The following is a 49,434-nucleotide window of genomic DNA, read 5'->3' on the forward strand; positions in this document are numbered from 1 at the left end:
CGGCTCCTCCTGGAAACCGTCCCCACCCGACCCACCCCCGCCACCCCCTGGGGCTACTGGACCGAAGCCCAGCAAGACGACCACTGGAACACCCTCTGCGAAGCCGTCGACACCCCCAACGCGAAACGGCCGGCCGTCCGCTGCACCGGATGCGGCCTCCCCCTCGACCGGACGTGGACCGCCCAAGGACACCGGCACCACGCCACCTGCACACCACGCCCCGCACACCACCAGGAGCAGACGTGAAGAGCCCCGTCCCGTACTTCGGCAGCAAGCAGCGCATCGCGCCGTGGATCGTGTCGCTGCTGCCCGACCACGACCACTACGTCGAACCGTTCGCCGGCGGCCTGTCCGTGCTGCTGGAGAAGCGGCGGTCGCCGATGGAGACGGTTAACGATCTCGACAGCGAACTGATGACGTTCTGGCGGATCCTCCGCGACCAGCCCGAGCAGCTGCTGCGCGCCTGCCTGCTCACCCCGCACTCCCGCGCCGAACTCGAAGCCACCTGGGACCTGACGGACGACGACCTGGAGCTGGCCCGCCGCATCTGGTGCCGTCTCGCCCAGGGCCGCTCCGGGACGCTGCGGAACACGGGCTGGCGCTACTACATCGACCCGGCCGGCTCGTCGACGTCGATGCCCGGCTACCTCGAGGCCTACGTCCTCCGGCTCGCCTCCGCTGCGGAGCGCCTGCGGGACGTGTCCCTCGAGGCGTTGCCCGCCCTGGATCTGATCGCCAAGTACGGCAAGCAGCCCAAGGTGCTGCTCTACGTGGACCCGCCGTACTTGGGTTCGACCCGCGGGTGGGGTCGGAACTACCGGCATGAGATGAAGACCGACGCCGAACACCGAGCGCTGGCGGCCGCCCTCGCCGACTGCCGGGCGGCGGTCGTCCTCTCCGGCTACGACAGCCCGCTGTACACCGACCTCTACGACGGCTGGCACCGGTACGAGCGAGCCGCCACCACGGGCAACGCCAAGGCCGACAAGGGGCGCACGGAGGTGCTGTGGTCGAACGTCCGGCTCGGCGACCAGCTCGACCTGTTCGCCGACGACGTTCCCGCTGTCCTGCCCGCCCCGCGCCACGCACACCAACACCACTGTCAGCAGCAAACACGGAGACACACATGACGCAGCAGAGCCGTCCCGCAATGACCATGCGAGAGATCCGCGAAAGCCTCGGCCACATCAAGCCCGGCATTCCCGAGCCGACCGTTCAGCCCACCGGCTACGTCGTGTCCTGCCTGCCGGCTGGCCACGACGATCGTTGGACCTTCACCATCCAGGTCAAGTACACGGGCGACGGGCTTTTCGCCGTCCGCCACGGGATCCGCCAGTACGGCACCGACGGCACATGGTCCTACGAGCCGGACTTCGACGAGGACTACGACGCCGAGGCGGCATGGCTGAAGGAGCACCGGTTCGAACACGACGAGGCGCTGCGGCTGGCGAAGCAGCTCGCGCCAACGCTGACGTACCGGGGTCGGACGGTTGCTGACGTCCTCGCCGCTCCCGTCGAGGACGCCGCCGAGACGCACGTCGTCGCGGACGACAGCGACGACCCCGAGCACGTCGACGACTGCCCTGGCTGCGTCGCCGCTCCCGTTGGTGGCGAGGACACCAGGAGCAACCGATGACCGGGCGCTACGGCCGACGTCAGCCCGAGACCGCCGTCATCCACGGTGACGGAACCCGCCACTGCGCCTGGTGCGGCGACTACATCGACCCCATCGACTGGTGCCCCGACTGCACCCCGGAAGCCCCCTGCGCCACCCAGGGCGGCCCGCACCGGCGGCTCCGCAAGCGCTCGGACGCCGCCTACTGCGACCCCGGCTGCAAGTCCGCCGACCGCAGCGACCGCGAAGGCTCCGCCCGCCGCCGCCGCACCAACTGGGTGCAGCAGGCGCGATGACCAACGCCGCTGTCCTGCCCGCCCCGTGACCACGCGCACAGCCGGCTGTCAGTGCCACCCCCTACCGTCCCAACCCACCACAAACCAGGAGAAACCATGACCAAGCAGCTCCCGCACGACGAGTACATCGCCGCCGTTGCTGACGCCCTCACCGCTGCCGGCCTCCACCCGGCGGACGCGTTCACCGACGACTCCGACACCAGCGGCAGCCACTTCTACCTCCGCGCCGTCATCACCCTCGACGACTCCTCCGGCATCCCCGCCACGCGCTGGCGCCACGGGCTGATCCTCATCTGGGAGTGGCACACCGGTATCGAGGCCGCCGACGGAGAGCCGGAGCGCGGCCCGTCCTGGGAATGGGCTCGCCTCGTCGACGAGCACGGCCAGTGCGGCGAGCGGGAAGCGCTGACGGCGATCGGTTACGCGTCGCCGGCCTACGTCGTGGAGAGCGTCCGCGCGCTCATCGAGCGCCGCAACCAGTCCACGCCTGCCGAGCGGTGGGAGCGGGCCGACGGGCTGGACGCCGCCTGCGAGGCGTGGGGCATTGAGGAGACCTCGGAGCGCCCGGAGAAGTGCCCCGAGTGCGGGGCCACCCGCTTCGACTTCGCGCCGAACCACTGCGACGGGATCAGCCAAGGCCACGCCTGGCTGTGCACCGGCTGCAAGTGGGGCCAGTGGCTCACCGCGTGACCACGCACGACACCGGCCGCCCCGGGCGGAATCCGGGGCGGCCGGCACCCCGCATCGTCCCACGACCTGAACGGAACCCCATGACCACCGAACCGATCCGTGCCCCCTGGACGGCCGACCAGGCAACCGCCCTCAACGCCTTCCAGCACTACGGCCGCATGCACCCGTTCACCTGCGGGGCACTCCACGAGTCCGGCCAGTCGCCGATCCTGGTGGCCACGCACTCGGGCTGGACATGCCCCGACCCGCAGTGCACGTTCCGGCAGGACTGGGCGCACGCGTTCATGATCGAGCGAGGCGCCGCCGCCGTGCCTGCCCCGCCGCCCGCAGACCGGGCCGCCTTGCTGGCCGAGGCGATCGCCCGCGTGGAGGACCCGGAGGAGCGCGCCAAGACCACAACCGGGCTCGGTCTGGGCTGGGAGGCCGCGCGGGACGTGCTGCGCCGGATGGCCGCCGAGGAACAGCCCGCCGAGACGCTGTGCCGCTGCGGGCACGGCAGGGACCGCCACGCCCCCGACGTCTACGGCACCGGCACGTGCGCCGACTGCCCCGGCGACGAGGAGCGGTCCTGGCGGCACCCCTACACCCCCACCGAACGGCCCGCCGTCGGGGAGCAGCCCGCCGTGCCTGCCGAGACACACACCACCGAGACCCCCGCGACGGAGTGACCGTCGCATAGCCCACGGCGGGGCGTGACGGCCCCACAGACGCCCGAACACCCCGCCGTGCGGCTCTCGCGACGCCGGAACACTTCCCAGAGCCTCACAGAGGCGCTCAGCGCGCCGCCCCCACAAACCTGACACAACCGGAGCAACCCGTGACAAACCCCTACCGGATCCTTGTCACCGGCAGCCGCGACTGGAACGACCGAGCCGCCGTCGACGACGTCCTCACCGCCCTCGCCGCTGCCAACACCTTCCACAACCGAACCACCGTCATCGTCCACGGCGCGTGCCCCACCGGCGCCGACGCCATGGCCGACGACTGGGCGCGCTGGCACGCCGCCCGCTCGCCGCTGATCGAGCTCGAACGACACCGCGCGAACTGGCGGCCGGGCGGGAAGCTCGACCGCTCCGCCGGGTTCCGCCGCAACACCGAGATGGTCCAGCTCGGCGCCGACGTGGTGCTCGCCTTCATCAGCCCCTGCACCAAGCCGAACTGCCGCCAGCCGAAGCCCCACGGCTCCCACGGCGCGACGCACTGCGCCGACCTTGCCGAGCAGGCCGGGATCCCCGTCCGCAGGTGGACCGCATGACCCTCGCCGTCACGGCCGGGACCGTCGCCGGCCTCGTCTGCCCCGGCCTCAGCCTCACCGCCGCACTCGCACTCACCGCCTACGCCTGGAGGAACCGATGACCCCCGCCGACGAACTCAGGGCCGCAGCTGAGAAGCTGCGCCCGCTCGCCGAGACCGCGCAGCACGACCTGGAGACCGCCGACTACTGGAAGCCCTACACCTCCGACGCCTGGGCGCACGGATTCATCAACGGCTTCGGCGGCCCCAGCTCCGACTACGCCGCCGTCCTGCCACCAGCCGTCGGCCTCGCCCTCGCCGACTGGCTGGACATCGCCGCCGAGTACGCCGAGCGCTGGCCGCCGGACGCGCAGACGAACAGCCCCTTCCGTGCCGGAGCCCTCGCCGTCGCCCGCGCCATCAACGGCGGAGGCCAGCCGTGACCGGACCGGCCGTCCGCGCCGAATGCCCCGGCTGCGGACAGCCCAGACTCGTCACCGTCGCCGGGGTCTTCGGCCGCCACCGCAAAGACGGCACTACCTGTTCCGGCGCCGGACAGCCCGCAACAGGCGTCACCCCACCCGCATCCCGGCGCGGAACCACCGGCCTCACCGGACCCCCGCCGCCCGACGAGCCAGCCGCCGGACGCTCCTGCGACGCAGGCCACTGCAACCGGCCGTCCATCGGCTGGCGCCTGTACCGGGGCTGGCGCGAATGGCTCCCCGTCTGCGGCCTCCATATGGAAGGGCCCGCAGGACGCACCCGCATCTACGACCCCGAGGAGCAGCGATGACCGCGCCGACGTGCGGCGTCCCGCACTACGACTACCCCGAGTCCGTGTGCACCGAGCCCGCAGGCCACTACCAGCGGGAGAGGGATCCGCATGCCGGGCCGCTCATCATCGACGGCCGCGAGTGCGGCGGTGTTGCTTGGGATGAACCGGAGCACCCGCGGTGACCGGGCCGAGCAGCTCGCCCCGCGGCGAGCACACGCCGAAGCCGGGCGTCACGTGGGACACCGTCCTCGCCCGCACCGAGACCGTCGTCGACGACACCGCACCCGACCCCCGCCCGAACCGGGCCACCCGACGCGCCCTCAAACGCGCAGCACGGAAGAAGCAGCGATGACCGACCAGACCCCCGCGCACGGCTGCACCATCGACGGCCAGCCCGCCATGCCCATCCGAGTCGACGAGTACAACCAGCTCATCGCCGACCTCGCCGCGCTTCGTGCCGTGGCGCGCGGCTACTGCCCGGCCTGCGGACGCGGCGACGCCGCACCCACCGCCGACGACTGGGAACAGCAGCGGCAACGCGCCGACCGCGCCGAGGGCGAGTGCGAGCACCTCCGCGCCCGCCTCGGCAGCACCATCGCATCCATCCGGCTCCTGAAGATCTACGCGGACGGCCTCGACCACGGTCGTCAGGTCGACGCAGCTAACGTCGCCCGCCGCATCCGCCGCATCGTGGCCGGGCTCGATGACCGACAGCCGGACAACCAGCTCACGGCCGCACTCCGCCCCACGGGCGGCCCGGCAGCGACCCAAGCGACCGAGACCGAGACCACCGCCCGCGTCTTCGCCGCGCTCCACCGGTCCGCCGAGCAGGACGTCAGCCGCGTCATCGACCTGTACGAACGCTGGGTGAAGGCCGGACCGCCGCCGCTCGGCACCTCGGTGTCCCGCTGGTGGGACGCCCGCCTCATCGAGCTGCACGACGCGATCGCACCGCCCGAGCCGCAACCCAGCACCGACCAGACGAAGGAGTCCTGACCATGGGATGGGGATCCGCCTACAGTCTCTTCAACACCGTCGCCGACGCTCTGATCGAGGCCGAAGCCTCCGACGAGATCAAGGAACGCGCCCTCACGAAGGTGATCGCCCGGCTGCAGGAAGACGACTGGGACACCGAGCTCGACTCGCTGCAGTCCTACCTCGACGACCCGGCCATCGTCCGCGCCTTCGCCAACAACGACATCGTCTGGCCCGAGTAGGCATGGCATCCTGAGAGCGGCAACGTCCGTCTGCCCTGGGAAACCTTGGCACCCGAGAAGTCGTCGGCGTACAGCCGGACGGGCCACGCTCGGCGCCCGGCGATGGGTTCGAAGAGATCTCCCTCGCGGGCTCCACCAGGTGGTCGCGATGCGCGCAGCGACCGGGCGACGAGCACCGCCTGCCGGGACAAGTCGGAACCAGGGAACTGGATCCCTCCCGCCATCGAGCGGGTTGTGGCCCCCGGAGACCAGCGCCCGCCCCCGTGAGCAACAGACAGGGGCGGGCGCTCGCACGTTCCCAGACATGAGGACGGCCCGCCAGCATGTACCCCTACAGCTGACGGGCCAGCGCCTCCTAGGGCGCCCCTCGCGGGACACCAGCGACGGTACGCCCCCACCGGTCAGACCGAAAGATGTCGGCCCCATTGACCTGAAACCGCCACAGGCGCAGCCTGAACCCCCAACCATCAGAAGGGGGCACCTCATGACAGACGCGCCCGAAGACCACCGCGTCATCTCCCGTGACCTCCCCGACGGAGGCCGCATCATCGCCGTCGTCAAAACCGGCCGCACCCCCGACGAACCCAGCGACGACGAGATCCTCGACAGCATGATCGAACGGAGCCGCAACCGTCGGCACCTCCACGCGGTCGACGACGAATAGGGTCAGTGCACCCAGCTGTCCGGTCCGCCGCCCCGCCACACGATCCACGCCGCGCCGGCCACGTCCACGCCGGGCAGGCCGGCCTCCGCGAGCAGCGTGGCGATCCCGGCCACCTCGAAGGCACGGCCGAGGAGCCGTCCGTCGGCGCGGACGCCACGCCCGCCTTCCTCATCCGGCGGGTACACCGTCACATCGGCCATACCGGCAGAGTGCCGCACCCCACTGACAGCCGCCCCGTCCGCGTCACCCATCCGGGCGGCTTGACAGGCGTCCTACCGTGGGATTGCTGCACCGGTGCTACCGCTGCTCGTACCGGTGGAGCGCTACTCACCCGCCCGATGGACAGCGCCGCCGGGCACGGCAAAGGCCCCGACCACACGGTCGGGGCCTCGCTGCGTGTCGGGGCTACTCGGCGGTTTTCTGCTGCTCCTGCCACTGGACCCGCAGATCCCGTAGTTCTTCGCAGATTCCGTCGTACACGGCACGCGCCTGGTTCAGCGCCTTGCGTGCGTCCGCCGCGTCCGCTTCAAGGCGACGGCGTCGATCCTCGTACTCCTCATGGGTCATGGGCGTAGCTCCTTGCTGCTGTGGCCTTGGGGGGAGGTCGGTCCGCTTGCCCTGCTGCTTGGGGTTCGCCTCGAACCAGGCGGCAACCTCGTCAGCTCGGAAGCGCAGCTTCGTCTTCTCCGTGCCTTCCACCGGAGCGGGCTGCGGGAAGGTGCCGCTGCGCCGGTAGCTGTGCACGGTCGTCCGGCTGACGCCGTACTCCGCCGCGATCTCGCTGATGGTGATCAATCGCGGACTCCCCTCGCGCTCAGGGTTTTTGGGCACGGCTACATCCTCCCTCAACTTCTTGACATCTGTCCAGAAGTTGGCCACTGTGGAACGGCACCAACAAGTCGGCCCCGGTCGGTGTGTGAGAGCCCGACCGGGGCCAGCCATCCACCTGCCGTGAACAGGAGAGACAGCCGCATGCAGCGTACCGACCAACCGCAAGCACGGCCCACCCCCACGCAACCCGAGCCCGAGCGTGCCCCGCTGCCGCAACCGCTCCTCGACCTCATCGAGAAGATCAGCACGGCGCTCCGCCAATGAGCCGGCCGCCCGGCCGTACCGCGACCCGCACCCTCGCACTCGTCGCGCTGGCCGCCACCGTGCTTGCGCTCGCCGTCGCCGTCTACGGCACCCACTGACCGCCGCGCTCTCGGTACATCCCCCAGCCGAGAGCGCGGCACCCACCCCGAGAGGAGCCCCGCGTGGGCCTGTTCAGCCGCAAGAGCCGCAACGACGACGGCATGTCCGACGCCGACATGCACCGGATGATCCGCGAGGACCAGCAACGCCGCGAACAGACCGCCGAAGCGGCCGCCCGCGACGCCGCCGCCCGCGAAACCAAGTGGAGCCGCATCGTCCAAGGCCACACCAGGCGCGGCGAGGACGACTCCCGCCGCGACTACGCCATCCGCCAACACCAGCAGGCCAAGACGGACCGCGCCGCGGCGGAGACGGAGATGCTCAAGGCCAAGTCGATCCTGTCCGACTACCGCCGCCGCTGACCGGCTGTCCGATCCGCCGGACACCACGCCGGCGGTGAGGAGAACCGCGCCAGCCCGCCACCCCCACCCGGGAGACCCGCCATGGCACGCCGCCACGACCGCATCCTCCACCGCCTCCTCTACGCCACCCTCATCATCCTCGCCCTGATGCACCCGGACACGGCCGGCCACGTCGCCCAGCTCGCCGCGACCGTCCTCCTCACCACCGTCGCCGGCATCGCCCAGGCCGCCGCCGCCCAGCCCGAAGCCGCGCTCCTCACCGCCGGCGGCATCTGGATCGCCCACCAGATCCGCACCCACCGACCCACCGCACGCGTCACCCACTGAGCCGTCTGGAGGCACTCGTCATGGCCCGCCCGTTCCGCCGCGCGACCCGCACCGTCAACGAGGTGGTGAACGGCGTGCCCGTCGCCTACGACGTCCCCGACACCACCCCGCCCCCGCCGCGGCTCCCCTTCAACCTCGACAGCCTGCTGCGCCGCGCCCTGTTCACCCTCGCCATCGTCATGACCATCGGCGCCATCATCTGGGGCACCGTCGCCATCGGCAGCATGCTCACCCTCCTCGCCCCCGCCTGGGCCGCCTACCTCGTCGCCGGAGTTTTCGACGCCGGATGGGCCGCCTGCCTCATCGCCGAATGGATCCTCCGCTACGACAGCAAACGAGCCGAAACCCCGAGGAACGCGGGCGTCGCGATGCTCGTCGTGTCCATGGCCGCGATCATCACCCACGGTGCACTCGCCGGCTCGTGGGGCTGGATCGTCGGGATCGTCGGCGCCCTGGTCTCCGCCGCGGCGAAGGGCGTGTGGGCGATCGGCATGCACACGATCCGGATCAAGCTCGACCCCAAGTACGAGGCGTACCTGCGGGCCCGGCAGCAGCAGACCGGCACCGAACTCGCTCTCGCCCTCGGCGACCGGGACCAGGCCCTCACCGAGGACCGGACCGTGAAGCTGCGCCTCGCCCTCGAAGCCCGGCGTGGCGGTCCGGAAACCACGGTGGACCAATTCGTAGTCCAGCCCGAGGCCACACCGGTTCAGGCCGCTGACCAGGCCGTGAACCAGATCGAGAGCAGCCCCGAACCGGCCCTGTCCCCGGTTCAGCCCACCGTCCAGGCCGCGAACCGGACCGCGGACCGCCCGGTCCAGCCCGACGACCAGGTCGCTGAACTCCTGCGCCGTCTCAAGCTCGGCGAGCAGATCACCAAGCAGGACGCCGCCGACATCCTCGGCGTCCCCCCGTCCACCGCGTACCGGCGACTGACCGCCGCCAAGGACCAGCTCCGCCAGTACAACTGACCGCCGCCCGCTCCGGCCCCCACCCCTGCCCGTGGGGGCCGCGCCGTCTCCGGAGCCACAGCGTGAAGATCACCCGCACCGACATCGCCGCCGCCGTCGCGCTGCCCAGCCTCGTATCCGGCGCCGCCCTCCTCGCCGACTGGCAATACGGCCAGCACGCCACCGCCGTCGAAACCATCACCGCCATCGCCGCAGGCAAGCTGGCCGCCGTCTCCTTCGCCCGCAAGTGGTCCCCGTCCCTGTCCTGGGGCGCCGGCGCCGCCGCAGCCGCCTTCACCCAGGCCGCCATCACCGGCGCCGCGGGCGGAGGCCCGGCGTTCTACTCGTGGCTCGTCTCCGTCGCCCTCGCCGCTGCGGCTCGCGGCGCGTACCGGCACCACACCCGCCACGACGATCTGAAGGTGGAGCAGGAGTCCGTCAAGCTTCAGACGGCGTTGATCCGGCAGCAGATGGCCGCGCACCAGCTCGCCGTGCGGACCGCGCCCGAACCGGTCCAGTCCGGACCGAACCTGACCGGGCGGACCGTCGAGGAAACCAAGCTGCGGACCGTGGTCCACGAACTGTTCACCGCCGAACTCCCGGGCTGCACCGTGGAACGGACCAAGACCGGCTGGACCGCAGTCCTCGACCTGCCCGTGAACCTGGACCGGGACCGGCTCCGGGCCGCGTGGCCCAAGGTCGCCTCCGGAATGGGCGTGGCCGGGGAGTTCGTCCTCGACGACGGGGCGCTCACGAACCAGCTCATCGCCCGGTTCATCGACGGCGACCCGCTCAGCGCGGTCGTGCCCTACCAGTGGGCCAGCGCCACCCGGTTCACCGACCCGGTCCTCCTCGGCGTGGACCGGTTCCTGAACCCGGTCTGGCTCGACATGGCCTACAACCACACCCTGGTCGCGGGGTCCAGCAAGTTCGGGAAGTCCACGCTGGTCCGGTCCATCGCGGTCCAGCTCGCGGACCGGCCCGACACCATCCTCTACGGCATGGACCTCAAGCCCGGCGCGCCCGAGTTGACGCCGATGGCGCCGATCCTGCAGGACGTCGCCGAGACCCCCGAGCAGGCCCACGCCCTCCTCGACTGGCTCAAAGCCGAGCTGGGCGAGCGCGGCGAGATCCTCGCCTCCGCAGGCGACCAGGAATGGGACCCCGAGAAGCACGGACGCCCCGCGATCTGGGTCATCGAGGACGAGTTGGCGGAGCTGGTCCGGCAGGGCGACGTCGGACAGTGGAAGAAAGACCCCGCGTCGAAGAAGCAGGAGTCCCTGCTGGCGTTGATGCGGTTCGCCGGCATGCACTTCCTGTCCGCCACCCAGCAGCCCTCCCGCAAGGTGTTCGGCGGGACGACCGACGCGCGCGGCAACTACGCGAACCGGCTGTCCACCCGCATGAACGACGCGGACCACCGCCGGTTCATCTTCGGCAACACCCCAGGCTGGGAACCCGGCAAGTTGGACCAGCCCGGCAAGTTCCTCCTCCAGTCCCCGGTCCACCAGCAGCCCGCCCCCTATAAGGGCATGTGGCTGACCGGGGACGAGTTCCGGGCCGAGGTCGCCCGGATCGGCGCAACCACCGTCCGCGCACCGGTCGGGAAGCGGCTGATCCTCCCGGTCCCCGGGGCCAGCAATCAGGAGAAGGTGCGGAACGCGCTGACGAAGTACGGGAACGCCACCCGCCGTGAGCTGGAGCAGGCGACCGGGCTGGAGGAGCGGCAGGTCCTGAAAGCGATAGAGGGCCTCAAGCCGGAGGTCGAACGCACCGACGCCGGCACCTGGCGTCTGGTGCCCTCGGAGGCGTGGGAAGCGCAGGCAGTGTCCGTGCCCTGAACGGGCCGAGTTCGCAGGTCAGACGGCCCTCAATCAGGTCCCCTGCCCCCTTCCCCGGTGCGCGCGGACAGCGTCGTCGGGGGAGGGGTCTCGGCTTCTCTGGCGACCCCTCAGGGGACCGTTTGACAGGGCTGGGAGACTGGCTGTGTCGAGTGCCGGGCCCTCACCGCAACCCCCCGTCGGTGAGGGCCTACTCGTGTCCGGCCACCGGCTCAGGCTGCGGCGCGGGAACAGCGCGGGCAGTCCAGCCGCGACCGACCGCCGCGGACGGGCGCATCGTGGGGACGGCGCCGAGCAGCTGGCAGAGGCGGTCGAGTTCCCGCTGGCAGATCTCCCGCGTGCCGCCGCGCACCATGTACACCACGTCGTCCATGAACGGCAGTGTGACGCCCCCGGGTTGAGGCCCGCTACCCGTTCTTCGCTTCGTCCGTCTCCAGCGTCAACGGGAGCTGCGCCCCGCCCGTCATGATGGTGCGCGCATCGTCCGGGCACGGAGACCCGGAGATGCCGGCGTTTTCGTCGCCGAGGCACTCGTGTTCGGTGTACGCGTCCACCGACTTGTTGATCTCGGTGATCTTCTCCACCGTGCGCGGGTAGGCGTCTTGGCCGCCCGCCTCGTCGATGGCCTGCTCAAGGTCGGTGACGACGATGGCGATGTTGGTGAGGTGTTCGGCGCAGGCCTGGTCCCCGACCTGATTGCAGACGGCGGTCTCTGCGGTGGTCGCTTCCTGGAGCTTCGGGCCCCATTCGGCGGCGAGGCCGGCCGGACTGCTGGACGAGCTGCTTGCGGTGTCCGGGTCGTCGCTGCTGCTGGTGCATGCGGTGGCGGCGAGCAGGAGTGCGGCCAGGACGGCGACGCGGGTGTGTCTGTGCATGGTGGTACCCCCCTTGGTGATGCCGGTGAGGGTAGATCACAGGCAGGGTGGGGGGTTAGGGGTTCGCGGGGATTCACCCCGCGAGAGCGGCCCCGCACCGGAGTCCGGGCGGGGCCGTCGTCATGCGGTGGGCTCAGGCTCCGCGCGCGGGCAGTCCGGTGGTTTCGCACTTCATGCAGATGAATCCGGGCGGCGGCGCGCCGTGGCAGTTCTGGCATTCCGCAGGCGGTTCCATCAACTGCTCGGGGCTGAGGCCGAATACCGCTGCGAGCGCCATGAGGTCGTCAACATCAACGCGGCGCTCCCCGCGCTCCAGTCGGCTCAGACCGAGAACGGGGATTGAGCGGCCCTCTTTCGCAAGGCGCTCGGAGAGTTCCACGTAAGACCATCGGCGATCCTCGCGGAGGCGCCGCACGGTGCGCCGCACGTTGTGCCCAGCGGGGCCGAGCGGGTTCTTCGCCACCTCGCTCATGTGGGCTCCTCGTCCGGGCGCACCGGGCGGTCGCCGTCGTGCTGGTAGCGCCATGGCGGCCCCTCAGAGCCCGGCGTCCGCCTCCCCAGCACGCCCCGCCCGTCCGCCCGCCGATAGACCAGCCTGCGCTTACCCATCTCATAGATCAGCCCGTCGTAGACGCGGGGCGGGTTCGCCGGATCGCCGGGGATCACGATGAGCATGCCGTCGGCCGGGCCGCCAACGAGCTGAATGCCGACACTGTTCACACCTGCTCCTCGTCCGGGCGCACCAGGCCCGCGCTCTCGGGGTGGGTGGTCATCCACTCGTCCACGTACTGATCGGCTTTCCCCTCCTTGTCCGCCTCCTCCATCGGCCAGCCGTTCAGTGCGCACAGTGCCTTCCACAAGCCGATGATCTCGCCGGTCAACTGGAGGCGCATCCAGAACGCTGCGTCGCCCGTTTCGGCCTGCATCGCGTGACGCTGCTCGTCTAGGCGGACGATCTCGCGGCAGATGGCATCCACGGCAGGCTGCTGCTCGGTCAGCAGCTTCGCGGCGTTCGCTTCTCCGACGAGCCGGGTCAGGGTTGGTGCTAGACCATTCCGTAGCGCATCACGTCCGATCTCTAGCGCCACTTCATCGCGGTGGGCGTCGATGAACGCGTTCTTCTCGGCCGTGGTGTAGTTGTCCCACAGGGCCCAGTAAAGGGCTTCACGGGCGCTCATGTGGTCTTCTCCTCGCTGCTCACCGGGTGCTCCTCGCTGATCGTCACGTCGAGGTGCTTCGCGATCTCCAACGCCAGCTTCTCCCGCAGCACTGCCTCGACTTGCTCGCGCCCGAGATCGGGCCGCATGTCGGTGAGGGAGTTGTCCCACATCTCGCGGGGCGCTTCGAGGAAGACGGTGCAGAGTTCCCCGTTGACGGTGGCCTCGGCACGCAACATCACCTGGTCGTTGTTCATGTGCTGGTCTCCTCGTTGCTCTTCAGGTCGGTCCGCGCTCCCTGTCCGGGCCGCTGGAAGTCCAGGATCGTCTTCGGCTTCCACACCGGGGAGCGTCCGAAGACGTTGTCGGGCTCGGGGAGTTCGCGACGCCCGCGTGAGCGGTAGGTGCGGATGGTCTGGGGTGTGACGCCCCAGTGTTCGGCGACGTCGGCGACGGTCCAGTAGTCGGCGGTTGGGTCGGCCATGTCTCCCCCTGTTGTTGTGACGTAGACAAAGTCTATCGCCGCACCCCCAGGGAACTTCGCTGTATTCATGTTGACAAGGTTAGTCGTGCGGCCCTAACCTTGTCTATGTCAGCAAGACGAAGTCAGGGGGACCCGATGAGGCACACCAAGAACGAGACCACCACCCAGACCCTCACCCGCCTCATCACCGCCCTCGACAAGCGCCAGCCGGTGACCATCACCTACACCAAGGCCGACGGCACCGAGACCATCCGAACCATCGAGATCCACGACGTCATCGTCACCGCCGCCGGCGACATCGTCCTCCGCGCCGCCGACCGCGACACGGCGGAGATGCGCTCCTTCCGCGTCGACCGCATCCAGGCCTACACGATCCACCGCAGCGCCTACACCCTCGCCCGGCCCACCGCCGTCGACAAGCCGGCCCGCACCACCACCGGCCTCGCCACCGTCACCGTCCTCTACCCCGTCGACTGCCCCGCCATCGCCCGCGTCGAGCTCCTCGCCGACGCCCTCGCCGCCTAGGAGCCCCTGTGTACCGCATCGCCATCGTCCGCAAGGGCCAGCCCGCCGACCGCCGTATCTGTGACGGTCGCGGTGAACTCCGCGACATCGTCTGGGAGGTGATCCGCGCCGAGGGCGCCACCATCACCGACGCCGACCACGCGCCGCTCATGGAACTCGCGGCAAACGCCCGCAACCTGGCCGACAACGAGGGATTCGCCGCCCTGGAGTTCGGGAGCGCCGCGATCACCATCCGCCCCCACGCCGAAGCCGCCGCCTGAGGAGTCCCCCATGGCCCGCCGTACCGACCCCGTCTACACGCTCCGCTGGGACACCGAGGACCGGGAGCGCACCATCACCGGCAGCAGCCGCCGCATCCACGCCCACACCGCGTTCGTGCACCGGCTCGGGCTGGCCGGCATGGCGTGGGACATCGCCGTCCATGACGAGTCGGGGACGGACGTGACGGCCCGGTTCTTCAACCACCTCGACCAGCAGACCGCCCAGCTCCCGCAGGTTGGCGACTTGGTGGAGGTCGTGTCCTCCGCGCACGCCGCCCCGGGTGTCGTCGGTCGGCTGCTGGCCGTCGACCCCGGCGACCCCATCGACCACTACAAGATCCAGGGTGTGACCGGCCCGCAGGACTGGGCCACCACCATCCGACCCGCCTGACCCTCGCCGCCTAAAGGAGACCCGCCTTGGCCCACACCATTCGCTGCGCCCACGACGACTGCCCCGAGTACTCCCTCCGCGCTGGCTTCCAGCCCACTTCCCGCGAGGAGGAAGCCTCCGACCACCGCCGCAAGCTCGCTGCCGACGGCTGGAGCGATGTCGAAGGCCGGGACTACTGCCCCGACCACGATCCGCGCCAGCCCGCCGCCTGACCGCCCGACACGACAGGAGTACTCACATGACCGACCTCGCCCGCAGCCTCGAAGCCGTCAGCCCCAAGGCCCCCATGACCCACCTGGCCCTGCGCATCGGACTCGGCAGCGTGGCCGGCCGCCCGGCCACCGAGCAGGAAATCGACCAGGCCCCCCGAATCCCCGAGGGAGCCACCCGCGCCGAGTACGCGCAGATCCTCCGCAACACCTGAACCCACCCGCGCGCCGAAGGCCCGCCCCCTCCCCAGGGTGCGGGCCTTCGTCCTGCGCGCCCGCAACGGCCGCCACCCCGCACCCGATCCGGTCACATCACCGTCACAAACCCACCACACAACGCCAATCCCCCCTACGCTCACCCCGCACCAGCCACACCAGCAGGGGGGAAACACCCATGCGCGCCCGCGCCCTCACCACACTCGCCACCGCCAGCCTGCTCGCCCTCACCGCCTGCAGCAGCAACGACAGCCCCGACAACACCACCGCCAGCAACAGCCCGGCCAGCGCCACAGTCAGCAGCAGCACGCCGGCGCCGAAGGAACTCGACGCGCAGCAAGTCGTCACCGCCCTCACCAAGGCGATCACCAGCACCAAGGCCGCCACCGTCTACACCGCCGCCACCGACCCAAACCAACTCCTTGGACGCCCCAACGGCTACACCTCCAAAGCCGACTTCACCGACAGCCGCGCCAAGCCCAAGCTCGACGACGAAGTCCAGAACGGCGGAAGCGTCGAGATCTACAGCGACCCGGCCGACGCACAGGACCGCGCCAAGTACATCGCGGACACCCTCGACAAGATGAAGATCTTCGGCACCGAGTACCACTACCTCAACGGCGGCATCCTCCTCCGCGTGTCCGGCGCGCTCACCCCCGACCAGGCCGCCGAGTACGAGGCCGCACTGAAGCAGCTGAGCTGAAGCCGCCGGAAGATCACCCGCGCGTGCCGGGCCACACTAGACGGCATGACCGCCTACCCGGCACGCTGCCCGGCCCGCAACCTCAACGGCCGCATGTGCTCCCACCGCGCCGGACAAGGCACCGGTCACCCCGGGCTGGGCACCTGCATCTGGCACCGAGGCGCACACCAACACGTCGAGGAGGCCTGGGCCATGGCCCAAGAACTCGCTGCCGAGCGCGACATCACCCCCCACGAAGCCCTCCTGGGCCTCGTCCGCACCGCCACCGCCCGCGCAGCCTGGACCGACCAGATCATCGCCCAGCAGATGCGCGACCACATCGACTCCGGCGGCGACCCGCTCAACCCGCCACAGGAAGTCAAGAGCTGGCTCGGCCAGTCCCGCCTGGAACGCAAGCTCGCCGCGACCACCGCGAAGCAAGCCGTCGACGCCGGCGTGATGGTCGCACTGGAACGGCGCCTGGACCTGGAAGGCGATCTGGTGGCCGCCGCCCTGTCCGCGGCGCTCGACGCGCTCAACCTCGACCACGAGCAGCGCGTCAAGGCGCTCGGCGCCGCGCAGCAGCACCTCCTCGCCGCGGGCCGAGACGCCACCACACACCCGGAATGATCATGCGTTGGGGCTGTCTACCGTCCGCCGCATGAGACTCCTGCTCACCGGCGCGTCCGGCTTCGTCGGCTCCACCGTCCTCGCCCACGTCCTCACCCACACCGACTGGCACGTCGTCTGCCCCGTCACCTACCGGCACCACGGCGACGGCGCCCGCATCAACGCCGTCCTCGACGCCCACCCCGACACCCGCCACCGGGTCGACGTCATCGCCCACGACCTCGCCCTGCCCATCACCCCGCTCCTCGCCGAGCGGATCGGGCCCATCGACTACGTGTGGAACATCGCCTCCGAATCCCACGTCGACCGCTCCCTCACCGACCCGGTGCCGTTCGTGCGGAACAACGTCGAACTCATGCTCAACATGCTGGAGTACGCGCGCGCCGCCCAGCCCCGCATCTTCCTCCACATGTCCACCGACGAAGTTTTCGGGCCCGCCGCCCCCGGCTACCGGCACCACGAATGGGACAGCATCCGCCCCTCCAACCCCTACGCCGCCTCCAAGGCCGCGCAGGAGGCGATCGCCTACTCCTACTGGCGTGGCCTCGGCATCCCGCTGATCGTCACCAACACGATGAACCTCCTCGCGCCGGCGCCGCAGGCCGCAGAGAAGTTCATCCCGAAGATCGCCCGCGCCATCTTCGGCGGGGAGAAGCTCACCGTCCACGCGTCCCCGGACGGCGTGTCCGGGTCGCGCTGCTGGGTCGACGCCCGCGACTTCGCCGCGGCGTGGCTGTGGCTCACCGAGCACTTCGACGGCGACGAGCGCCTCACCTACTACCCGACGATGCCTGCGGGCCCGCTGCGCTACAACGTCGTCGGCGACGAGGCATCGAACCTCGACGTGGCCCTCCGGATGGCGGCGGCCGCGGGCCGGGAGCTGGACTACGAGCTGGTCGACTACCACTCGCAGCGGCCCGGGCACGACCACCGGTACGCGCTGGACGGGTCGCAGCTGACGAAGCTGGGCTGGCCGGGTCCGAGGCCGTTGGACGAGACGCTGGCGGACATCGTGCACTGGTACGCCGACAACCCGCAGTGGCTCGCCGCGTGATCTCCGTTCTGCTGCCGTCCCGTGGGCGCCCTGCCGCGCTCGCCGAGAGCATCGCGTCCCTGCGCGATACCGCTGGGAAGCGCAGCGTGGAGATCCTCGTCGCGGCCGACCCTGACGACCCGGACACCATCGCGGCCGCCGAGCAGCTGGCCGCCGACCACCTGTGGGTCGCCCCCGAGCGGTACGGCTACGGCCGTCTCCACGAGTACGTCAACGCACTCGCCGCCCGCGCGAACAGGGAGTGGCTGATGCTGTTCAACGACGACGCCCGCATGCTCACCCCCCACTGGGACACCGTCGTCGAACGCCAGCAGCCCGGCGTGCTCTGGCCCAGCAGCAACGACCTGCCGGGCTGCAACACCTTCCCCCTCTGGCCCCGCGCCTGGACCACCACGGTCGGCCACGTCAGCCTCAGCCCCCACTGCGACACCTGGATCCAGCAGATCGGCGACACCCTCGGCCAGCAGCAGCGCATCCCCGTGGAGATCCTCCACGACCGGGCCGACCTCACCGGCGGCCACAACGACCTCACCCGCGCCGAATCCGCCAGCGGCTACCGCACCGCCGAGTTCTACGGGCCCGTCATGCAAGCCGCGCTGGCCCGTGACGTCGAGACGATCCGCCCTCTCGTCTGCAAGGAGAACACCCCATGAAGATCGGATGGGTCGGTCTCGGCCACCTCGGCCTGACCTGCGCGCTCGCACTCGCCGAGCACGGCAAACACCAGGTCTACGGCTACGACGTCACCAGCCGCCCGTACGACATCCTCGCCAGCCGCACCCAGCCGCACGAGGAGGAAGGACTGCCCGAACTCATCACCCACAACGACCCGGCCGGACGCGGCCACGGCCTCACCGCCGTGGACAGCGTGGCCGACCTGGTCGAGCAGGTCGACGACGGTGGCCTCCTGTTCGTGGCGGTGCAGACCCCGCACGACCCCCGCTACGGCGGCGAGCAGCCCACCCTGGATCCTCCCGTAGATTTCGAGTACGGGTTCCTCATCCAGGCCGTCCGCGACGTCGCCCGTGAAGCCGAGCGGCAGGACAAAGATCTGACCGTCGTCATCGTGTCCACCGTCCTCCCCGGCACGACCCGCGCCCACCTCGCACCCCTGGCCGGCCGTCGGGTGCGGCTGGTGTACAACCCGTTCTTCATCGCCCTGACGACGACGCTCCGCGACTACCTGCGGCCGGAGTTCGTTCTCCTCGGCTCCGACGACCCGGACGCCCTGGCGCAGGTCGCCGACCTCTACCGGGCGCTCCACGACCGGCCGGTGCACGCGGTGTCAATCGAGTCGGCGGAGCTGCTGAAGGTCGCCTACAACACCTTCATCAGCCTCAAGATCGTGTTCGCGAACTCGGTGATGGAGATCTGCCACAAGACCGGCGCCGACTGCGACCAGATCACCGACGGCCTCGCACTCGCCACCGACCGCATCGCCTCAGCGGCCTACCTGCGCGGCGGGATGGGCGACTCCGGGGCCTGCCACCCCCGCGACAACCAGGCCATGTCCTGGCTCGCCCAGCGCCTCGACCTGTCGACCGACCTCATGGGCTACGTCACCCACGCCCGCGAGCAGCAGTCCGGATGGCTCGCCGACCTCGTCGAACACTGGCACCGCCTCACCCGCCTGCCCATCACCCTCCTCGGCAAGGCGTACAAGCCGAACATCGGCCTCACCACCGGTTCCGCCGGAGTGCTCCTCGCGCACCAGCTCACCGACCGCGGACTCCCCGTCGCCCACTACGACCCGCACGTCGACGGGCCCGCTGAAGTGCCGCCGGAGCCGTACCTGTACGTCATCACGACACGACACGACGCCTTCCTGAGCTACGAGTTCCCGGCTGGCTCGGTCGTCATCGACCCCCACGGCTACATGCCCGACCAGGCCGGCGTCACCACCATCCGCGTGGGGAGGAAGCGGTGACGCGGGCACCGATCGACGTCACGGTCGTCGTCCCCTACCACCACGCCCGCTCCACCAGCGGCATGCTCGCCCGCGCCGTCAACTCCATCGACGCCCAGACCGTGCCGCACCAGCTCATCATCATTGAGGACCGCGGCAGCGACGGCGCCGCCATCACCCGCCAGCGCGGCTTGGAGATGGTCACCACCGAATGGGTGGCGTTCCTCGACTCCGACGACGAGATGGACCCCACCCACCTCGAACACCTCCTCGCCTGCGCCGCCGACACCGGCGCCGACTACGTGTACCCCCACTACCGGGTCGCCGGAGGCACCGACCCGCGGCCGTGGATGCTCGGCCGGCCGTGGTCCAACGACGACCCGCAGCAGACCACGATCACCGTGCTGGTGCGCACCGGACTTGCCCAGCTGGTCGGGTTCCGCACCAAGGGCGACCTGCAATCCCCGGGGCGCCTGTACGCCGGCGAGGACTGGGAGTTCACCCTCGGCTGCATGAACGCCGGAGCCCGCATCGTCCACCACCCCGGCGTGACCTGGACGTGGCACCACCACGGCCGGAACTCGGCCGGCATCCCGGGCCGCGGGGACGCGCGGTGAAGCTGAACGTCGGCTGCGGCAACCACTACGCCCCGGGCTGGACCAACCTCGACCCGAACCCCGGGGTCTCGGTGCGGCCGGACATCGTCGGCTCGCTGACGGACCTGCCGCGGTCGGTGGTCTGTGTGACGGCCGTGTACCTCGGGCACGTCCTGGAGCACCTGCCGTACGACATCGTGGTCCCGGCGCTGCGCGGTCTTTGGGAGCGCTGTGAGCCGGGCGCCGCTGTGGCTGTGGTCGGCCCTGACGTCGACCGGGCGCGTGCCCTTCACGCCGACGGCGCCATCGACCAGGCCACTCTGGACGGAGCGGTCTACGGCGCCGGGCGCTGGGCGGGCGACGTTCATCTCTGGGAGTGCACCGAGGCGGCGCTGCTCGACGCGGCCGCAGCGTCCGGTCTCGCCGATGTACGGCCGGTACCGGTCGACTCTCCAAGCCTCGACGCGTTCCCGATCGTCTCCCGCGCCCCCTGGCAGTGCGCCATCCACGGCACCGTGCCCGGGAACCCGACCGCCGCCTGAGCGGTCACAATCCGGGCATGACCACCGAGGACCGGGCCCACGTCGCGCAACGCGCCGCCGCCGCGCTCGGCGCCCTCCTCACCCCACGCTGGAAGCCCCTCCCACACCAGAACCCGCCCCCCGGCAACTGGTACGGCTGGCTCCTCCTCGCAGGCCGCGGCGCCGGCAAGACGGACGCGTGCGCCGAATACATCGCCCGCCACGTCGCTGGCCCACCGTGCCTGCCCGGCCCGGTGCCGCACTGGGTCGGCATCATCGCCCCCACCCAGGGCGACGCCGTCACCGCCTGCGTGTCCGGCCCGTCCGGCATCAAAGCCCACGACCCAACCGCGTCCGGCCCCATCACCAGCGCGGGCGGCACCGTCGTGCGCTGGGCCAACGGCTCGCAGGCCAAGCTGTACGGCGCGAACAGTCCCGAGGACGTCGAGCGTCTGCGCGCAGGCGGCAACACGTGCATCGCGTGGCTGGAGGAGTTCGCGGCGTGGCGGTACATGCAGGAGTCGTTCGACCAACTCCGCTTCGGCCTTCGGTCGGGGCCGCGCCCGCACTGGGTGGCGTCGACGACGCCGAAGCCAAAGCCGCTGCTGAAGCGTCTCATGCAGGGCGAGGTCCCCGGCGTGGTCACCACGACCGCGACGATGTACGACAACCCGCACCTCCCGCAGCACATTCGGGAGATGCTCGAAGACGCCTACGCCGGCACGGACCTCGGCGAGCAGGAGCTGTACGGGCGGATCCTCGACGAGATCAAGAATGCGTTGTGGCGGAGGAAGGCGATTGCCGCGTCCCGCATCCCCTCCGGTGACCTGCCGGACCTGATCCGTACAACGGTCGGCGTCGACCCGTCTGGCGGGGCCGGGGAGCAGGGCATCATCGTCACCGCCAAGTCGGGGCTGCTGCTGCCCGGGCTGTTGCCGGGCCCGGAGCCCGACCCGGATGAGCGGGCCCCGGTCGGTGCGCCGCGCCCGCAGCCGCACGGGTTCGTCCTGGACGACCGGTCGTGCCAGCTGCCGCCGGAGGGGTGGGGGCAGCGGGCGGTGCAGGCAGCGATCGACTGGGAGGCCGAGGACATAGCCGTAGAGATCAACTATGGCGGGGACCAGGCGATCGCGGTGATCCGCACGGCGATGGAGAAGCTTGGGGTGGACATCCCGGTGCGGAAGGTTCGGGCGACGCAGGGCAAGGCCATCCGGGCGCAGCCGGTGGCCGCGCTGTCGGCGCAGGGCCGGTGGCATCACGCGGGGACGTTCCCGGAACTGGAAGAGCAGCTGTGCACCTGGTACCCGGAACTGGGCTGGTCACCGGACCGGTTGGACGGGATGGTGTGGGGGCCGTGGCATATGAAGCTGGTCGGCACGATGACGCGCGGCCAGGGCTCGCTGGGTGGAGATCTGGCCAGAAAGCAGATCGTCGGATCGCGGCTACGGTGACGGGCATGGACGCCTGGCTGCTGCTGATCGTGATGTCGCTCGCCACCTACCGGCTGACGAAGTTGGTCGTCGAAGACACCTTTCCGCCGGTGCTGTGGCTGCGGGACCGACTCGTCGGCGGGTGGCGTCCGCCAACGATGAAGGAACAACACCACGAGCGATACCCGACCGGGGAGGTGGAGGAGCACACGCTCAAGGCGATCCCGGGCCTCGGCACGTTCAGCCTGGTCGACGGAGAGATGCAGATCTACCGCCGCCGGTGGAAGCGGTCGCCGTTCTGGCTGGCCGAGTTGATCTCCTGCCCGTGGTGCGCGTCCGGGTGGGTTGCGCTCGGCGTAACCGCAGGCACATGGGCAACGGTCGGTCTGCCGATGCCGCTGCTGGTGTGGCCCGCGGTCTGGGCGGTGGGCGCCCTGCTCGCGGCGCAGGAGTGGGCCTGACGGGGAAGGACCGCCACCACATCGGCTCGTAGCGGGTGGAGCGGGAGCCTACGGGTTCTGGTGTGGTGGCTCTGTGGGGGCCGTCTGCGGTGGGCGTCGCGGACGGCCCTCACCCATCCCCGGAATGATCTTTACCGGGCCGCGCCTACCCTCTCCTCCCAGACCGAGGAGGAGGACCCAATGGCCTGGTGGCGTGCCTTCAGCCGACGCGGGCCGCTGCCCAAACCAGCGCCGCCCCCAGCCCCCGCGCAACCCAATGCGGTCACAGCCGCCGCAGCCCCCGTCAAGGAACCGCGAACCGAACTCGTCCGCAACACCGACGCCTGGCAGAACGAAGCATGGGAGTTCTACGACACCCTCGGCGAATTCCGGTACGGCGTCGAGTGGGTGTCCGCAATGCTCTCCCGCGTCCGCCTCTACGCGGCGCGCCTCGAACCCGGGCAGGACGAACCCGTCCGCGCCGAAGCCGGCACCGCCGTCGACCTGATGACCACCCTCGGCGGAGGCGTCGGCGCACAGGCCCAGCTCATGTCCGGCTTCGGTACCCAGCTCGCTGTCCCTGGAGAGGGGTATCTCATCGGGGAGACCGTGCGGGGCGTGGAACGCTGGTCGGTGCGCTCCACCGACGAAGTCCGCGCCGCACGCGGCCACTTCGAAGTCCGTGACGAGACGACTGCCGGCAACGGCACCGAGTGGCGGCCGCTGGGCTCCGACTCTCTGGTGACGCGGGTGTGGCGGCCGCACAAGCGGTTCCACTACATGGCCGATTCCCCGGCGCGCGCGGCCCGGGGCAAGATGCGCGAGTTGGAGCTGATCAACCGGTACATCACCAGCCAGTTCCTCTCCCGCCTCGCCAGCGCTGGCGTGATCATGTTCCCGGAGGAGATCGTCTTCCCCGTCCGGGAGGAGTTCGCCGACGCGGCCGACCCGTTCATGGCCGAGTGGATCGAGATCGCAGCGGAAGCGATCCGCACACCGGGCACCGCCGCCGCCGTGGTGCCGATCCCGATCAAGGTGCCTGCCGAGTACGTCGACAAGATCAAGCACGTCGACTTCACCCTTCAGCTCGACGAGAAGATCCTCGACAAACGCGACAGCGCGATCAAGGGTCTGGCCACCATGCTGAACATGCCCGCCGAGATCCTCCTCGGTCTGGGCGACGTCAACCACTGGGGCGCCTGGCAGCTCGAAGAGGGCGCCCTGAAAACCCACATCGCGCCGGAAGCCGAGCTGATCTGCCAGGCCCTCACCACTGGCTACCTCCAGCCCCGGCTCCAAGCCTCCGGCGTGGAAGACTGGGCAAACTGGGTCGTCTGGTACGACATGTCGGAACTCACGCTCCGCCCGGACCGCTCCGACGACGCGATCCAGCTCTACGACCGGCTGGAGATCAACGGCGCCGCCCTGCGCCGCGAGACCGGCTTCGACGAAGCCGACAAGCCCAGCGACGACGAACTGAAAGAACAAGCCCTCAAGGTCATCATCAAGACCCTGCCGTCGGGCGCCGGCTCCGCCCTGTCCCAGCTGGTCGGTGAGCGCGTCGAGATCACGCCGGTCGCCGCCGCACCCCCGGGCGAAGAGCCGCCGTCCGATGCCGAGCCGGAGCCGACGCCCGAGGACCGCTCCCCGCCCAACGCGGATGCCGCGCGCGAGGCAGCGGCTGTGGCCCGGTCGGAGCGGCTGATCCAGCAGTCGCAGGCGATGCACGCCGTCCGGTTCGCGGCCGGGCGCGCGCCGGAGTTGCTGCACCCGGCGCTGTGCTCGCAGCACGCGTATTCGTGCCCGTTCACGCATGCGGCGGTGAAGTTGCACGCGCTGCCGCGTCCGGGGATGTCGGGGACGTATGAGGCGCGACTGTCGCCGTTCGGGCAGTTGGTGATCGGCCAGCGCTCGCCGCATCTGGATACGACCGGCTTCCTCACGACTGCCTCTCGGAGTTCGAATGGTTACGCTCACGGCCGCCGCTGACGGCTCGCATCTGTCGGGCGCGATGATCGCGCTGATGCCCACGGTCGAGGATGCGGAGCGGCTGGCGATCGAGGGCGGCGAGGCGGCCGACCAGCTGCACTTGACGCTGTACTACCTCGGCGACGACGGAAGCGTGTTCACCGAGCAGGAACGCGCCAGCCTGATCGACGTGCTCGCCATGGCGGCTCAGGACTACGTGCGCGGCCCCATCGCTGCCCGCGTCTTCGGCGCGAACCACTGGAACGCAGGCAGCAACTCGCCGTCGTGGGTGTGGGCCGTCGGCGACGAGAGCGCGGAGAACCGTGCAGCGGATGCCCCGCTACTGGTCGACGCCTACGAGGCGGCAGCAATCGCGGTCCGTACCGCCGACATCGACCGCGAGATGCTGCCATCCCAGTACACCCCGTTTGCCGCTCATATCTGCGCGGCCTACTCGGACGATCCGGCACTGCTCCCCGACCTCGAACAGCGGCTCGGTCCCGTCACCTTCGACCGCATCCGCGTGGCGTTCGCCGGGGACCACACCGATATCCCCCTCGACGGTCCCGTCACGGCCGCCGCCGGGCCACTGCGCCGCCAGCCCACCGAACTCGAACTCGCCTCCCGCGCCAACTTCGCAGAGATGGACCGAGCTTGGCACGACGCCGTCGACGCCACCGTCGAAGCCTGGGCCGACATCCAGACCGCGCAGCGCGAGCAAATCACCGCCGCCGTCCAGGCAGCCGCCGAGTCAGACGACCTCGACCGGCTCAACACCCTGACCGTCGACACCAGTGACGGGGCGCGCCTCCTCATCGCCCGCATGATCGCCTACGCGCGCGCGGCTGGCGAGACGCAGCAGGCCGAGGCCGAAGCGCAGGGCGTCGCGGTCCCTGAGTGGTCGCTGGACGACGAGGCGATCACCGCGGCGGCGATCCGTGACCGGCTGCGGCAGATCGGCCGCACCGCCGCGCGGGTCCTCGGCGTCGGCCTGGTGCAGTCCGCAGTGCGGCAAGCAATGCGGGTGTGGGGCTCCGGCTCGGCCGGCCAGGTGGCGGCCGCGGTGGACGAGCACCTTGAGGGCCTGTCCGGTGCGGCGGTCGAGGAGCAGATCGGGGCGGCGATGACGGCCGCGCAGAACGAGGGCCGCATGGCCGTGCTGGCGGTCGCGCCTCCGGCGACCTATGTGGCGACGGAGATCCTCGACAAGAACTCTTGCGCGCCGTGCCGCGCCGTCGACGGCACCCGCTACACGTCCCTGGAGGAGGCCCGCGCCGTGTATCCGACGGGCGGCTACACCGGCTGCCTGGGCGGGGCGCGCTGCCGGGGGACGCTCGTCACGGTGTGGCCGCAGGACGGTGAGCAGGCAGCACAGACCGGAATGATCTTGGCGGCGTCCGCAGACACAATGCCGCCGACACACCACGAAGGAGGCGGCGCCGTGCCGTACCGCATTGAGCAGGGGCACCCGGACTGCGGTGCCGACACCCCGTGGGCCGTCGTCAAGGAAGGCGACGGCGAGCTGATGGGCTGCCACGAGACCGAGGCCGCCGCGCTGGAGCAGCAGGCCGCCCTCTACGCCGAGGAGGGCGACGACGGGCCGGGCGACGACGGCGACGAGAGCATGGACTACGCGGGCGTCACCGCCCCCTGGGAGGGGCCGCTCGCCGTGGAGGGCATCGTCACCGGCGACGGCCGGGAGTTCGCCGAGGGCGCGCTCACGTGGGCGGATCTTCCGGTGCCGCTGCGGTGGAACATCGAGGACTCCCACGGCGGCGAGGCCCGCACCAAGGCCGTCAACGTCGGCCGGATCGACAGGATCTGGCGCGACGGCAACAAGATCATGGGTGCTGGGGTGCTCGACCTGTCCGACGAGAACGGGCGCCGCGCCCACGCGAAGATCGAGGGTAAGTTCCTGCGCGGCGTCTCCATCGACGCCGACTCCATCGCCGACGCCGACGTCGAGTTCGTGTGGCCCGAGGACGTCAACGCCGGAACGGGGGAGGGCGAAGGCGAAGAGGACGACCTGTTCGAGATGCTGTTCGCGCAGCCGGAGAAGGTCATCTTCCACGGCGGCAGGATCCGCGCCGCCACCCTCGTCGACATCCCCGCCTTCGCCGAGGCCTACATCGCGCTCCTCGACGAGCAGGGCGCCATCGTGGCCGGCGGCCAGCCGGTCACCGAGGCCGAGCTGCTCCAGATGCGGGGCGTCGAGGAAGAGCCGGCGCCGCTGCGGGTGGTGCCGCCCGTGACCGCGTCGGCGGGGCCGTTCCGGCCGCCGGCCGCCTGGTTCTCCGACCCGGGGCTGTCGCTGCCGACGCCGATCACGGTGACCGACGAGGGCCGCATCTACGGGCATGCGGCGCAGTGGGGGTCGTGCCACATCGGGCAGGAGGGTGTGTGCGTGCAGCCGCCGCACGAGGATGAGCACCCCTACTACCGCACCGGTGAGGTGGTGTGCGCGGACGGGGCGCGGGTGGCGGTCGGTCAGATCACGGTCGGGACGGGGCACGCGCCGCTGCACTACGGGGCGTCCCCGGCGGCCGAGCACTACGACAACACCGGTGCCGCGGTGGCGGACGTGGCCGTCGGTAACGACCAGCACGGCATCTGGGTCGCGGGCGCGATCCGGCCGGGCGCGGATCCGCTGAAGGTCTACGAGTTGCAGGCGGCCGGGCAGGTGTCCGGGGACTGGCGGCGGATCGGTGGTCAGCTGCGGCTGGTGGGGCTGCTGGCGGTGAACGTGCCTGGGTTCCCGGTGCCGAAGATGCGGGCCCGGGTCGCGTCGGGCCAGCCGCAGGCGCTGGTGGCGGCGGGGAAGCCGGTGGTGGCGTGGGGTCGGTCGCAGGGCGAGTTGGAGCGGGACGCGGTGCGGATCGTGATGCGGATGCTGTCTCGCCGAGTCCACCCGGGGAGGTGAGAGCGAATGTGCAGCTGCAATAAGAGGCGTCGTCCGGCACCCCCGCCGCCGCCTCCTCCGAGCGTCTGACCTTTAGGTTTACCCCACCGGTCAACCTAATTGACACATTGTCGGACTGTGTGCTATGCGCTAACCTCCGTGATCAAAGGGCGTTGACGAGCCCGCAACCCACCCTTCGATCACGGAGGACCAAGTGCCTGCAGAAGAGCTCTTCAGCGCCCCGTCCGACCTCACCCTCTCCAGCGACACCGAACTCCAGGAGCTGGAAACCAGGGCGGTCGCCGAGTTCAACCGTGTCTCGGAGATCCAGGACGTCGACCCCGACACGCTCGCCTACGCGATGCGCCTCACCGACGACCTCGACCGCATCCGCGCCGAACTCTCCGTCCGCGAGGACCGAAACCGCCGCAACGCCGAGCTGGAGCGCGCCCGCGCCGCCGACCAGCTCTCCGCGCTCCAGGCCCGCGTCAACGGCACCGCCCCCGCCGCCGAGCAGCAGGCAGCGGCCCAGACCACGGTCGACCCCGAGGCCATCGCGCAGGCCACCGCGCAGGGCGTCACCGCCGCCCTCAGCAGCTTCATGATGGACCGCCGCGGCGGCACCGTCCGGCCCGAGGAGATCGCCCGCCGGGCTACCGCCTCTCTCGCCGAGACCGCCCGCCACGCCCCGGCCCCGAAGGTCCCCGCGCAGCGCCTCGCGGTCACCGCCTCCGTGGACATTCCCGGCGTGGAGCGCGGCGGCCAGCTCACGTCGCTGGACGCGCTCACCGACGTCGTGAACCGCAAGTCCAAGAGCATGCCGGTCACGCGCGGCAACCCCAACCACCAGCTGGTCGCGTCGATCCGCAACGACTTCGAGCACACCCTCGACGACCGCTCCAACGCCTCCGAGGTCCAGGAACTCCTGAACTACCTCACCGGACCGGACAAGCAGGCCGCGCTCGTGGCCGGCGGTGGCTGGTGCGCGCCCAGCGAGATCCGCTACGACTTCTTCAACATCGCCTGCTCCAGCGGCATGATCGACCTGCCGACCGTCGGCATCACGAGGGGCGGCATCCAGTTCCCCGTCTCCCCGTCGCTCGCGGACACCGTCAACAGCGTCGCCTTCGGCGGGTTCGCCGTCACCTTCAACGGAGACAGCGTGCCGTGGCTGTGGACCGAGGACGACGACATCGCCGCCGCCACCGGCTCCCCGACCAAGCCGTGCGTCCGCGTCCCCTGCCCCGACTTCGACGAGGCCCGCCTGGACTGCTACGGCATCTGCCTCACCGCCGGCAACCTCGCCGACGCCGCCTACCCCGAGGCGACGCAGCACATGATCCGGCTGCTGATGGCCGCCCACGACCACGCCATCAACGCCCGCCTCATCTCCCTGATGGTCGCCGCGTCCTCCGCCGTCACCAACATCTCCGGCGGCGCGTCAACCGACGCCGCCGCCCCCCGCATCTACAACGCCGTCGGCCTGGCCGCCAACGACTACCGGGCCCGCTACGGCATGTGCCTCGACGACGTCCTCGAAGTCGTGCTGCCCTACTGGGTCCGCGACGTCATCCGCGGCGACCTCGCGTGGAAGGCCGGCGTCGAACTCCAGGCGGTCCCGAACTCCGAGATCGACTCCTACTTCACCGCCCGCAACGTGCGCGTGCAGTGGGTCGACGACTGGCAGGTCCGCGGCACCGGCCAGTTCGGCAACGCGACCGCGATGACGGCGTGGCCGACCACGGTCGACTTCCTCATCTACGCGGCAGGGACGTTCGTCCACGGCAACGGCATGAGCCTCGACCTCGGCGTCGTCCGCGACAGCGTGCTGAACGAGACCAACGACCACACCGCGCTGTGGTCCGAGGAGTGCCACCTCATCGCGAAGGTCGGCCACGAGTCCCGGCAGTACAGGGTCGGCTTCAACGTCAACGGCTCCACCTCGGCGCTGCTGTCCGGAACCGTCCGCGTCTGACCCCAGGCCCGACCAGAAGGGTGGTGAGCGCCGGTGGCCGGAGCACGCCAGATCATCGACGGACCGGCGTTCACCCCGCTGCCGTATGGGCTGTGGGACGCCGCTCAGAAACCGGCTACCGACAGCCCGCACTGGCAGCAGGGCGTCACCTGGATCGAGCGCTGCCCGACCGGCGGCAGCACATACGACGAGTGCCTCGCCGTCACCGGCACCGGCGGGCCCCCGCCCGAGCCGCCCGCCAAGGCCGCCAACGTCGACCAGGAGTTCCGTGGCGCGACACCGTTCACGGTGGTCGCCGAGTTCGACTGCTCGCCGGTCGGCCTGCGGGACGCGGAGACCGTCGCCTCCGACGCGCTCGCCAGAGTGGAGCAGCAGCAGGTTGAGGCAGCGTTCTGGACCGGTGTCGCGGGCGGACAGGAGGTCGTGTTCCCGCACCTGGCAGCGGACGCCGAAGTCGTCGACGGACAGGACATCCTGCTGCAGACCGTCGCCTCAACCGCCGTGACGGGCGCGGACGCGGCGCAGGCGTTGGGCGAGCTGGAAGCGGAGCTGGCCGACTGCTACGCCGGGCAGGGCGTCATCCACGTGCCCAGGGTGGCGCTGCCCACGCTGGCCGCGTGGAACCTCCTGATCGAGCGCGACGGGCGCCTCTACACCACGGCCGGGAACCTCGTGGTCGTCGGCGGCGGCTACGCCGGGACCGGCCCGGACGGCAGCGCGCCGGCCGACGGCACGGCGTGGATCTACGCGACTGGGGCGGTGTTCGGGTACCGCGGCGATGTCCAGGTCACGAGCCCGCGCGACTCCATCGATCGGTCCGCGAACACGATGCGGATGATCGCCGAACGTACGTACGTGCTCGGTTTCGAGTGCTGCCATCTGGCTGCGCACATCGTGCTGGGCGTGCCCACCTCATAGGGAGCAGGATCATGGCCACAGTTTCTACGTGCGCGACTCCCATCAAGGGCACGCACATGCGAGTGATCGCGCTGGACGCGTGCGGCGTTCCGGTCACCGGCTCGTCCGGGATGGTCGCCGTCAGCTCGGGGTTCGTGCAGGTCGAGATGGAGCCGGACTACGAGGACGGTGAGGAGTTCTTCGAGCGCACCGCGTCCGGTGCGCCGTGCGTGAACCAGAAGGACGACCCGACCCTGAAGAGGATGGGCCTGACGGTCCAGATGTGCGAGGTCAACGTCTCGCTGATCGCGTACATCATCTCCGCGCGCGAGCTGACCACGGGGACGCCGACGACGGGCACCGGGTTCGCGGTGGCGGAGGGCAACCCGACGAACCGGTTCTCCCTGGAGGTGTGGCAGGAGGTCGCCGGGTCCGGCGCCTGTGACGCGTCCGGGAACCAGCGGTACATCTACCACGCGTGGCCCAACGTGGGTGCCACCCAGATCGGCTCGCAGACCATCGAGAACGGCCGCACCACGTTCGAGTTCACGTCCGAAACCAGGGGTGCCGCCGCGACGTGGGACACCCTCGTGGGGGAGGACTACCTGCCGGCAGGGGCCAGCATCGACACCGACGAGCACTGGATCTGGAACGTGACCACGACCGCACCGCCGGACGTGGCCTGCGACCCGACCACACTCGCCGCGTAAGGCGTCAAGGTGGTTGCGCAGTTCGGCCCATGCGAGGACTGGCCGGTCCAGTGGACGTGCGACCTGGACACCCTCAACCCCGCCGTGACCGGGGTGGCGGTGTCCATGGCCACGGAGACACTGTGGGCTTTGACCGGCCAGCGGTTCGGGCTGTGCGAGGTCACCCTGCGCCCCTGCCGCCGAGACTGCTACGACGGCCGCTTCTTCGACGACTTCGGACCGCCCTGGACCGGGGCCCGCTCCTACCCGCAGCCCGCGCTGATCGGCGGCCAGTGGTTCAACCTCACCTGCGGCTCCTGCCACGGCGGATGCTCGTGCAGCACCGTGTCGGAGGTGCTGCTGCCGGCGCCCGTGAACACGATTGTCGAGGTGCTCGTGGACGGGACGCCGCTGGCGACCGGCGCGTACCGGGTGGACAACAACCGGCTGTTGGTGCGGACGGACGGCGGCGAGTGGCCGCGCTGCAACGACCTGTCGCTGGCGGACACCGAGGAGGGCACCTGGTCCGTCACGGCGACGTACGGCGAGGATCTCCCGGACGGCGCCGAGCTGGCGATGGGCCAGCTCGCGTGTGAGATCGCGAAGGCTGCGGCCGGCGGTGACTGCAAGCTGCCTGCCGGGCTGCAGTCGCTGGTGCGGCAGGGGGTGACGATCTCCTATCCGGATGTGGGTGAGCTGTTCCGGGAGGGACGCACCGGGCTCTACCTGGTGGACATGTTCGTGGCGACGTGGAATCCGAACAGGTTGCGGTCGCGGTCGCGGGTGTACCGCGTGGATCAGCCGACGGTACGGAGGGCAGGCACATGATTCTCAGCTTGCTGGCCTTGGTGATCAGCGCTGTTGCCGTGGTGTTCTCGGCGCTGGCAAGCAAGGAGGCCGATCGCGCTGAGGCGGCTGCTCGGCGCGCTGAGGGAGCAAAATCCGGCGGCACCTGGCACTGGCCGGAGCGCACGTGATCACCGGCCCGCTGAAGTGGTACACCGTCGCCGGGCGCATCCGTGACGCGGTCTACGACGAACTCACCGTCAAGCCCGCCCGCTCCGGCGTCGTGCCCGGACAGATCGCCTGGGACGAATGCGACTGCGGCCTCCTCGCCGTCAGCCTCGCCCAGGTGTACCTCACCGAGACCTTCCCCGACCAGCTCGCCCGCCGCGTCGGCAACGCCTGCGACGCACCCTACGAAGTGGGCGAGTTCGTCATCCAGGTCATCCGCTGCGTCCCCGGCCCCGATGATCAGACGCTCGCGCCGACCGTGGCCGACCTGGACGCCTCCGCGCAGGAAATCCTCCTCGACGCCTACGAGATGCTGAAAGGCACGTCGGTGCTGCTGTGCGAGATGAACCGGGACCGGGAGATCTCCGACTTCATGCTGCGCCCCCTCACCGCCCAGGGCCCGAGCGGTGTCTGCGGCGGCAACGAACTCCGCGCCTACGTCGCCCTCTTCCGGAACTGAGAGGTCGACGTGTTCACCGTGTCCACCAGCTTCAACCTCGACCGCAGCCGGATCGAGCGCATGCTCCGCCTGCCCGGCGGCATGGTCTACCGCAACATGGAACGCCGCATGCGCCGCATCGAAGCCGAAGCGGTCCGGCTTGCGCCCGGCAGCATGGGATCCACCATCCGCACGCAAATCCGGCGCGGCCCGGGCGGCGACTTCCAGGGCGTGATCAACGTTCGTCACCCTGCTGCGCTGTATGTCACCGGGGGGACACGGCCGCACGTCATCCGGCCGCGCCGGGCGCAGGCCCTGCGGTTCACCGTCGGCGGCCGTGTGGTCTATGCCAGGGTGGTCATGCACCCGGGGACGAAGCCGAATGACTTCCTGCGGCGGGCCCTGCGTGCCGCTCTCTGACACTCCGGAATGATCATGCGCGGTGGGCTCTTACCGTCCCCCACATGAGCCAGCCCACACCCACCGAGACGAGCCCCGTCCGGGACTTCACCCGCAAGCGCGAGCGCCTGCTCTTCCGCATCGACGACGACGTCTTCGAAGCCGCCACCGCCCTCCCCGGCAAGACGCTGGCCCGCTTCGCCGCCCGCTTCGCCAACGTCGAGAACATCCCCGTAGAGCAGCAGCTCGACGCCTTCACCGACGCCCTCGGCATGGTCCTGCTGGACGAGTCCAACGCCCGTTTCCAGAAACGCCTGGACGACCTGAGCAACCCCATCGAACTGGAACAGGCCTCCGACGTCATCCAGTGGCTGCTGGAGGCGTACGGCCTGCGCCCTACCGAACCGTCCTCGCCCTCGTCCACTGGGCTGCCCAGCCCGGCATCTGGCACGAGCTCGACGGACGCGCAGCAGCCACAGGTGTCGATCCCGGCGACCTTCCTGCCGACCGCTTCCTGAACTGGATCTACGCCGAAATGGTCCAGCGCCTCAGCGTCCGCGAGAACGAGAAGCCCGAAGCCGCCCGCAGGCGGTTCGACGGGCAGCTCGGCGTGCGCGACTGGGCCACCCCCGGCACCGAGCACAAGCCCTCCCAGCAGAGCGGACGCAAGACGCCCTGGTGGTGGAACCAGGCTGAAGCCGACCACACCTCACAGATGTTCCTGGAGATGGCCCGCGCCCAGGGGAGGATCGAATGAGCACCCCCGCCGGCGACGGCCTGGTCGGCAACGCCAGCATCCGCGTCGACGCCAACACCGACCCGGCCATCCTCGCGCTGGCCGGTTTCTCGCGCGACGCGCAGGGCCGGATCCGCGATGTCCGTGGCCGGTTCGTTGCCGAGGGCACCATCATCAACCGCTCCCTCACCACCGCAGCAGGAGGCGGCGACCGCTTCAGCCTCAGCCTGCGCGGCCTCGCGGGCATCGCCAGCAGCGCCGGCGCTGTCCTGGGGCGCGTGGGCCTCAGTCTCGGCAAGGTGGGCGCGGCGGCCGGAACGGCGGCGCCCCTGCTCGCGGGGATCGTCACCACCTTGCAGAACATCGCCCCTGCTGGTGCGGTCGCGGTGACCGGGATGCTGGCTGTGACGCAGGCCTCGGCCGCGATCAAGCTCGGCATGATGGGCGTGGAGGACGCGGTCACCGCCGCGTTCGACACGAGCGAGGCCGGGGCGAAGAAGTTCGACGAGGCGCTGAAGAGACTGGCGCCCAACGCCCGCGCGTTCGCCCTCCAGGTCCGCGAACTTCGGCCTGCGTTCCAGCGCTTCCAGCAGGGAATCCAGAACCGGCTGTTCGCCGGGCTCGACGACGAACTCAAGGGCCTGTCGACGACGGCTCTGCCGGTCGTCCGCAAGAACCTCAACACCACCGCCACCACGCTGAACAAGATGGCACTCGGCGCCACCGGTGCCGCCCGACAGCTCGCCACGAACGGCACCCTCGGCCAGGCGATGGCCGGAGCCAACCAGGGCCTGGCCAACCTGCAGCGCACGCCGGGCCAGGTGGTGACCGCACTCGGGCAGCTGGCTGCGGCTGGCGCGCCGGCGTTCAGCAGGCTGACGTCTGCGGCAGGCACGTTCGCTACCGGCATCAGCAAGCGCCTGTCGGACGCGTTCAAATCCGGTGCGCTGGAGAACGCCGTGAACACGGCGGTCGACCTGCTGAAGGATCTGGGCACGGTCGCCGCGAACGTGTTCAAGATCCTCGGTAACGTCATGGCGCCCGTGCAAGCGGCGGGCGGCGGCCTGATCGGCATCCTCAAGGAGATCACCGGGGCGCTCGTCAACGCGACGGGCACGAAGGCCTTTCAGGACGCGATCAGCTCGCTGGCTCAGGTGATGGGCACCCTCGCCCGCACAGCCGGGCCCCTCCTCGGGCAAGCCCTCGCCGCGATCGGCCCCATCTTCACCACCCTCGGACCGCCCGTCCAACGGCTCATCACCGCCCTCGGCAGCGCCCTGTCCCCGATCATCGCCGCTCTCGGCCCGGTTCTCGCGGCGGCCGCCGACGCGGTCGGTGTCCTGATCGACGCTCTCTCGCCGCTGCTGCCGGTCGTCGGCAACCTCATCGCGTCGCTGCTGCCGCCGCTGGTGCCGCTCCTCACGGCCATCGGCGGGGTGTTCGCGGGGGCCGCCCCCGTGGTGAAGCTCCTCGCGTCCACCCTGCAAACCGCGCTTGCCCCGATCATGGCCCAGCTCCCGGCGCTCATCCAGCCGCTGGCCAGCACCCTGACCACCCTCGGGAAGACCCTGTTTCCGGTCGTCGCCCAGACCGTCCGCACCCTGACCCCGTCGCTCACGCAGCTGGGCCAGTCTTTCGGGAAACTGATGGGCGCCGTCGGCCCGCTGATCGCCGTCGTGGCCCAGCTCGCCGGCCAGGCCCTGGCCGCGCTGCTGCCAGCGATGACACCGATCATCAACGCCGCCATCCAACTCGCATCGCTGCTGGCGGGTCAGCTCGCCAACACCATCACCAACATCGTCACGCCCGCCCTGCAGGCCCTCTCCGCGCTGCTCCGCGGCGACTTCTCCGGCGCCTGGCGGTCCCTGCAGAACCTGGTGAGCGGCGTCGCCCGCTTCTTCACCACCACCCTGTCCAACCTGTCCGGTTTCATCACGGGCATCGTGCGCGGCATCGTCAACACCTTCAAGTGGCTGTACAACGTCCTGATCGGCAACAGCATCATCCCCGACCTGGTGCGCGGCATCGCCCAATGGTTCGGCCGCCTCGCCGGGCTCGTCCTCGGCCCGCTCGACAGGTTCCGCTCCTTCGTTGTCGACAAATTCCAGGCGGTTGCGAACTGGGTGCGCGGCTTCCCCGGCCGCATGGTGTCCGCCCTGTCCTCCCTCGGCGGCCAGATCACCTCCGTCGCCAGCAGCGCCCTGTCCCGCTTCCGCAGCGCGGTCGTCGCCGGAGGGAACACGGTGGTGGGCTGGGTGCGGGGCCTGCCCGGCATGATCCGTGGCGCGCTCGGCGGCTTGGGCGGTCTCCTCTACGGCGCGGGCCGCGACCTGATCCAGGGCATGATCAACGGTGTTCGCGCCATGGCCGGCAGCGTCGCCTCTGCTGCGCGCAACGTCGTCAGCAACGCGGTCAGCGCGGCGAAGTCCGCGCTCGGCATCAGCTCGCCGTCGAAGGTGTTCCACGGCATCGGCGTCGACACCGGCCGTGGTCTCGTCCTCGGCCTGAACGGCGCCCAGGACCGGGTCAGCGCCGCCGCTTCCCGGATGGCCGCCACCGTCAGCGGCGCGTTCAGTGGCGTCGGCGCTGGCATGAGCGGCCGCGTCAGCCTGGGGGCCGGAGCGGGTGATGTGTCCGCGCTCGGGGTGAGCACGGTGCGCGCCGCCACGGCGGCCGGGGCGCCGGTCTTGGTGAGCCTCACCGTGAACCTGACCAACTCCGGGATCATCGCGTCCCAGCGGGAGATGGACAACTGGCTCACCGCGTCCCTGGACCGGCTGCGTCTGCAAGGGCGCCTGCCGATGGGGAGGACGCCGTGACGTGGTCCCCGTGCGTGACGGGCGCCGCCTACCAGATCGCCGTCGACTGGGCCGCCGACGGCGACTTCATCGACCCCTTCGACAACGTCACCGACGACGTCCTCAACCGAGGCATCAGCATCGCCTACGGCCGCGACCAAGGACGGCAACTGTCCCCGGGCCGGGTCGGCTCCGCCGGTTTCGTGCTGTGCAACGTCGAGCGCCTGTACTCGCCCGAGAACACCGACAGCGACCTGCACGGCGACCTCGAACCGGGCCGAGAGACCCACATTCAGGCCACCTTCCAGGGCACTACCTACCCGCTGTTCTACGGCCGGCTGAACGACTTCACTGTCAACGCCGACCGCAAGGACCGCTCCGTCGACTTCTCCGCCCTCGACGGGCTGTCCACCCTCCAGGGCGTCAAGATCTCCACCGCTCTGTATCAGGGCCTGCGCACCGGGGAGATCGTCGCGCTGATCCTCGACGCCGCCGGATGGCCGGCCGACCGGCGCGACATCGACACCGGCGCCAGCTTCACCCACTACTGGTGGGAGGAGGGCACGACCGCGTTCGACGCGATTCAGAGGGTGGTCAACGCGGAAGGCCCCCCGGCGATCGCGTACATCGCACCGGGTGGAACGTTCACGTTCCGGGACCGGCACCATCGGCTGCTGCGGGCCGAGTCCCTTACCGCGCAGGCGGCGTTCGCTGCGGCCCGCGTTGAGTGCGATTCGCCGGCGGTCACCGGGTTGGACTACACCGCGCCGTTCACCTATCAGCACGGCTGGCGCGACATCGTTAACGACGTCCTTCAGGACGTCGACCAGCGAGCCCAGAACGCCGACCTCAGTTCGGTGTGGAGCACCGAGTCGCCGTTCTCGATCCTCACCGGCGAGACCGTGGAGATCAAAGCCGTCGCGTCGGATCCGTTCCTGGATGCGGTCGCGCCCACCACGAGCGGTGACGACCCCGACATCGTGTACACCGGTAGCGGCATCGTCTCGGCCACCCTGTCGCGGACGTCCGGCCAGTCCACAATCATCCGCGTCACCTCCATCGGCGGCCCCGCGACCGTGCTGTCCATGCGGCTGCGTGCGCGGGCTGTCCCCGTCGGACGCACGATCCAGGTCCGCGAGCAGGACCCGGCGTCGATCACCCTGCACGGGCTGCGGACCTATCCGCAGGAGATCGCCCTCGCCACGGCCAATGATGTGGAGGCCGTGGCCGAGGTCATCGTCGCCCAGTACGCCAACCGGCGCCCGTTGGTGTCGATGCGGGTCGTCGCCCAGGACCCCACCCATCTGGTGCAGATCTTCTCCCGCACCCTGTCCGACCTCATCTCCATCCGCAACGACGAGCTGGGACTGGACGCCGGGTTCTACATCGAGCAGATCGAACACACCATCACCCGCATCGACCCGGACCGGCCGCCGATCCACGCCGTCGTCTTCGGCTGCGAGAAAGAGCGCGACGCCCCGAACAAGAACCCCTTCACGTTCGACAAGACCGGCGCCGGCTTTGACGACGGCTTCTTCGACCCGATCGCCGCCGACGACCCGGACACGATCTGGATCTGGGACACGCAGTCGGAGTTCGACACCCACGAGTTCGGAACTTAGGAGGCACGGTGACAACCCTGATCACGAACGCTGCCCGCGCCTACGTCTACAACGGCATGTGGGTGGCGGACTGCCCGGCCGGATGCGGCGGCGTGGAGCAGCTGTACGAGGCGAAGCACCGCGGGGGCCCTCGGGTGGTGCGGCGCACGCTGTTCCACTGCTCGTACTGCCATCACGCGACCAGCGACATCGACTGGCCCCCCAACGATGCAGAGATCACGGCCGTCCTCAAATTGCGGCCGATCCCGCACAACCGCAACTGGTACCCCGCCGACCATCCCACCGCCGTCCGGTTCGGGATCGAACACGGACAGAGCGTGAAGGACCTGCAAGACGAGAACGAGGCGCACGGGCTGCCCGCGCGCGGAGAGGCAGCGTGACCCATGGCCTGGACAGCGCCCATGACGGCGGTCGCGAACACGGTGTTCACCGCCGCGCAGTTCAACACCCACATCCGCGACAACCTCAACGAGACCGCCCCGGCCAAGGCGACCACGGCGGGCACGATCTTCGTCGCGTCGGGCGCGAACTCGATCGTCGAACGGGTCCCGTCGACTGCGGGCGTGACCACCTCGGAATCGACGACTGGCACTGGGTACGGCAACCTGGCGACGCCTGGCCCGGCGGTGACGGTCACCACAGGTACGAAGGCGATCGTCGCCGTGACGTCGATCGTGCAGAACTCGTCTGCCTCGCAGAACTCGTACGCCTCATACGCGGTCTCCGGTGCGTCGACGATTGCGGCGACCGACGACCGCGCGGTGATCATCACGGCGGCGGCCGTCAACCAGACGTTGCGCGGCGCGGCCATCTACATGGAGACCGGCCTCACGGCGGGGAGCAACACGTTCACGATGCAGTACCGCGTGACCGGCGGAACGGGCTCCTTCCAGAACCGACGCATCGTCGTCATCCCCTTGTGAGGAGAGGCCATGGCCACGGTCAAGCAGTACGCCATCAGCCTCTGGCGGGCCCACCGGGCCGTCTGCAGAAAGCTGGGCGCAGACCTCTCATGGGGCGATCCCACCGAGCGGATCCGCATGATCGGCTCCGACGTCATGCTGGCCGGACTGATCAAGGTGCTTACCGACAAGAGCCTGGTCACCGATCAGGAACTGAACGCGGTTTTCACCGCGATCACCAATGCGGACTTCCCGGCGCTTGGGCCCGTCAGTGCGCCGGGGCCGGGGCAGGAGACACCCGACCCGGACCTTGGATCGTAAGGAGCCACCCCATGGCCTGGTGCCCATTCGCCCAGAAGCTGGAGCTACAGCCGGAGTCCGACTCTCAGCCCGCGATCCGGCCGACGCAGTTCATCATGCACAGCATCGCCGCCCCATGGGACGAGCAGCGCATCTACGAGTACTGGCGCGACTCCACCAACCTGGAGTCCCACTTCGGGCTCGACTACGACGGATCGATGGGCCAGTTCATCGGCACGCAGACGAGGGCCGACGCCAACTACCGGGCGAACCTGCGGCCCGACGGCACGGGCGCCGTGTCGGTGGAGACCGCCTCGAACCTGAAGCACACCGACCCGTGGACGCCGGAGCAGATCGAAGCGCTGATCCGGCTCGGTGTGTGGCTGCACCAGCAGCACGGCATCCCGCTCCGCATCTGCCGCTCCTGGGACGACCCCGGGTACGGCTACCACCGGCTCTACCCCGAGTGGTCCAGCGGCGGCACCGACTGCCCTGGCGACGCCCGCGTCAAGCAGTTCCGAGAGGTCGTGTTCCCGGGCATCGTCACCCGCGCAACCGGCACCACCCCGCCCACCCAGGAGACCGACATGACCATTCAGAAGATCGACGAGGCTAACGCGTTCGACGTCGACCTCGCCGACAACGTGTGGACGACGCTCGCGTTCACCGACGCCGTCATCCACTCCGGCCCGCGTCAGCTCGTCGGCCCCACCTACGTGCAGCTCACCTTCGAGGCTGGCGCCACAGGACTGATCACCGGCCGGTTCATCCTCACCAACCCCGACGGCAGCGGCACCTCCGGGTATGGCGACATCGGCGAGTTCCCCGCCAGCAGCGTGCCGCAGTTCCTCCACAACCACGACATCCCCGCGAACAAGACGCTCCGCTTCCAGGTGAAGGCCCGTACCGGCGACGGCTCCACGACCAAGCTCATCCACCGCGTCGTCTCCGGCGACTTCACCGTCTGACCAGGAAGGCAGAACCCTCATGAAGATCTTCGGCCGGGAACCAGCCCTCATCATCTCCGCCCTCAGCGCCGTGCTCTCCCTCATCGTCACCTTCAACGTCGGCATGAGCGGCGAGCAGGCAGGCGCGATCGTCGCCGTCACCTCCGCCGTGTTCGGCGCCATCACCGCCGCCATGACGCGGCCCATCGCGCCGGCCGCGTTCACCGCTGTCGTCGCCGCGGGGGCCGCGCTGCTGGCCGCATACGGGCTGAACGTGTCGGCCGAGACGGTGGGCGCCACGAACGCCGTCGTGCTGGCGGTACTCGCACTGCTGACGCGCGGCCAGGTGTCCCCGAAGGAGGCCCAGGCATGAGCAGCCCCCTGGACGGACGCATCCGCAGACTGGCCCGCGAGGAGGCCGCCGCACTCCTCGACATCACCCCAACCGCCGACGGCAGCACAGACGCGGACCAGGTCGCTGCTCTGGATCTGAAGGTCACCGAACTCACCGGCATCGTGGAGCGCCTCAACGCGCGCCTCGACGCCCTGGAAAAGACGACCAGTCAGACGGACCAGGAGGCACGGCCGGCCGCACGTCGTACGCGGAAGGCGACCGGCGAGTGAGAGTCGTTGTCTACCCGGCAGATGCCTTCGGATGTGGCTCGTTCCGCATGCGGTGGCCTGGCGAGCACTGCGCCGCAGCCGGACACGACGTGACCGTGGTCGCGCCCGGAAACCGGTCGATGCGCCTGGTCATGGAACGGGAAACGGTCCGCGACGTCCTCATCGACGGCGTGGACGTGGTCGTGATGCAGCGGGTCACGCACGCCTACATGGCGCAGGCCGTGGCGGTGTTGCGCTCGAAGGGCATCACGGTGGTCGTCGACGTCGACGACGACCTCTCCTCCATCCACCCGTCGAATCCCGCCTGGGCCACGCACCACCCCGGCAACGAGGGACGGCGCATGGCGGGCGGCCAGATCAACCGGCACTCGTGGCGCAACCTCGCGGCGGCGTGCCGGGACGCGACGCTGGTGACGGTGTCGACTCCGGCGCTGCTGGACGTGTACGCGCGGCACGGGCGCGGCGTGGTGCTGCCGAACTACCTGCCGGACCACTACTACGGGCTCCCCCGCACGGACTCCGAGGTGATCGGCTGGCCCGGCTCCTACCACTCGCATCCCAACGACCCCGAGGTGGTCGGCGGGGCGGTGGCGCGCCTGGTCGACGAGGGCGCCGAGTTCGTGATGCGCGGCGACCCGAGCGGCGCCGGGAAGGCGTTCGGCCTCGCGGCGGATCCTCCGGGCGGCGGCGTGCCGATCGAGCAGTGGCCGGCGGCGGTCGCGTCGCTGGGGGTGGGGATGGCTCCCCTGGCGGACACGAAGTTCAACGCCTGCAAGAGCTGGTTGAAGCCGCTTGAGATGTCGGCGTGCGGGGTGCCGTGGGTGGCGTCGCCCCGGGTGGAGTACGCGCGGCTGCACGCGATGGGTGCCGGGATACTGGCGGACCGGCCGCGGGGCTGGTACCGGGAGCTGAAGCGGCTGCGCGAGTCGGCCGGCCTCAGGCAGGAGCTGTCGGAGGCGGGGCTCGCGGTCGCCGAGCAACTGCGGCTCCGCGACCACAGCTGGAGGTGGATGGACGCCTGGCAGCGGGCCTACGAGATGCAGCAGGCTAAGCGGCAGACTGCGGTAGTGGTGTAGCGGCGATGGGCTCCTCGCGCACGTCGCGGATCCACGAGATGCCGCAGGCGAGGCACAGCTCGTGCGGGTCCTCGTACACCAGCGCGGTGCCCAGGCAGAGCGGGCACTTCGCGCGGGTGCGGACGCGGCGCAGCTGGTTGCGCTGGTAGGTGCTGGTGCCGCCCCAGTAGCCTTCGGCGCCGTGGAGCATGGCCCAGGCGAGACAGGTGGGGCGGACGTCGCAGGTACGGCACCACTGCTGAGCCTCGGCGAGACCCTCGTCGGTCTCGACGTCAGGGATGAAGTCGAAGCTGGCGGTGGCGCAGGGTGCGTTGGTCTGCCAGGCGACGTCCTCGGCGGAGAAGAACTCGACGGTTTCCACGGCCGCTCCTCAGGGGCACGGGGTGCCGTCGGCGACTGACCACATGATCACGCCGTCGACTGCGCAGGTGCGGATGCGGCCCTGCTTCTTCAGCCGCTGCACGGACAGCGCGATGGTGGGCCGGTCGAGGCCGGTCGCACGGGCGAGGGCGCTGCGGGATCCGGTGCCGTCGGCGATGAGCCGGAACACCTGCTCGTCGCGGGCGGCGACGTGCGGGTCGCGGGGTCGGCCGGGGCGTCGTTGGGTGGTCTGCTGCATGACAGCCTCGCATTCACTTGGCCGGTCGGCTGAAACTGATTATGCAACCGGTGTCAAACCGCCCACCCCGGCCCGGAATATGCCAGCCGCGCACCGTGCGACACTCCCGACCGGAAGACCCACACAGCACCGGATGGCACCACCCGGGAGGACCCCCGATGAACCTCAGCAACAACGGGGAGACGCATGCCGGATGAGCCAACCCTGGGCGAGGTCGTCCGCCGGTTCGAAGACCGATTCGCCGACGTCCGCGACGACATCGCCCAGATCGGCCGGCGCCTCGACGAGAAGGTCGACCAGCGGATCTACGACCTGCGGCACGAGGCGCTCGGCGCGCGGGTCACGACGCTGGAGACGCTACGGGAGAAGGACGCCGAAAAGCTGGTGGCCACCCGCCGCTGGCTGATCGGAGCGGTCATCGTCCCCCTTGTGGGCATCCTGTTGCCCGTCATCATCCTGCTGACACGGGGAGGCGGGTCATGAGCCGGACCCAACTACGGGCGCAGGAAAGACGCTGGCGCCGCGGCGACGTCCTGACCGTCCTCGCGGCACTTCTTCTCGGGGCCGCGTTCGCGTGGGTCCTGCTGAGCGTGCAGAACCTGAACCACGACCTGCGCGAGGCGAACGCCGCCCGCGACGCCTTGGCCCGCCAGGTGGAAGGCCTCGGCGCAACGCCAGTAGCCGGGCCGCCAGGGTCGCGAGGAGAGCCAGGTGAATCGGTGACCGGGCCACCCGGGGCCCCCGGTCCAGCCGGTCCAGCCGGCCCTGCGGGGGCGCCGGGTGCCCGCGGGCCGTCGGGTCCGCCGGGCCCGTCTGGTTCGCCGGGTGCGGCTGGCCGGGACGGATCGGCTGGGGAACCCGGGGCGGTCGGTGCCACTGGCGCGGCCGGCCCGGCGGGGCCTGCTGGACCGGCCGGTCCAGCAGGGCCTCAGGGCGAACCGGGTCCGGCCGGCCCGCAGGGCGAACGGGGAGAGAAGGGGGACACGGGCACTCCCGGACCGGCGTGCCCGGACGGGTACAGCCTGCAGGCGCCGAGCTGGGATCCGGACGCGCTTGTGTGCCGCAGGGATGGCGCGCCGCAGCCGGACGACCAGCCGGGGAATTCGGGGTTGCTGGCGTTGGATCCGCAGCGCCGCCAGTACGTGTAGGTCACCCGGGCTGCGCGTCGACCTTCTCGGCGGTCGCGGGAGCCCAGTACCCGGTCAGCCCACCACTGCTCTTGGAATGACGGCGGAGGCTACCCTGGTAGGGCAGTCAGGGCCCGTCGGGTCAGGTCTGCTTCCACGAGCCCCGCCGTGTGCGGGGCTTCGTCATGCCGCTTCGACGACCTCGGACCGCACGGCGGCCGCCCATTCCTCCAGCAGCAGCCCGTACAGCGCCCGCTCCGCCACTGTCCACGGCCGCCCCTGCGCACGCACGACGATGGCCCGGATCTGCTCGTTCACGACCGCAGCAGACCGCACGGAACCACGGCTCGGAAGAGGGGAGGGCATGAGGCCAGCGTAGCGAGCCACACCCCCGAAGCACGCACGGGCCAGACGGGAAAGGCCCTCACGGACCGCAATCCGTAAGGGCCTTACCCACGCACCGCACCGGCCGCGAGGCGTACCGTTCCAAGTGCGACCCAGGAACGGAGACCAGTATGGCCCACCACGCCGACAACGCCACCAGCGCAGAGAACAACGGACAGCGCCTCGCCCGCCTCCGCGTACGCCGCCGCTGGACACAACAGCGCCTCGCCACCGAAGCCGGCTACTCCCTCGCCGCCATCCGCGCTTTCGAACAGGGACGCCGCAGCCTCGACCGCGCCGCCGTCGTCCTCGCCTTCGCGCAGGCCCTCGACTGCCACCCCACCGAAATCACCGGAGCCCCCTACATGCCACCCCAGGCCGACCACGACGGGCAGGCAGCCGTCGCATCGGTCGCCGCCGTCCGCCGCGCCCTCATGCGCCACGGCCGGCCAGCACGCCCCACCGACGCCGAAGCCGCCGCCGTCGATCTGCCCGACCTCAAGACCCGCGTCGCCGAAGCCAACCAGCATCGGCAAGCCGCGGCCCTCACCCGATCCGGTGAGGTCCTCCCCGCCCTGCTGCGCGACCTCCAGGTCGCCGCCGAACTCACCCAAGGCGACGACCGGCGCGCCGTGTTCGGGCTGCTGGCCTCGGCCTACGAGTGCGCCATGCAGTACCTGTACAAGCTTGGCCACACCTCGGACGCGACCCTCGCCACCGAGCGCGTCGTCTGGGCATCCCGCGAAACCGGGGACCCCCTGCGGCTGCTGGCGGCCCACTGGTACGACGCCGGCGAGTTCCTCACCATCGGCGAGCACGACGAGGCCGGCGCCATCATCGACGACGCGCTCACCGAGCTTGGCTCGGTCCGCTCGCCGGGCCCGGAGGCGGTGTCGCTGCGGGGCGCGTTCCACCTCAAGGCGTCGCTGAACCTGGCCCGCGCGCAGGACACCCGGGCTGCGGTCCGTCATCTGGGCAAGGCGCAGGAGGCGGCCGAGGAACTCGGCGAGGACCGCAACGACTTCCAGCTGCAGTTCGGCCCCACCAACACGTCCTTGTGGTCGGTGAGCCTGCCCGTGGAGATGGGCCGCGGCAAGGACGCGGTGGCCCGGGCGGAGAAGGTGAAGCTCCCGGCCGGCTACTCGCGGGAGAGGCTGTCGCACTTCCACATCGATCGCGGTCGCGCGTACTTCTACAACGGGCAGCGGGAGGAAGCCCTCCAGTCGTTCCTGGACGCGGAGCGGCTTGCTCCTCAGGCGACGCGCGCCCACTCGGCCGTCCGCGAGACGGTCGGCACGATGATCCGCACCCGCAAGCGGGGCGAGCTGGTCGAGCTGGGGATCCGCCTCGGCGTCGTCTGACACAGGTACTACGTTCTGTAGCACTTCGGTGACCCTCTGGCCGCTAGCTTCGGTTGAGCAGACGCAAACACCGAGGCCAACCAGGGGGTCACCGCATGACAGGCAGAAACGACGGCTCCACCGTCGACGCGCTCGCCCTGCTCCCCCTCCCACAGCTCCTGCACCTCCTCACCGCAGACCAGCTCCGCGGCGCCGACTGCGTCTGGTGCTACGAGCGCCTCAACACCGCAACCGCCTACGACCTCGGCACGCAGACAGGCACGATCAACGGCGTCGTCGACAGCCTGTGGTACCCGCGCGCCTGCCCCGGGTGCGTCGGCCAGAAGGCACGCAAGGCCTACTACGAGCACTCCCAGAGCTGCGAACAGTGCGTCGACGACAGCACCCTGTGCTCCGAGCAGCAGGCCCTCCGGGTCCTGTCCAGGAGGGTGGGCAGGCTGCTGTGACCACCACCGAGCTGACCGAGCACATCGAACACTTGATCTTCCTCTACGAGATGCCCAGCCGGCCCGCCCCGGCGCAGCAGCACGGCGCGGCCTGCGTGTGGTGCGCCGCACCCGAGCCCGGCGTCGACCTCGGCGGCACCTCGGGCTGGCGCCCCCACGGCTGCGAGTCCTGCTACAGCCGCCGACGCGCCTGGTGGGAGACCTACCTCCGCTGGCACGGGCACGTCCACCGCTGCCCCCGCTGCCGCAGTACGCAGAGCTGCACGGTCGCCCACGGGTATCGGGTCCTCCACGAGGACGCGGCATCCGACGCCGGCCGGACGGCGCCGTCCTGCATCCGCTGCTCCCAGGAGATCCGTGCGGTGCAGCCGATCGAGCCGACGATCAGCGACGGGAGTGCGGGGATGCTGTACGGCTACACCCACCTCGGCCAGTGCCCCCCACGGAGGACACGATGAAGCGGATCTGCACCAGCTGCGGCCAGCCCATCCAGCCGGGCGAGGGATTCGACGAGATCATCCCGCACTCCATGTCCGGCTCCCGGCCCACGGCCTACCGTCACAAGCGGCCGTGCAGGCCGCCGCTGATATCCGAGTCCAAGTAGAGCCCCCTCGCCCCGCCCGTACTCCGCGCCACGGCGGGGTGAGGAAGGGCGGCTGACTCCCGTGGAGGGGAAGGACGGCCGCCAGGGGCCAGTCGCCGTGCGTTCACCCCGTGCGCCGGCGGCGGGCCTCACCGGACGAGGTCGGCCAGGGGTATGTCGAGGGCGCGGGCGATGTAGATGAGGTCGAGGACGCTCGGGGATCGGTGCCCGTTCTCCCACCGGGAGATCGTCTTGTGGTCGCGGCCGATGCGATCAGCAAGCGCAATCTGGGAGAGGCCGGCGGCTCGGCGGCTGGCGCGTAAGCGGTCGCCGATGACTCGGAGTTGGGCGAGTGCCCAGTCGGGGGGTGGGTCTTGCACCCGCCCACATTTGGATGATCTTGCTTAGAAGTCTTTACCCGCCTGGGTAAATCCCTCCAACCTGGGGTACCCGCAGATATATGCATCAGCCACCGCACTGCTTGTAGCCAGATCGGGGCTCGGTGTGATCGGATAGGCATACGCGAATCGCACATGCGTTCGCCTGCTGCTTGGTGCCCTGAATAGAGCCACCCCCCTCAACAGCCCGGCATCGAAGGTGATGCCGGAACCCCGCCCGCTCGCCGTGAGCACCCCATCCACGGCGGGTGGGCGGATGCATCTTTCCTGTTGACCCTGGGTCAAACTCACCCGATTGGGGGACTGCCCTCTAGACAGCAACATCATTCAATGGAGCGGCCAGGGTGGGGCACAGTCCGCCTCCCCGGGTGGAAGCCCCACTCTGGTTCGAAAAGCGATGCCCCCGGCCCTGGTGTGGTCGGGGGCATCGCCGTTCCACATGGGGAACGGATGGGGAATAGATCTTGTGCACCTGAGTCAAGTGGGGTCAACTGCCGTCAACTGAGGTCAACCTCGGTGGGGGAGATCCGCAGGACACCCGCCCGACCAGCCCAAACGCAACCCACGCCAACGACATCCTGTGGCAGTGAAGTCGAGCCGACTGGTGTCGATCCTGCTGCTGCTCCAGACCCGCGGCCGGATGACCGCCGCCCAGCTCGCGCGGGAACTGGAGGTGTCGGTGCGGACCGTCTACCGGGACGTGGAGGCGCTGAGCGCGGCGGGCGTCCCCCTGTACGGCGACGCGGGGCACGCGGGCGGCTACCGGCTCCTCGACGGCTACCGCACCCGGCTGACCGGGCTCACCGCCAAGGAGGCGGAGGCCCTCTTCCTCGCGGGCGTGCCCGGGCCGGCGGCCGAGCTGGGGTTCGGGGCGGTGCTGGCCGCCGCCCAGCTGAAGGTGCGGGCCGCGCTGCCGGCCGAGCTGCGGACGCACGCCGACCGGATCAGCGGGCGCTTCCACCTGGACGCGCCCGGCTGGTACGCGCGGACGGAGGAGGCGCCGTACCTGCCGGCGGTCGCCGACGCGGTGTGGAACAACCGGGTACTGGATGTCACATACCGCAGATGGCGTACGCCCACCGACGTCCGGCGCCGGCTGGAGCCGTACGGACTCGTCCTCAAGGCCGGCCGCTGGTACGTCGTCGCCGGACCCGGACCGCGCACCTTCCGTGTCGACCAGATCCTCCGGCTCACCGTCACCGGCGAGGAGTTCAGCCGCCCGGACGGCTTCGACCTGGCCGCGTACTGGACGGTGTACCAGCGCGACTTCCACGCGCGGCTGTACCGGGCGCGGGCGCTGGTGCGGCTGGCGCCGGGCGTGAGACTGCCCAGGGCGACGGCGGTCGACGGACCCGCGGACGAGGACGGCTGGACCGTGTGGACGGTCCCCATCGAGTCGGTCGACCACGCCGAGGGCGAGTTCCTGCGGCTCGGCGCGGACGTGGAGGTGATCGGGCCGCCCGAGCTGCGGGCGCGCCTCGCACGGACCGTGGCCGCCCTGGCGGAGCGGTACCGCACTCCCCGCGAGGGATCCGCGCACCCCGGCAACCCCGGGCCGCCCGGCGGCGACTGACGGGGCGGAACCCGTCCGTCCTTTCGGGAGGTACGCCTCGTGCAGCACCCGCACTCCCCCCACCCCGCGCCGTCGCACCCGCCCGCCCGACCGCCCGCACACCGCGCACGCCGCCGGTCCGCCGTGCTCGCCGCGATGACGGCCGTGACCGCGCTGGTCGGCGCCGGCCTCACCACCCTCGCCACGGACACCGCCGAGGCGGCCACGGCCCGCCAGGTCGAGAAGCTCGACCGGGGTGTCGTCAGCGTGTACACCGGCAGCGGCAACCTGGTCAGCTGGCGCTGGCTCGGCACCGACCCGAACGACGTCTCCTTCAACGTCTACCGGGCCGGGACGAAGGTCAACCCGACCCCGGTCACCGGCTCCACGAACTTCTTCCACTCCGGCGCCCCCGCCCACGCCGACTACACGGTCCGCGCGATCGTCGGCGGCGTCGAGCAGGCCGACTCCGTCCACGCGGTCCAACTCCGCACCGGCTACAAGGACGTTCCGATCAGCCCGCCGGCCGGCGGCACCACCCCCGACGGCGTCGCCTACACCTACGAGGCGAACGACGCCTCCGTCGGCGACCTCGACGGCGACGGCGCGCTGGACTTCGTCCTGAAGTGGCAGCCGACCAACGCCAAGGACAACTCCCAGTCCGGCTACACCGGCAACACGATCGTCGACGGCGTCAAGCTCGACGGCACCCGGCTGTGGCGCGTCGACCTGGGCCGCAACATCCGCTCCGGCGCGCACTACACGCAGTTCCAGGTGTACGACTACGACGGCGACGGCAAGGCCGAGGTCGCCATGAAGACCGCCGACGGCACGAAGGACGGCACGGGCGCGGTCATCGGCAGCGGCTCGGCGGACCACCGCAACTCCAGCGGCTACGTCCTGTCCGGCCCGGAGTACCTGACCATGTTCAACGGCCAGACGGGCAGGGCGATGCAGAGCGTCGACTACGTCCCGGCCCGCGGCACGGTCTCCTCGTGGGGCGACTCCTACGGCAACCGCGTGGACCGCTTCCTGGCCGGCACCGCGTACCTCGACGGCTCCCGCCCCTCGCTGATCATGGCGCGCGGCTACTACACCCGCACGGTGATCGCCGCCTGGGACTGGCGGGGGGGGGCCCT

The 49,434-nt window shown here is 70.4% G+C and carries 70 protein-coding genes and 1 pseudogene; 58 read left to right on the top strand and 13 right to left on the bottom strand.

The window, feature by feature from the left end; genetic code table 11:
* The 13 genes from ALMP_RS08565 to ALMP_RS08625 form a co-directional block, all read left to right on the top strand.
* Positions 1 to 246 (top strand): hypothetical protein (locus tag ALMP_RS08565; RefSeq protein WP_264925663.1); only part of this gene is annotated, 246 nt, incomplete at its 5' end.
* On the top strand, positions 243 to 1,130 hold the full coding sequence (locus ALMP_RS08570) for a DNA adenine methylase (protein ID WP_264925664.1): 888 nt from the start codon (positions 243 to 245) through the stop codon (positions 1,128 to 1,130). The genes ALMP_RS08565 and ALMP_RS08570, both read left to right, overlap by 4 nt.
* The gene (locus ALMP_RS08575; protein WP_264925665.1) at positions 1,127 to 1,636 is read left to right on the top strand and encodes a hypothetical protein; all 510 of its coding nucleotides are present in this window, start codon (positions 1,127 to 1,129) and stop codon (positions 1,634 to 1,636) included. The genes ALMP_RS08570 and ALMP_RS08575 overlap by 4 nt, the downstream gene beginning before the upstream one ends.
* On the top strand, positions 1,633 to 1,911 hold the full coding sequence (locus ALMP_RS08580) for a hypothetical protein (protein ID WP_264925666.1): 279 nt from the start codon (positions 1,633 to 1,635) through the stop codon (positions 1,909 to 1,911). The genes ALMP_RS08575 and ALMP_RS08580 overlap by 4 nt, the downstream gene beginning before the upstream one ends.
* Before the next feature lie 96 nt (positions 1,912 to 2,007).
* Entirely contained in the window at positions 2,008 to 2,601 is a 594-nt protein-coding gene (locus tag ALMP_RS08585) for a hypothetical protein (protein ID WP_264925667.1), read from the top strand.
* A gap of 80 nt (positions 2,602 to 2,681) precedes the next feature.
* Positions 2,682 to 3,269 (top strand): hypothetical protein, encoded by a 588-nt coding sequence (locus tag ALMP_RS08590; RefSeq protein ID WP_264925668.1) that lies wholly within the window; start codon positions 2,682 to 2,684, stop codon positions 3,267 to 3,269.
* 149 nt (positions 3,270 to 3,418) lie between these two features.
* A complete protein-coding gene (locus tag ALMP_RS08595) occupies positions 3,419 to 3,856 on the top strand; it encodes a DUF2493 domain-containing protein (RefSeq protein WP_264925669.1) in 438 nt (145 codons plus the stop codon).
* A 97-nt stretch (positions 3,857 to 3,953) separates the two neighbouring features.
* Complete coding sequence (locus ALMP_RS08600) at positions 3,954 to 4,277, top strand: hypothetical protein (RefSeq protein WP_264925670.1); 324 nt, start codon at positions 3,954 to 3,956, stop codon at positions 4,275 to 4,277.
* A 346-nt stretch (positions 4,278 to 4,623) separates the two neighbouring features.
* On the top strand, positions 4,624 to 4,791 hold the full coding sequence (locus ALMP_RS08605; RefSeq protein ID WP_264925671.1) for a hypothetical protein: 168 nt from the start codon (positions 4,624 to 4,626) through the stop codon (positions 4,789 to 4,791).
* Positions 4,788 to 4,961 carry a hypothetical protein gene (locus tag ALMP_RS08610; RefSeq protein WP_264925672.1) on the top strand — a complete coding sequence of 58 codons (174 nt, stop codon included), beginning with the start codon at positions 4,788 to 4,790 and terminating at the stop codon, positions 4,959 to 4,961. The genes ALMP_RS08605 and ALMP_RS08610 overlap by 4 nt, the downstream gene beginning before the upstream one ends.
* Positions 4,958 to 5,605 carry a hypothetical protein gene (locus ALMP_RS08615; RefSeq protein ID WP_264925673.1) on the top strand — a complete coding sequence of 216 codons (648 nt, stop codon included), beginning with the start codon at positions 4,958 to 4,960 and terminating at the stop codon, positions 5,603 to 5,605. Before ALMP_RS08610 ends, ALMP_RS08615 begins: the two co-directional genes overlap by 4 nt.
* A gap of 2 nt (positions 5,606 to 5,607) precedes the next feature.
* Positions 5,608 to 5,826 carry a hypothetical protein gene (locus tag ALMP_RS08620; RefSeq protein ID WP_264925674.1) on the top strand — a complete coding sequence of 73 codons (219 nt, stop codon included), beginning with the start codon at positions 5,608 to 5,610 and terminating at the stop codon, positions 5,824 to 5,826.
* A gap of 484 nt (positions 5,827 to 6,310) precedes the next feature.
* Entirely contained in the window at positions 6,311 to 6,490 is a 180-nt protein-coding gene (locus tag ALMP_RS08625) for a hypothetical protein (RefSeq protein WP_264925675.1), read from the top strand.
* Positions 6,491 to 6,492: 2 nt separating this feature from the next.
* Here ALMP_RS08625 and ALMP_RS08630 read toward each other — a convergent pair whose 3' ends face one another.
* Both ALMP_RS08630 and ALMP_RS08635 read right to left on the bottom strand, forming a co-directional pair.
* On the bottom strand, positions 6,493 to 6,690 hold the full coding sequence (locus ALMP_RS08630; protein WP_264925676.1) for a hypothetical protein: 198 nt from the start codon (positions 6,688 to 6,690) through the stop codon (positions 6,493 to 6,495).
* Positions 6,691 to 6,895: 205 nt separating this feature from the next.
* Positions 6,896 to 7,285, bottom strand: coding sequence for an AlpA family transcriptional regulator (locus ALMP_RS08635; RefSeq protein WP_264925677.1), 390 nt, complete (start codon positions 7,283 to 7,285; stop codon positions 6,896 to 6,898).
* A 461-nt stretch (positions 7,286 to 7,746) separates the two neighbouring features.
* Here ALMP_RS08635 and ALMP_RS08640 point away from each other — a divergent pair, with 461 nt between their 5' ends.
* The 4 genes from ALMP_RS08640 to ALMP_RS08655 all read left to right on the top strand — a co-directional run bounded on the left by ALMP_RS08640 (position 7,747) and on the right by ALMP_RS08655 (position 11,164).
* The gene (locus ALMP_RS08640; protein WP_264925678.1) at positions 7,747 to 8,046 is read left to right on the top strand and encodes a hypothetical protein; all 300 of its coding nucleotides are present in this window, start codon (positions 7,747 to 7,749) and stop codon (positions 8,044 to 8,046) included.
* 81 nt (positions 8,047 to 8,127) lie between these two features.
* Positions 8,128 to 8,373, top strand: coding sequence for a hypothetical protein (locus tag ALMP_RS08645; RefSeq protein ID WP_264925679.1), 246 nt, complete (start codon positions 8,128 to 8,130; stop codon positions 8,371 to 8,373).
* A 20-nt stretch (positions 8,374 to 8,393) separates the two neighbouring features.
* A complete protein-coding gene (locus ALMP_RS08650) occupies positions 8,394 to 9,344 on the top strand; it encodes a hypothetical protein (RefSeq protein ID WP_264925680.1) in 951 nt (316 codons plus the stop codon).
* Positions 9,345 to 9,406: 62 nt separating this feature from the next.
* Positions 9,407 to 11,164 (top strand): FtsK/SpoIIIE domain-containing protein, encoded by a 1,758-nt coding sequence (locus tag ALMP_RS08655; RefSeq protein WP_264925681.1) that lies wholly within the window; start codon positions 9,407 to 9,409, stop codon positions 11,162 to 11,164.
* Between the two features lie 190 nt (positions 11,165 to 11,354).
* Here ALMP_RS08655 and ALMP_RS08660 read toward each other — a convergent pair whose 3' ends face one another.
* From ALMP_RS08660 to ALMP_RS08690, 7 genes are all read right to left on the bottom strand, one after another.
* Positions 11,355 to 11,537, bottom strand: coding sequence for a hypothetical protein (locus ALMP_RS08660; protein WP_264925682.1), 183 nt, complete (start codon positions 11,535 to 11,537; stop codon positions 11,355 to 11,357).
* A 34-nt stretch (positions 11,538 to 11,571) separates the two neighbouring features.
* Positions 11,572 to 12,039, bottom strand: coding sequence for a hypothetical protein (locus tag ALMP_RS08665; RefSeq protein ID WP_264925683.1), 468 nt, complete (start codon positions 12,037 to 12,039; stop codon positions 11,572 to 11,574).
* A gap of 133 nt (positions 12,040 to 12,172) precedes the next feature.
* Positions 12,173 to 12,511: a helix-turn-helix domain-containing protein gene (locus ALMP_RS08670; RefSeq protein WP_264925684.1), complete on the bottom strand. Its 339-nt coding sequence runs from the start codon at positions 12,509 to 12,511 to the stop codon at positions 12,173 to 12,175.
* Positions 12,508 to 12,759: a hypothetical protein gene (locus tag ALMP_RS08675; protein ID WP_264925685.1), complete on the bottom strand. Its 252-nt coding sequence runs from the start codon at positions 12,757 to 12,759 to the stop codon at positions 12,508 to 12,510. Before ALMP_RS08675 ends, ALMP_RS08670 begins: the two co-directional genes overlap by 4 nt.
* A complete protein-coding gene (locus ALMP_RS08680) occupies positions 12,756 to 13,217 on the bottom strand; it encodes a hypothetical protein (RefSeq protein ID WP_264925686.1) in 462 nt (153 codons plus the stop codon). The genes ALMP_RS08675 and ALMP_RS08680 overlap by 4 nt, the downstream gene beginning before the upstream one ends.
* Positions 13,214 to 13,453 carry a hypothetical protein gene (locus ALMP_RS08685; RefSeq protein WP_264925687.1) on the bottom strand — a complete coding sequence of 80 codons (240 nt, stop codon included), beginning with the start codon at positions 13,451 to 13,453 and terminating at the stop codon, positions 13,214 to 13,216. Before ALMP_RS08685 ends, ALMP_RS08680 begins: the two co-directional genes overlap by 4 nt.
* Positions 13,450 to 13,680 (bottom strand): AlpA family transcriptional regulator, encoded by a 231-nt coding sequence (locus ALMP_RS08690; protein WP_264925688.1) that lies wholly within the window; start codon positions 13,678 to 13,680, stop codon positions 13,450 to 13,452. The genes ALMP_RS08685 and ALMP_RS08690 overlap by 4 nt, the downstream gene beginning before the upstream one ends.
* A 135-nt stretch (positions 13,681 to 13,815) precedes the next feature.
* On the opposite strand from ALMP_RS08690, the gene ALMP_RS08695 reads away from it, so the two are divergent.
* The 34 genes from ALMP_RS08695 (at position 13,816) to ALMP_RS08860 (ending at position 41,825) form a co-directional block, all read left to right on the top strand.
* The gene (locus ALMP_RS08695) at positions 13,816 to 14,205 is read left to right on the top strand and encodes a WYL domain-containing protein (protein ID WP_264925689.1); all 390 of its coding nucleotides are present in this window, start codon (positions 13,816 to 13,818) and stop codon (positions 14,203 to 14,205) included.
* 8 nt (positions 14,206 to 14,213) lie between these two features.
* Positions 14,214 to 14,465, top strand: a complete 252-nt coding sequence (locus tag ALMP_RS08700) for a hypothetical protein (RefSeq protein ID WP_264925690.1) — start codon at positions 14,214 to 14,216, stop codon at positions 14,463 to 14,465.
* Positions 14,466 to 14,475: 10 nt separating this feature from the next.
* Positions 14,476 to 14,856, top strand: coding sequence for a hypothetical protein (locus ALMP_RS08705; protein WP_264925691.1), 381 nt, complete (start codon positions 14,476 to 14,478; stop codon positions 14,854 to 14,856).
* Positions 14,857 to 14,882: 26 nt separating this feature from the next.
* Entirely contained in the window at positions 14,883 to 15,068 is a 186-nt protein-coding gene (locus ALMP_RS08710; RefSeq protein ID WP_264925692.1) for a hypothetical protein, read from the top strand.
* A 26-nt stretch (positions 15,069 to 15,094) separates the two neighbouring features.
* Entirely contained in the window at positions 15,095 to 15,280 is a 186-nt protein-coding gene (locus ALMP_RS08715) for a hypothetical protein (protein WP_264925693.1), read from the top strand.
* 179 nt (positions 15,281 to 15,459) lie between these two features.
* Complete coding sequence (locus ALMP_RS08720) at positions 15,460 to 15,984, top strand: hypothetical protein (RefSeq protein WP_264925694.1); 525 nt, start codon at positions 15,460 to 15,462, stop codon at positions 15,982 to 15,984.
* 45 nt (positions 15,985 to 16,029) lie between these two features.
* The gene (locus ALMP_RS08725) at positions 16,030 to 16,593 is read left to right on the top strand and encodes a hypothetical protein (protein ID WP_264925695.1); all 564 of its coding nucleotides are present in this window, start codon (positions 16,030 to 16,032) and stop codon (positions 16,591 to 16,593) included.
* A gap of 31 nt (positions 16,594 to 16,624) precedes the next feature.
* A complete protein-coding gene (locus tag ALMP_RS08730) occupies positions 16,625 to 17,647 on the top strand; it encodes an NAD-dependent epimerase/dehydratase family protein (protein WP_264925696.1) in 1,023 nt (340 codons plus the stop codon).
* Positions 17,644 to 18,300, top strand: a complete 657-nt coding sequence (locus tag ALMP_RS08735; protein WP_264925697.1) for a glycosyltransferase family 2 protein — start codon at positions 17,644 to 17,646, stop codon at positions 18,298 to 18,300. The genes ALMP_RS08730 and ALMP_RS08735 overlap by 4 nt, the downstream gene beginning before the upstream one ends.
* A complete protein-coding gene (locus ALMP_RS08740) occupies positions 18,297 to 19,574 on the top strand; it encodes a hypothetical protein (protein WP_264925698.1) in 1,278 nt (425 codons plus the stop codon). Before ALMP_RS08735 ends, ALMP_RS08740 begins: the two co-directional genes overlap by 4 nt.
* Positions 19,571 to 20,170, top strand: a complete 600-nt coding sequence (locus tag ALMP_RS08745; protein ID WP_264925699.1) for a glycosyltransferase family A protein — start codon at positions 19,571 to 19,573, stop codon at positions 20,168 to 20,170. Before ALMP_RS08740 ends, ALMP_RS08745 begins: the two co-directional genes overlap by 4 nt.
* On the top strand, positions 20,167 to 20,691 hold the full coding sequence (locus ALMP_RS08750; RefSeq protein WP_264925700.1) for a hypothetical protein: 525 nt from the start codon (positions 20,167 to 20,169) through the stop codon (positions 20,689 to 20,691). The genes ALMP_RS08745 and ALMP_RS08750 overlap by 4 nt, the downstream gene beginning before the upstream one ends.
* Positions 20,692 to 20,708: 17 nt before the next feature.
* Positions 20,709 to 22,121: a terminase large subunit domain-containing protein gene (locus tag ALMP_RS08755; protein ID WP_264925701.1), complete on the top strand. Its 1,413-nt coding sequence runs from the start codon at positions 20,709 to 20,711 to the stop codon at positions 22,119 to 22,121.
* 5 nt (positions 22,122 to 22,126) lie between these two features.
* Positions 22,127 to 22,561, top strand: a complete 435-nt coding sequence (locus tag ALMP_RS08760; protein WP_264925702.1) for a DUF1360 domain-containing protein — start codon at positions 22,127 to 22,129, stop codon at positions 22,559 to 22,561.
* Between the two features lie 597 nt (positions 22,562 to 23,158).
* The gene (locus tag ALMP_RS08765) at positions 23,159 to 24,529 is read left to right on the top strand and encodes a hypothetical protein (RefSeq protein WP_264925703.1); all 1,371 of its coding nucleotides are present in this window, start codon (positions 23,159 to 23,161) and stop codon (positions 24,527 to 24,529) included.
* Complete coding sequence (locus ALMP_RS08770) at positions 24,504 to 27,428, top strand: hypothetical protein (protein WP_264925704.1); 2,925 nt, start codon at positions 24,504 to 24,506, stop codon at positions 27,426 to 27,428. Before ALMP_RS08765 ends, ALMP_RS08770 begins: the two co-directional genes overlap by 26 nt.
* 193 nt (positions 27,429 to 27,621) lie before the next feature.
* On the top strand, positions 27,622 to 29,382 hold the full coding sequence (locus ALMP_RS08775) for a major capsid protein (protein ID WP_264925705.1): 1,761 nt from the start codon (positions 27,622 to 27,624) through the stop codon (positions 29,380 to 29,382).
* Between the two features lie 33 nt (positions 29,383 to 29,415).
* Positions 29,416 to 30,300, top strand: a complete 885-nt coding sequence (locus ALMP_RS08780; protein WP_264925706.1) for a hypothetical protein — start codon at positions 29,416 to 29,418, stop codon at positions 30,298 to 30,300.
* 11 nt (positions 30,301 to 30,311) lie between these two features.
* A complete protein-coding gene (locus tag ALMP_RS08785) occupies positions 30,312 to 30,989 on the top strand; it encodes a hypothetical protein (protein ID WP_264925707.1) in 678 nt (225 codons plus the stop codon).
* 9 nt (positions 30,990 to 30,998) lie between these two features.
* A complete protein-coding gene (locus tag ALMP_RS08790) occupies positions 30,999 to 31,796 on the top strand; it encodes a hypothetical protein (protein WP_264925708.1) in 798 nt (265 codons plus the stop codon).
* Entirely contained in the window at positions 31,793 to 31,945 is a 153-nt protein-coding gene (locus ALMP_RS08795) for a hypothetical protein (protein ID WP_264925709.1), read from the top strand. The genes ALMP_RS08790 and ALMP_RS08795 overlap by 4 nt, the downstream gene beginning before the upstream one ends.
* The gene (locus tag ALMP_RS08800) at positions 31,942 to 32,442 is read left to right on the top strand and encodes a hypothetical protein (RefSeq protein WP_264925710.1); all 501 of its coding nucleotides are present in this window, start codon (positions 31,942 to 31,944) and stop codon (positions 32,440 to 32,442) included. Before ALMP_RS08795 ends, ALMP_RS08800 begins: the two co-directional genes overlap by 4 nt.
* 9 nt (positions 32,443 to 32,451) lie before the next feature.
* Positions 32,452 to 32,841 carry a hypothetical protein gene (locus ALMP_RS08805; RefSeq protein ID WP_264925711.1) on the top strand — a complete coding sequence of 130 codons (390 nt, stop codon included), beginning with the start codon at positions 32,452 to 32,454 and terminating at the stop codon, positions 32,839 to 32,841.
* Positions 32,842 to 32,885: 44 nt separating this feature from the next.
* Positions 32,886 to 33,338 (top strand): hypothetical protein, encoded by a 453-nt coding sequence (locus ALMP_RS08810; RefSeq protein ID WP_264925712.1) that lies wholly within the window; start codon positions 32,886 to 32,888, stop codon positions 33,336 to 33,338.
* Between the two features lie 17 nt (positions 33,339 to 33,355).
* Positions 33,356 to 33,577, top strand: a complete 222-nt coding sequence (locus tag ALMP_RS08815; protein WP_264925714.1) for a hypothetical protein — start codon at positions 33,356 to 33,358, stop codon at positions 33,575 to 33,577.
* Positions 33,574 to 36,375 carry a hypothetical protein gene (locus ALMP_RS08820; protein ID WP_264925716.1) on the top strand — a complete coding sequence of 934 codons (2,802 nt, stop codon included), beginning with the start codon at positions 33,574 to 33,576 and terminating at the stop codon, positions 36,373 to 36,375. Before ALMP_RS08815 ends, ALMP_RS08820 begins: the two co-directional genes overlap by 4 nt.
* Positions 36,372 to 37,976, top strand: a complete 1,605-nt coding sequence (locus tag ALMP_RS08825) for a hypothetical protein (RefSeq protein WP_264925717.1) — start codon at positions 36,372 to 36,374, stop codon at positions 37,974 to 37,976. The genes ALMP_RS08820 and ALMP_RS08825 overlap by 4 nt, the downstream gene beginning before the upstream one ends.
* Positions 37,977 to 37,984: 8 nt before the next feature.
* On the top strand, positions 37,985 to 38,356 hold the full coding sequence (locus ALMP_RS08830) for a hypothetical protein (RefSeq protein WP_264925718.1): 372 nt from the start codon (positions 37,985 to 37,987) through the stop codon (positions 38,354 to 38,356).
* A 21-nt stretch (positions 38,357 to 38,377) separates the two neighbouring features.
* On the top strand, positions 38,378 to 38,899 hold the full coding sequence (locus ALMP_RS08835; protein ID WP_264925719.1) for a hypothetical protein: 522 nt from the start codon (positions 38,378 to 38,380) through the stop codon (positions 38,897 to 38,899).
* Positions 38,900 to 38,908: 9 nt separating this feature from the next.
* Positions 38,909 to 39,199: a hypothetical protein gene (locus ALMP_RS08840; RefSeq protein ID WP_264925720.1), complete on the top strand. Its 291-nt coding sequence runs from the start codon at positions 38,909 to 38,911 to the stop codon at positions 39,197 to 39,199.
* Between the two features lie 11 nt (positions 39,200 to 39,210).
* The gene (locus ALMP_RS08845) at positions 39,211 to 40,146 is read left to right on the top strand and encodes an N-acetylmuramoyl-L-alanine amidase (RefSeq protein ID WP_264925721.1); all 936 of its coding nucleotides are present in this window, start codon (positions 39,211 to 39,213) and stop codon (positions 40,144 to 40,146) included.
* A 19-nt stretch (positions 40,147 to 40,165) separates the two neighbouring features.
* The gene (locus tag ALMP_RS08850) at positions 40,166 to 40,498 is read left to right on the top strand and encodes a hypothetical protein (RefSeq protein ID WP_264925722.1); all 333 of its coding nucleotides are present in this window, start codon (positions 40,166 to 40,168) and stop codon (positions 40,496 to 40,498) included.
* Complete coding sequence (locus tag ALMP_RS08855; RefSeq protein ID WP_264925724.1) at positions 40,495 to 40,749, top strand: hypothetical protein; 255 nt, start codon at positions 40,495 to 40,497, stop codon at positions 40,747 to 40,749. The genes ALMP_RS08850 and ALMP_RS08855 overlap by 4 nt, the downstream gene beginning before the upstream one ends.
* An 89-nt stretch (positions 40,750 to 40,838) precedes the next feature.
* Positions 40,839 to 41,825: a hypothetical protein gene (locus ALMP_RS08860; protein WP_264925725.1), complete on the top strand. Its 987-nt coding sequence runs from the start codon at positions 40,839 to 40,841 to the stop codon at positions 41,823 to 41,825.
* Here ALMP_RS08860 and ALMP_RS08865 read toward each other — a convergent pair.
* Both ALMP_RS08865 and ALMP_RS08870 read right to left on the bottom strand, forming a co-directional pair.
* Entirely contained in the window at positions 41,797 to 42,186 is a 390-nt protein-coding gene (locus tag ALMP_RS08865; RefSeq protein WP_264925726.1) for a WhiB family transcriptional regulator, read from the bottom strand. The genes ALMP_RS08860 and ALMP_RS08865 overlap by 29 nt on opposite strands.
* Positions 42,187 to 42,195: 9 nt before the next feature.
* Complete coding sequence (locus tag ALMP_RS08870; RefSeq protein ID WP_264925727.1) at positions 42,196 to 42,444, bottom strand: winged helix-turn-helix domain-containing protein; 249 nt, start codon at positions 42,442 to 42,444, stop codon at positions 42,196 to 42,198.
* Positions 42,445 to 42,630: 186 nt separating this feature from the next.
* Between ALMP_RS08870 and ALMP_RS08875 the strand changes: the two genes are divergently transcribed.
* Positions 42,631 to 42,927: a hypothetical protein gene (locus ALMP_RS08875; protein WP_264925728.1), complete on the top strand. Its 297-nt coding sequence runs from the start codon at positions 42,631 to 42,633 to the stop codon at positions 42,925 to 42,927.
* Between the two features lie 827 nt (positions 42,928 to 43,754).
* On the opposite strand, the gene ALMP_RS08880 is transcribed toward ALMP_RS08875, so the two are convergent.
* Positions 43,755 to 43,889: a hypothetical protein gene (locus tag ALMP_RS08880; protein ID WP_309299445.1), complete on the bottom strand. Its 135-nt coding sequence runs from the start codon at positions 43,887 to 43,889 to the stop codon at positions 43,755 to 43,757.
* A 197-nt stretch (positions 43,890 to 44,086) separates the two neighbouring features.
* On the opposite strand from ALMP_RS08880, the gene ALMP_RS08885 reads away from it, so the two are divergent.
* The 4 genes from ALMP_RS08885 (at position 44,087) to ALMP_RS08900 (ending at position 46,366) form a co-directional block, all read left to right on the top strand.
* The gene (locus tag ALMP_RS08885) at positions 44,087 to 45,316 is read left to right on the top strand and encodes a helix-turn-helix transcriptional regulator (RefSeq protein WP_264925730.1); all 1,230 of its coding nucleotides are present in this window, start codon (positions 44,087 to 44,089) and stop codon (positions 45,314 to 45,316) included.
* A gap of 95 nt (positions 45,317 to 45,411) precedes the next feature.
* Positions 45,412 to 45,762: a hypothetical protein gene (locus ALMP_RS08890; RefSeq protein ID WP_264925731.1), complete on the top strand. Its 351-nt coding sequence runs from the start codon at positions 45,412 to 45,414 to the stop codon at positions 45,760 to 45,762.
* Positions 45,759 to 46,220, top strand: coding sequence for a hypothetical protein (locus ALMP_RS08895; protein ID WP_264925732.1), 462 nt, complete (start codon positions 45,759 to 45,761; stop codon positions 46,218 to 46,220). The genes ALMP_RS08890 and ALMP_RS08895 overlap by 4 nt, the downstream gene beginning before the upstream one ends.
* Entirely contained in the window at positions 46,217 to 46,366 is a 150-nt protein-coding gene (locus ALMP_RS08900; RefSeq protein ID WP_264925733.1) for a hypothetical protein, read from the top strand. Before ALMP_RS08895 ends, ALMP_RS08900 begins: the two co-directional genes overlap by 4 nt.
* Positions 46,367 to 46,494: 128 nt before the next feature.
* Here the strand turns inward: ALMP_RS08900 and ALMP_RS08905 are convergent, their stop codons facing one another.
* Positions 46,495 to 46,725 (bottom strand): helix-turn-helix domain-containing protein, encoded by a 231-nt coding sequence (locus tag ALMP_RS08905; RefSeq protein ID WP_264925734.1) that lies wholly within the window; start codon positions 46,723 to 46,725, stop codon positions 46,495 to 46,497.
* A gap of 604 nt (positions 46,726 to 47,329) precedes the next feature.
* Between ALMP_RS08905 and ALMP_RS08910 the strand changes: the two genes are divergently transcribed.
* Positions 47,330 to 48,316 (top strand): YafY family protein, encoded by a 987-nt coding sequence (locus tag ALMP_RS08910; protein ID WP_264925735.1) that lies wholly within the window; start codon positions 47,330 to 47,332, stop codon positions 48,314 to 48,316.
* A 39-nt stretch (positions 48,317 to 48,355) separates the two neighbouring features.
* Positions 48,356 to 49,434, top strand: a pseudogene (locus ALMP_RS08915) (rhamnogalacturonan lyase); the annotation flags it as partial.

This window comes from Streptomyces sp. A012304 (assembly GCF_026008495.1).
Classification (GTDB): Bacteria; Actinomycetota; Actinomycetes; order Streptomycetales; family Streptomycetaceae; genus Streptomyces.

Excerpts from the sequence above, each read along its gene's own strand:
- ALMP_RS08890 (WP_264925731.1), top strand. The coding sequence starts at position 45,412 with ATGACAGGCAGAAACGACGGCTCCACCGTCGACGCGCTCGCCCTGCTC.
- ALMP_RS08835 (WP_264925719.1), top strand. The coding sequence starts at position 38,378 with ATGACGGCGGTCGCGAACACGGTGTTCACCGCCGCGCAGTTCAACACC.
- ALMP_RS08580 (WP_264925666.1), top strand. The coding sequence starts at position 1,633 with ATGACCGGGCGCTACGGCCGACGTCAGCCCGAGACCGCCGTCATCCAC.
- ALMP_RS08605 (WP_264925671.1), top strand. The coding sequence starts at position 4,624 with ATGACCGCGCCGACGTGCGGCGTCCCGCACTACGACTACCCCGAGTCC.
- ALMP_RS08695 (WP_264925689.1), top strand. The coding sequence starts at position 13,816 with ATGAGGCACACCAAGAACGAGACCACCACCCAGACCCTCACCCGCCTC.
- ALMP_RS08620 (WP_264925674.1), top strand. The coding sequence starts at position 5,608 with ATGGGATGGGGATCCGCCTACAGTCTCTTCAACACCGTCGCCGACGCT.
- ALMP_RS08630 (WP_264925676.1), bottom strand. The coding sequence starts at position 6,690 with ATGGCCGATGTGACGGTGTACCCGCCGGATGAGGAAGGCGGGCGTGGC.
- ALMP_RS08770 (WP_264925704.1), top strand. The coding sequence starts at position 24,504 with ATGGTTACGCTCACGGCCGCCGCTGACGGCTCGCATCTGTCGGGCGCG.
- ALMP_RS08725 (WP_264925695.1), top strand. The coding sequence starts at position 16,030 with ATGACCGCCTACCCGGCACGCTGCCCGGCCCGCAACCTCAACGGCCGC.
- ALMP_RS08590 (WP_264925668.1), top strand. The coding sequence starts at position 2,682 with ATGACCACCGAACCGATCCGTGCCCCCTGGACGGCCGACCAGGCAACC.
- ALMP_RS08900 (WP_264925733.1), top strand. The coding sequence starts at position 46,217 with ATGAAGCGGATCTGCACCAGCTGCGGCCAGCCCATCCAGCCGGGCGAG.
- ALMP_RS08625 (WP_264925675.1), top strand. The coding sequence starts at position 6,311 with ATGACAGACGCGCCCGAAGACCACCGCGTCATCTCCCGTGACCTCCCC.
- ALMP_RS08815 (WP_264925714.1), top strand. The coding sequence starts at position 33,356 with ATGGTCCAGCGCCTCAGCGTCCGCGAGAACGAGAAGCCCGAAGCCGCC.
- ALMP_RS08575 (WP_264925665.1), top strand. The coding sequence starts at position 1,127 with ATGACGCAGCAGAGCCGTCCCGCAATGACCATGCGAGAGATCCGCGAA.
- ALMP_RS08715 (WP_264925693.1), top strand. The coding sequence starts at position 15,095 with ATGACCGACCTCGCCCGCAGCCTCGAAGCCGTCAGCCCCAAGGCCCCC.
- ALMP_RS08600 (WP_264925670.1), top strand. The coding sequence starts at position 3,954 with ATGACCCCCGCCGACGAACTCAGGGCCGCAGCTGAGAAGCTGCGCCCG.
- ALMP_RS08870 (WP_264925727.1), bottom strand. The coding sequence starts at position 42,444 with ATGCAGCAGACCACCCAACGACGCCCCGGCCGACCCCGCGACCCGCAC.
- ALMP_RS08885 (WP_264925730.1), top strand. The coding sequence starts at position 44,087 with ATGGCCCACCACGCCGACAACGCCACCAGCGCAGAGAACAACGGACAG.
- ALMP_RS08615 (WP_264925673.1), top strand. The coding sequence starts at position 4,958 with ATGACCGACCAGACCCCCGCGCACGGCTGCACCATCGACGGCCAGCCC.
- ALMP_RS08845 (WP_264925721.1), top strand. The coding sequence starts at position 39,211 with ATGGCCTGGTGCCCATTCGCCCAGAAGCTGGAGCTACAGCCGGAGTCC.
- ALMP_RS08810 (WP_264925712.1), top strand. The coding sequence starts at position 32,886 with ATGAGCCAGCCCACACCCACCGAGACGAGCCCCGTCCGGGACTTCACC.
- ALMP_RS08840 (WP_264925720.1), top strand. The coding sequence starts at position 38,909 with ATGGCCACGGTCAAGCAGTACGCCATCAGCCTCTGGCGGGCCCACCGG.
- ALMP_RS08660 (WP_264925682.1), bottom strand. The coding sequence starts at position 11,537 with ATGGACGACGTGGTGTACATGGTGCGCGGCGGCACGCGGGAGATCTGC.
- ALMP_RS08685 (WP_264925687.1), bottom strand. The coding sequence starts at position 13,453 with ATGAACAACGACCAGGTGATGTTGCGTGCCGAGGCCACCGTCAACGGG.
- ALMP_RS08740 (WP_264925698.1), top strand. The coding sequence starts at position 18,297 with ATGAAGATCGGATGGGTCGGTCTCGGCCACCTCGGCCTGACCTGCGCG.
- ALMP_RS08585 (WP_264925667.1), top strand. The coding sequence starts at position 2,008 with ATGACCAAGCAGCTCCCGCACGACGAGTACATCGCCGCCGTTGCTGAC.
- ALMP_RS08665 (WP_264925683.1), bottom strand. The coding sequence starts at position 12,039 with ATGCACAGACACACCCGCGTCGCCGTCCTGGCCGCACTCCTGCTCGCC.
- ALMP_RS08755 (WP_264925701.1), top strand. The coding sequence starts at position 20,709 with ATGACCACCGAGGACCGGGCCCACGTCGCGCAACGCGCCGCCGCCGCG.
- ALMP_RS08795 (WP_264925709.1), top strand. The coding sequence starts at position 31,793 with ATGATTCTCAGCTTGCTGGCCTTGGTGATCAGCGCTGTTGCCGTGGTG.
- ALMP_RS08680 (WP_264925686.1), bottom strand. The coding sequence starts at position 13,217 with ATGAGCGCCCGTGAAGCCCTTTACTGGGCCCTGTGGGACAACTACACC.
- ALMP_RS08650 (WP_264925680.1), top strand. The coding sequence starts at position 8,394 with ATGGCCCGCCCGTTCCGCCGCGCGACCCGCACCGTCAACGAGGTGGTG.
- ALMP_RS08690 (WP_264925688.1), bottom strand. The coding sequence starts at position 13,680 with ATGGCCGACCCAACCGCCGACTACTGGACCGTCGCCGACGTCGCCGAA.
- ALMP_RS08720 (WP_264925694.1), top strand. The coding sequence starts at position 15,460 with ATGCGCGCCCGCGCCCTCACCACACTCGCCACCGCCAGCCTGCTCGCC.
- ALMP_RS08645 (WP_264925679.1), top strand. The coding sequence starts at position 8,128 with ATGGCACGCCGCCACGACCGCATCCTCCACCGCCTCCTCTACGCCACC.
- ALMP_RS08730 (WP_264925696.1), top strand. The coding sequence starts at position 16,625 with ATGAGACTCCTGCTCACCGGCGCGTCCGGCTTCGTCGGCTCCACCGTC.
- ALMP_RS08705 (WP_264925691.1), top strand. The coding sequence starts at position 14,476 with ATGGCCCGCCGTACCGACCCCGTCTACACGCTCCGCTGGGACACCGAG.
- ALMP_RS08820 (WP_264925716.1), top strand. The coding sequence starts at position 33,574 with ATGAGCACCCCCGCCGGCGACGGCCTGGTCGGCAACGCCAGCATCCGC.
- ALMP_RS08760 (WP_264925702.1), top strand. The coding sequence starts at position 22,127 with ATGGACGCCTGGCTGCTGCTGATCGTGATGTCGCTCGCCACCTACCGG.
- ALMP_RS08670 (WP_264925684.1), bottom strand. The coding sequence starts at position 12,511 with ATGAGCGAGGTGGCGAAGAACCCGCTCGGCCCCGCTGGGCACAACGTG.
- ALMP_RS08850 (WP_264925722.1), top strand. The coding sequence starts at position 40,166 with ATGAAGATCTTCGGCCGGGAACCAGCCCTCATCATCTCCGCCCTCAGC.
- ALMP_RS08875 (WP_264925728.1), top strand. The coding sequence starts at position 42,631 with ATGCCGGATGAGCCAACCCTGGGCGAGGTCGTCCGCCGGTTCGAAGAC.
- ALMP_RS08785 (WP_264925707.1), top strand. The coding sequence starts at position 30,312 with ATGGCCACAGTTTCTACGTGCGCGACTCCCATCAAGGGCACGCACATG.
- ALMP_RS08855 (WP_264925724.1), top strand. The coding sequence starts at position 40,495 with ATGAGCAGCCCCCTGGACGGACGCATCCGCAGACTGGCCCGCGAGGAG.